Source organism: Halomonas sp. SL1 (assembly GCF_003030865.2).
GTDB classification, from domain to species: domain Bacteria; phylum Pseudomonadota; class Gammaproteobacteria; order Pseudomonadales; family Halomonadaceae; genus Halomonas; species Halomonas halophila.
The window spans coordinates 1-44,084 of the sequence record NZ_PYUQ02000001.1; the positions used below are offsets into that span (position 1 = coordinate 1).

42 protein-coding genes and 1 rRNA gene are annotated in these 44,084 nt (G+C 68.8%); 26 read left to right on the forward strand and 17 right to left on the reverse strand.

Annotated elements, in window-relative coordinates:
- Positions 1-112 precede the first annotated feature (112 nt).
- The 4 genes from rrf (at position 113) to rlmM (ending at position 3,872) form a co-directional block, all read left to right on the forward strand.
- Positions 113-227, forward strand: a 5S ribosomal RNA gene (rrf, locus tag C9J49_RS00005).
- Positions 228-587: 360 nt separating this feature from the next.
- The gene (locus tag C9J49_RS00010; RefSeq protein WP_046077823.1) at positions 588-2,165 is read left to right on the forward strand and encodes a BCCT family transporter; all 1,578 of its coding nucleotides are present in this window, start codon (positions 588-590) and stop codon (positions 2,163-2,165) included.
- A 139-nt stretch (positions 2,166-2,304) separates the two neighbouring features.
- Positions 2,305-2,757, forward strand: coding sequence for a DUF2721 domain-containing protein (locus C9J49_RS00015; RefSeq protein ID WP_046077824.1), 453 nt, complete (start codon positions 2,305-2,307; stop codon positions 2,755-2,757).
- A gap of 47 nt (positions 2,758-2,804) precedes the next feature.
- Entirely contained in the window at positions 2,805-3,872 is a 1,068-nt protein-coding gene (gene rlmM, locus C9J49_RS00020) for a 23S rRNA (cytidine(2498)-2'-O)-methyltransferase RlmM (RefSeq protein WP_107181001.1), read from the forward strand.
- A 4-nt stretch (positions 3,873-3,876) separates the two neighbouring features.
- On the opposite strand, the gene C9J49_RS00025 is transcribed toward rlmM, so the two are convergent.
- Positions 3,877-4,164 (reverse strand): antibiotic biosynthesis monooxygenase, encoded by a 288-nt coding sequence (locus C9J49_RS00025; protein ID WP_035593068.1) that lies wholly within the window; start codon positions 4,162-4,164, stop codon positions 3,877-3,879.
- Between the two features lie 45 nt (positions 4,165-4,209).
- Between C9J49_RS00025 and tusA the strand changes: the two genes are divergently transcribed.
- On the forward strand, positions 4,210-4,461 hold the full coding sequence (gene tusA, locus C9J49_RS00030; protein WP_035593066.1) for a sulfurtransferase TusA: 252 nt from the start codon (positions 4,210-4,212) through the stop codon (positions 4,459-4,461).
- A gap of 28 nt (positions 4,462-4,489) precedes the next feature.
- Here the strand turns inward: tusA and C9J49_RS00035 are convergent, their stop codons facing one another.
- The 3 genes from C9J49_RS00035 to C9J49_RS00045 all read right to left on the reverse strand — a co-directional run bounded on the left by C9J49_RS00035 (position 4,490) and on the right by C9J49_RS00045 (position 7,776).
- Positions 4,490-5,206, reverse strand: a complete 717-nt coding sequence (locus C9J49_RS00035) for a hypothetical protein (protein ID WP_046077826.1) — start codon at positions 5,204-5,206, stop codon at positions 4,490-4,492.
- A gap of 118 nt (positions 5,207-5,324) precedes the next feature.
- Entirely contained in the window at positions 5,325-6,356 is a 1,032-nt protein-coding gene (locus C9J49_RS00040) for a DUF3080 family protein (RefSeq protein WP_046077827.1), read from the reverse strand.
- Positions 6,328-7,776, reverse strand: a complete 1,449-nt coding sequence (locus tag C9J49_RS00045; protein WP_107181002.1) for an MATE family efflux transporter — start codon at positions 7,774-7,776, stop codon at positions 6,328-6,330. Before C9J49_RS00045 ends, C9J49_RS00040 begins: the two co-directional genes overlap by 29 nt.
- 229 nt (positions 7,777-8,005) lie before the next feature.
- On the opposite strand from C9J49_RS00045, the gene C9J49_RS00050 reads away from it, so the two are divergent.
- Together C9J49_RS00050 and C9J49_RS00055 are read left to right on the forward strand one after the other, a co-directional pair.
- Positions 8,006-9,430 carry an FAD-binding oxidoreductase gene (locus tag C9J49_RS00050; protein ID WP_107181003.1) on the forward strand — a complete coding sequence of 475 codons (1,425 nt, stop codon included), beginning with the start codon at positions 8,006-8,008 and terminating at the stop codon, positions 9,428-9,430.
- A 133-nt stretch (positions 9,431-9,563) separates the two neighbouring features.
- On the forward strand, positions 9,564-10,154 hold the full coding sequence (locus tag C9J49_RS00055) for an elongation factor P hydroxylase (protein WP_107181004.1): 591 nt from the start codon (positions 9,564-9,566) through the stop codon (positions 10,152-10,154).
- 16 nt (positions 10,155-10,170) lie between these two features.
- On the opposite strand, the gene C9J49_RS00060 is transcribed toward C9J49_RS00055, so the two are convergent.
- Both C9J49_RS00060 and C9J49_RS00065 read right to left on the reverse strand, forming a co-directional pair.
- A complete protein-coding gene (locus tag C9J49_RS00060) occupies positions 10,171-10,653 on the reverse strand; it encodes a hypothetical protein (protein WP_035593054.1) in 483 nt (160 codons plus the stop codon).
- Positions 10,646-11,527: a TatD family hydrolase gene (locus tag C9J49_RS00065; protein ID WP_046077830.1), complete on the reverse strand. Its 882-nt coding sequence runs from the start codon at positions 11,525-11,527 to the stop codon at positions 10,646-10,648. The genes C9J49_RS00060 and C9J49_RS00065 overlap by 8 nt, the downstream gene beginning before the upstream one ends.
- Before the next feature lie 136 nt (positions 11,528-11,663).
- On the opposite strand from C9J49_RS00065, the gene C9J49_RS00070 reads away from it, so the two are divergent.
- Positions 11,664-13,610 carry an ATP-binding cassette domain-containing protein gene (locus C9J49_RS00070; RefSeq protein WP_107181005.1) on the forward strand — a complete coding sequence of 649 codons (1,947 nt, stop codon included), beginning with the start codon at positions 11,664-11,666 and terminating at the stop codon, positions 13,608-13,610.
- A 307-nt stretch (positions 13,611-13,917) separates the two neighbouring features.
- On the opposite strand, the gene C9J49_RS00075 is transcribed toward C9J49_RS00070, so the two are convergent.
- A complete protein-coding gene (locus C9J49_RS00075) occupies positions 13,918-14,370 on the reverse strand; it encodes a universal stress protein (protein ID WP_046077832.1) in 453 nt (150 codons plus the stop codon).
- A 106-nt stretch (positions 14,371-14,476) separates the two neighbouring features.
- On the opposite strand from C9J49_RS00075, the gene C9J49_RS00080 reads away from it, so the two are divergent.
- Complete coding sequence (locus C9J49_RS00080) at positions 14,477-15,007, forward strand: preprotein translocase subunit YajC (RefSeq protein WP_107181006.1); 531 nt, start codon at positions 14,477-14,479, stop codon at positions 15,005-15,007.
- A gap of 58 nt (positions 15,008-15,065) precedes the next feature.
- Here C9J49_RS00080 and slyA read toward each other — a convergent pair whose 3' ends face one another.
- Together slyA and C9J49_RS00090 are read right to left on the reverse strand one after the other, a co-directional pair.
- Positions 15,066-15,506: a transcriptional regulator SlyA gene (gene slyA / locus C9J49_RS00085; protein WP_035595941.1), complete on the reverse strand. Its 441-nt coding sequence runs from the start codon at positions 15,504-15,506 to the stop codon at positions 15,066-15,068.
- A gap of 72 nt (positions 15,507-15,578) precedes the next feature.
- Complete coding sequence (locus C9J49_RS00090; RefSeq protein WP_046077835.1) at positions 15,579-16,739, reverse strand: DUF5924 family protein; 1,161 nt, start codon at positions 16,737-16,739, stop codon at positions 15,579-15,581.
- Positions 16,740-16,885: 146 nt separating this feature from the next.
- On the opposite strand from C9J49_RS00090, the gene fadB reads away from it, so the two are divergent.
- The gene (gene fadB / locus C9J49_RS00095) at positions 16,886-19,051 is read left to right on the forward strand and encodes a fatty acid oxidation complex subunit alpha FadB (protein WP_046077836.1); all 2,166 of its coding nucleotides are present in this window, start codon (positions 16,886-16,888) and stop codon (positions 19,049-19,051) included.
- Between the two features lie 20 nt (positions 19,052-19,071).
- The gene (gene fadA, locus C9J49_RS00100) at positions 19,072-20,250 is read left to right on the forward strand and encodes an acetyl-CoA C-acyltransferase FadA (protein WP_107181007.1); all 1,179 of its coding nucleotides are present in this window, start codon (positions 19,072-19,074) and stop codon (positions 20,248-20,250) included.
- Positions 20,251-20,335: 85 nt separating this feature from the next.
- Here the strand turns inward: fadA and C9J49_RS00105 are convergent, their stop codons facing one another.
- Positions 20,336-21,007 (reverse strand): GntR family transcriptional regulator, encoded by a 672-nt coding sequence (locus tag C9J49_RS00105; RefSeq protein ID WP_107181008.1) that lies wholly within the window; start codon positions 21,005-21,007, stop codon positions 20,336-20,338.
- A gap of 134 nt (positions 21,008-21,141) precedes the next feature.
- Here C9J49_RS00105 and C9J49_RS00110 point away from each other — a divergent pair, with 134 nt between their 5' ends.
- Together C9J49_RS00110 and C9J49_RS00115 are read left to right on the forward strand one after the other, a co-directional pair.
- Positions 21,142-22,509 carry a malonyl-CoA decarboxylase gene (locus tag C9J49_RS00110; protein ID WP_181454219.1) on the forward strand — a complete coding sequence of 456 codons (1,368 nt, stop codon included), beginning with the start codon at positions 21,142-21,144 and terminating at the stop codon, positions 22,507-22,509.
- Between the two features lie 37 nt (positions 22,510-22,546).
- A complete protein-coding gene (locus C9J49_RS00115; protein WP_107181010.1) occupies positions 22,547-24,097 on the forward strand; it encodes a malonyl-CoA synthase in 1,551 nt (516 codons plus the stop codon).
- A 38-nt stretch (positions 24,098-24,135) separates the two neighbouring features.
- On the opposite strand, the gene C9J49_RS00120 is transcribed toward C9J49_RS00115, so the two are convergent.
- On the reverse strand, positions 24,136-24,597 hold the full coding sequence (locus C9J49_RS00120; protein ID WP_107181011.1) for a flavodoxin family protein: 462 nt from the start codon (positions 24,595-24,597) through the stop codon (positions 24,136-24,138).
- Positions 24,598-24,720: 123 nt separating this feature from the next.
- Here C9J49_RS00120 and C9J49_RS00125 point away from each other — a divergent pair, with 123 nt between their 5' ends.
- Positions 24,721-25,197 (forward strand): YbhB/YbcL family Raf kinase inhibitor-like protein, encoded by a 477-nt coding sequence (locus tag C9J49_RS00125; RefSeq protein WP_107181012.1) that lies wholly within the window; start codon positions 24,721-24,723, stop codon positions 25,195-25,197.
- Between the two features lie 54 nt (positions 25,198-25,251).
- Here the strand turns inward: C9J49_RS00125 and C9J49_RS00130 are convergent, their stop codons facing one another.
- Positions 25,252-26,151 (reverse strand): LysR family transcriptional regulator, encoded by a 900-nt coding sequence (locus tag C9J49_RS00130; protein WP_107181013.1) that lies wholly within the window; start codon positions 26,149-26,151, stop codon positions 25,252-25,254.
- A 103-nt stretch (positions 26,152-26,254) separates the two neighbouring features.
- Here C9J49_RS00130 and C9J49_RS00135 point away from each other — a divergent pair, with 103 nt between their 5' ends.
- The 7 genes from C9J49_RS00135 (at position 26,255) to C9J49_RS00165 (ending at position 34,139) form a co-directional block, all read left to right on the forward strand.
- Positions 26,255-27,139, forward strand: coding sequence for a hypothetical protein (locus C9J49_RS00135; protein ID WP_107181014.1), 885 nt, complete (start codon positions 26,255-26,257; stop codon positions 27,137-27,139).
- An 89-nt stretch (positions 27,140-27,228) separates the two neighbouring features.
- Positions 27,229-28,512 (forward strand): Xaa-Pro peptidase family protein, encoded by a 1,284-nt coding sequence (locus C9J49_RS00140; protein ID WP_107181015.1) that lies wholly within the window; start codon positions 27,229-27,231, stop codon positions 28,510-28,512.
- Between the two features lie 217 nt (positions 28,513-28,729).
- Positions 28,730-30,220: a CoA-acylating methylmalonate-semialdehyde dehydrogenase gene (locus C9J49_RS00145; protein WP_107181016.1), complete on the forward strand. Its 1,491-nt coding sequence runs from the start codon at positions 28,730-28,732 to the stop codon at positions 30,218-30,220.
- 217 nt (positions 30,221-30,437) lie between these two features.
- The gene (locus C9J49_RS00150) at positions 30,438-32,021 is read left to right on the forward strand and encodes a thymidine phosphorylase family protein (protein ID WP_107181017.1); all 1,584 of its coding nucleotides are present in this window, start codon (positions 30,438-30,440) and stop codon (positions 32,019-32,021) included.
- A 19-nt stretch (positions 32,022-32,040) separates the two neighbouring features.
- Positions 32,041-32,958: a ribose-phosphate diphosphokinase gene (locus tag C9J49_RS00155; RefSeq protein ID WP_107181018.1), complete on the forward strand. Its 918-nt coding sequence runs from the start codon at positions 32,041-32,043 to the stop codon at positions 32,956-32,958.
- A gap of 246 nt (positions 32,959-33,204) precedes the next feature.
- Positions 33,205-33,825 carry a cell division protein ZipA C-terminal FtsZ-binding domain-containing protein gene (locus tag C9J49_RS00160; RefSeq protein WP_181454218.1) on the forward strand — a complete coding sequence of 207 codons (621 nt, stop codon included), beginning with the start codon at positions 33,205-33,207 and terminating at the stop codon, positions 33,823-33,825.
- Between the two features lie 29 nt (positions 33,826-33,854).
- Positions 33,855-34,139, forward strand: a complete 285-nt coding sequence (locus C9J49_RS00165) for a YrhK family protein (RefSeq protein WP_107181019.1) — start codon at positions 33,855-33,857, stop codon at positions 34,137-34,139.
- 17 nt (positions 34,140-34,156) lie between these two features.
- On the opposite strand, the gene C9J49_RS00170 is transcribed toward C9J49_RS00165, so the two are convergent.
- Positions 34,157-35,095, reverse strand: coding sequence for a zinc metalloprotease HtpX (locus tag C9J49_RS00170; RefSeq protein WP_046077854.1), 939 nt, complete (start codon positions 35,093-35,095; stop codon positions 34,157-34,159).
- 282 nt (positions 35,096-35,377) lie between these two features.
- Here C9J49_RS00170 and C9J49_RS00175 point away from each other — a divergent pair, with 282 nt between their 5' ends.
- From C9J49_RS00175 to C9J49_RS00190, 4 genes are all read left to right on the forward strand, one after another.
- Positions 35,378-35,884: an Hsp20/alpha crystallin family protein gene (locus C9J49_RS00175; RefSeq protein ID WP_107181020.1), complete on the forward strand. Its 507-nt coding sequence runs from the start codon at positions 35,378-35,380 to the stop codon at positions 35,882-35,884.
- A gap of 148 nt (positions 35,885-36,032) precedes the next feature.
- Positions 36,033-36,608 carry an ATP-dependent zinc protease gene (locus tag C9J49_RS00180; RefSeq protein WP_046077855.1) on the forward strand — a complete coding sequence of 192 codons (576 nt, stop codon included), beginning with the start codon at positions 36,033-36,035 and terminating at the stop codon, positions 36,606-36,608.
- 37 nt (positions 36,609-36,645) lie between these two features.
- The gene (locus C9J49_RS00185) at positions 36,646-37,272 is read left to right on the forward strand and encodes an O-methyltransferase (protein WP_246124704.1); all 627 of its coding nucleotides are present in this window, start codon (positions 36,646-36,648) and stop codon (positions 37,270-37,272) included.
- Between the two features lie 31 nt (positions 37,273-37,303).
- Positions 37,304-37,669, forward strand: a complete 366-nt coding sequence (locus C9J49_RS00190; RefSeq protein WP_107181021.1) for a thiol-disulfide oxidoreductase DCC family protein — start codon at positions 37,304-37,306, stop codon at positions 37,667-37,669.
- Positions 37,670-37,687: 18 nt separating this feature from the next.
- On the opposite strand, the gene C9J49_RS00195 is transcribed toward C9J49_RS00190, so the two are convergent.
- The gene (locus C9J49_RS00195) at positions 37,688-38,623 is read right to left on the reverse strand and encodes a LysR family transcriptional regulator (protein ID WP_046077858.1); all 936 of its coding nucleotides are present in this window, start codon (positions 38,621-38,623) and stop codon (positions 37,688-37,690) included.
- A gap of 132 nt (positions 38,624-38,755) precedes the next feature.
- On the opposite strand from C9J49_RS00195, the gene C9J49_RS00200 reads away from it, so the two are divergent.
- The gene (locus C9J49_RS00200; protein ID WP_046077859.1) at positions 38,756-39,040 is read left to right on the forward strand and encodes a DUF2798 domain-containing protein; all 285 of its coding nucleotides are present in this window, start codon (positions 38,756-38,758) and stop codon (positions 39,038-39,040) included.
- A gap of 19 nt (positions 39,041-39,059) precedes the next feature.
- Here C9J49_RS00200 and C9J49_RS00205 read toward each other — a convergent pair whose 3' ends face one another.
- From C9J49_RS00205 to C9J49_RS00215, 3 genes are read right to left on the reverse strand one after another with little or no spacing between them, the layout of a single operon-like run.
- Positions 39,060-39,641 (reverse strand): NADPH-dependent FMN reductase, encoded by a 582-nt coding sequence (locus C9J49_RS00205; protein WP_035595910.1) that lies wholly within the window; start codon positions 39,639-39,641, stop codon positions 39,060-39,062.
- Positions 39,642-39,696: 55 nt separating this feature from the next.
- A complete protein-coding gene (locus C9J49_RS00210) occupies positions 39,697-42,216 on the reverse strand; it encodes a tetratricopeptide repeat protein (RefSeq protein WP_107181022.1) in 2,520 nt (839 codons plus the stop codon).
- A gap of 39 nt (positions 42,217-42,255) precedes the next feature.
- Complete coding sequence (locus C9J49_RS00215; protein ID WP_082090800.1) at positions 42,256-43,869, reverse strand: arylsulfatase; 1,614 nt, start codon at positions 43,867-43,869, stop codon at positions 42,256-42,258.
- Positions 43,870-44,084: the final 215 nt, after the last annotated feature.

The following is a 44,084-nucleotide window of genomic DNA, read 5'->3' on the forward strand; positions in this document are numbered from 1 at the left end:
ATGGCCCGTGAGGCTTGACCATATAACACCCAAGTGGTCTGTGACTGACAACAGACGACGGCGGATACGCGAGAGACATATCTCGTCAGCATGATTCGCATTGCCTTTTTCGCCTGACGACCATAGCGTGCGGGAACCACCTGATCCCATGCCGAACTCAGCAGTGAAACCGCTCAGCGCCGATGGTAGTGTGGGAGTTCCCATGCGAGAGTAGGTCATCGTCAGGCACTTATCCCGAGAAAACCCCGAGCCCATAAGGCTCGGGGTTTTTCTTATTGTCCCGTTTGCTCCGATGAGCGCTCCCCGCCTTTCCGCCAAACGCATGTCGGCGCCGAGATATTGCCTCTTCACCGGAAAGGCCGTCGACATCCCGGTTCATCACCATATGGCATCAACGTCTTCACGGGCGGCGATACGCTATCCACAGCCCCACCGCTCCAAGACGGGGCCAAACGTTCCACAAGCTCTTTTTCGATACATGTCCTTCGCTGAGAAGGCGTCTATCGCGCTTTCGGCATGACTGCCGACATACCCTGTTTCGATACACCACAAAGGAGAGAGCGGCCCACTTCGGCCGACAGCATTGCATGAGTGAATCTCAAGCCCACGCGACGAGTTCCACGCCTTCCGCCGTCAGGCGGCTGGGAGATCCGGTCGTGCTCGGCGTCAGCATCGGCTTCATCCTGGGCTTCATCGCCCTGTCGCTGTATGACGTCAACATGGTGGCCGACGGCATCGCCGCCGGTTTCGCCTGGACCGCCAGGACGCTGGGCAGCTATTTCCAATGGCTGCTGCTGCTGACCTTCCTGGTGGCGATGGGGCTGGTCTTTTCACCGGCGGCCAGCGCCAAGGTCGGTAACCTGGACGCGCCCGAGATGAGCACCTTCAAGTGGCTGTCGATCATCATGTGCACGCTGCTGGCCGGGGGAGGAGTGTTCTTCGCCGCGGGCGAGCCGGTCTATCACTTCGTGGTCACGCCACCGGCCTTCGACACCGAGGCCGGCACCGCCGAGGCGATCGCCGGCGCCCTGGCGCAGTCCTTCATGCACTGGGGCTTTCTGGCCTGGGCGGTGCTGGGCTCGCTGACCGCCGTGGTCCTGGCCCATGCTCACTACGTGCGCGGCCTTCCCCTGCAGCCACGCACCCTGCTGACCCCGGTGCTCGGCGAGCGCGTGATGCACGGCTGGTTCGGCGGCGTGGTGGATGGCCTGTGCGTGATCGCCGTGGTGGCGGGCACCGTGGGGCCGATCGGCTTCCTGGCGACCCAGGTGAGTTTCGGCCTGCACGAGCTGTTCGGGCTGCCGGAAGGCTATGGCACCCAGCTGGTGATCCTGATCGGCCTGGGCGCGGTCTACGTGAGTTCGGCCATGACCGGTGTCCATCGCGGCATCCAGTGGCTGAGCCGGTTCAACGTGATCCTGGCGCTGGTCATCGCGGCGGTCATCTTCCTGTTCGGCCCGACCCGGTTTCTGGTCAACGCCTTCACCCAGGGCTTCGGCGAGTATCTGAATGCGTTCTTCCCCATGGCCACCATGACCACCCAGACCGCGCCAGCCTGGTGGATGCAGTGGTGGACGGTGTTCTTCTTCGCCTGGTTCATCGGCTACGGCCCGCTGATGGCGATTTTCGTGGCGCGCATCTCCCGGGGCCGCACCATCCGGCAGATGATCCTGGCCGTGGCCGTCATGGCGCCCATCGCCACCACGATCTGGTTCACCCTGCTGGGGGGCTCGGGGATTCACTATCAGCTGACCGGAGCCATCGACCTCACCTCGGCGCTCAACGACTTTCAGTTCGACGTCGCCACCCTGACCGTGGCCCAGGCCTTGCCGGGCGGATCGCTGATGGCGCTGGCGATCCTGGTGCTGACGACCATCTTCGTCGCCACTACCGGCGATTCCATGAGCTACGCGATCTCGGTGGTCGGCGCCGGGCATGATGCGCCGAACGTCTTCGTGCGGGCCTTCTGGGGCATCGCCATGGCGCTGATGGCGGCGATTCTGCTGTACATGGGAGCCGGTCAGATCAGCGCGCTGCAGCAATTCATCGTCATCACCGCGATTCCGGTCTCGCTGGTGCTGCTGCCCTCGCTGTGGACGGGCCCCCAGGCGGCCATGGCCATGGCGAGGGAGCAGGGCATCGTCGCCGACCCGCGGCGTACCTGACGCTCGACGACACGCCTGCCGCCAGACGCATCGGCCCCCGCGCATCATCGCTCGGGGGCCGATTCGCTTTCAGGGGTCGGCCATGCGCCCTGGATGCCGTATAATGCGACTAAAGTCTAATAATGATGGAGTTCGTTTCTTGACGCTGACCACACCGGCCCTGCTGTTTCCGGCCATTTCCCTGCTACTGCTGGCCTATACCAATCGCTTCCTGACCCTGGCACAGCTGATTCGCAAGCTCGCCGAGGAGGATCGGGATACCCACCATGAGGTGGCCGCCCGTCAGATCCTGATGCTGCGCAAGCGCATCACCCTGACCAAACGCATGCAGATGGCAGGGGTGTCGAGTTTCCTGCTGTGCACACTGTCGATGTTCGCGCTGTTCCTGTCGCTCACCCTGCTGGGCATGGTGCTGTTCGGCATCAGCCTGATCACGCTCTCGGTCTCGTTGTGCTTCTCCCTGTGGGAGGTGAAGATCTCGACCAACGCCTTGAACGTTCAGCTCCAGGACCTGGAAGTCCTCAATCGTCATCGCGCCTCCGGCGCGGCCGGCGAGCGTGACGACAGCGACGATACGCCGCGCGACTTGTGAGTCCAGCAGGGGCCCGGCTAGACTGTCGGGCCTTCACAGGAGGCCCCATGATCCCCCAGCAGCTGCTGTTCTATTGCCGCCCCGGCTTCGAGTCCGACCTGGCCGCCGAGATCGCCATCAAGGCGGCCGCCCTCGGCTGGCAGGGCTACCCCCTGGCCCAGCCCCAGTCCGGCCATGTCCGCTTCGTGCTGACCGACGAACGTCCCGCCAACGCCCTGCATCGCGATCTGCCACTGGCGTCGCTGGTCTTCGCCCGGCAGAGCCTGGTCGCCCTGGCGCCGCTGGAGGGGCTGTCCCGGGAAGATCGCCTCTCGCCGATCGTCGAGCAGGTGGTGGCCAGCGGCTGGAACTTCGAGTCGCTGTGGCAGGAAACGCCGGACACCAACGACGCCAAGGCGCTGGCCGGGCTGATCAAGGCGCTTCAGCGTCCGCTGGAATCGATCCTCAAGAAGCGTGGCGCCTTGCGCCGCAAGGCGGGCGGTCGACGCTTGCATCTGCTGTGGACCGACGGCGACCGGGTCCAGCTGGGCATGAGCTTCCCCGGTAACCGCAGCGAGCAGCCGGGTGGCATCCGCCGCCTGCGCTTTCCCCACGATGCGCCCAGCCGCTCGACCCTCAAGCTCGAGGAGGCCTGGCACGAATTCGTGCCGCGGGACCAGTGGGAGACGCGCCTGGCCGAGGGCATGCAGGCGGCGGATCTCGGCGCGGCACCGGGCGGCTGGACCTGGCAGCTGGTGCAGCGCGGCATGCAGGTCTATGCCATCGACAACGGCCCCATGGACCGCGGTCTGATGGCGACCGGACTGGTCGAGCACCTGCGCGAGGACGGTTTCGTCTGGGCCCCGCCGATGCGTCTGGACTGGCTGGTCTGTGACATCGTCGACAAACCGGCGAGGGTGATCGACATGGTCGAGCGCTGGCTGGTGAAGCGCTGGTGTCGCGAGGCGGTGTTCAACCTGAAGCTGCCGATGAAGCGGCGCTGGGAGGCGGTGTCGGAGGGACTGGCCCGTCTCGATCGCTCACTGGCGGAGGCAGGGGTGCACGCCGAGATCGCGTGCCGCCACCTCTATCACGATCGCGAAGAGGTGACGGTCCACGTCCGGCTGCTCAACTGAGGCGTCAGTAGCTGAGGGTATAGAGGCGAATGCGTTCCTCCTCGGTGAGCAGCGGGTAGAGGTCCTGCATGACCCGGGCGCGCTGTTCGCTGTCGCGCCACTCCTGCCAGGCGCGCAGGTCGCGCCACTTGGTGATCACCATACGCCTGTCCTCATGCCCCATCTCGACCAGGCTTTCGCCGCCGCCGAAGCCCGGGGCCCCGAGCACCTGACGCATGGCTTCGCGGGCGACCTGCTCGTATTCTTCCTCCAGCCCGGGCATGATACGGCGCTCGATAATGATCTTGATCATCCCGCTATTCTCCCTTTCATTCCGTATTACGAGGCGAGGTCATCGATGGTTGATTCCCCGGACTCCCTGCCAACCTGCCAGGCCGAACTGGACACCACCGGGCTCTACTGCCCCGAGCCCATCATGCTGATGCACAACAAGGTGCGGGACATGGCGTCGGGCGAGGTGCTCAAGGTGGTGGCCAGCGATCCGGCAACCACCCGCGACGTACCCAAGTTCTGCAGCTTCCTGGGCCACGAGCTACTGGCCCAGGAAGAGCGCGACGGCCACTACCTCTACTACATCCGCCTGGGCTGATCGTTCGGATCGGGCCCCGACGCTGCCCTCACGTCTCGTCGCCGCGCTCCGGCGTGTCGGGCATCACCATCAGCGCCAGGGCTTCCAGCGTCTCCGGATCCTCGCGCCGGATGCGATTGGCGATCTGACGTTGGAAGAAGTAGACCACCTGATGGCGGCTGTGGCCGGGATACAGACAGGCATCGCCCGGCAGGATCGGGGTCGTCTCGACGTAGCGTTCGTCGGCCAGCAGGGCCTCCACGGCGCCGTCGCTGTAGAGTCGCCAGCCGAACACCTGCTTGAGCTGCCAGGGCGTGTCGCCCTCGTCCATGCACAGGGCATGGGTGCCCTGGGTCTCGGGCAGCTGCTGGATCAGCGTCGGTGATTCGGTTTCTTCATAGTCGAAGTAGGCGGCGGCCTGCTCGAGCTCCAGCACCTTGTGCTCCGGCGGCAGCTCGAACAGCTCTTCGGTTTCCGGATCCCGGTAGCCGATGAAGTGGCCATGTTCCGGGTCGTCGAGCGCCTGACAGGGCGTCAGGCGCTCCATCCAGGGCACGAGGCCGACGACGTCTCCGTCGTCACGCAGTCCCCAGGCGAGCAGGGGCATGCCGTAGTAGGCCTCGGGTTCGTCGGGCAGTTGATACACCATCTCCAGGCCATCGAGCTCGGGCGCGAGACGAATCAGGCGTTTGCGAGCCTGCTGGCGTTGGCGCATGGTCTCCAGGTCGATGACCCGGGCGGGGCGAGATGACAGCGGGATACCCATGAAGTCCCTCCAGCGGCGGCTTGATCACGGCATTGGCCCTCGGGCCGGTCGGCAGCGCACGACGTCACTGTCATCCCATCAATAGCACAGACCGATGACCGAGGTTAAGCCCCGGTGGTCAGCGGCAGCGTCGTGCCAGCTCGGCGCGCAGCGCCTGGTGATGCCGGCGAGCCGCCTGGAGGGCGGGCCAGGGCGCTCCGGGCGTTTCCCGCGATAGCCAGCGCTCCCGGTAGCGTTCGATGGCCGGGCGTGGCGCCACCTTCTGGGCCTCCAGCAGGCGTTGAATGGCCGTGAGCCAGTGTCGGGAGGCCTGCGTCAGGCTATCGAGCCAGCTCGTCAGGGAAGGAGGCATCGATGCCTCGAAGGCACCGGCCGCCGGGGCAGGGCAGTGGTCGTCGGCCAGTGCCGTCTCCAGCAGGTCGGAGCCTTCCGTCAGGCGTCGTTCCGCGAGCATCAGGGCGCGCAGCAGCTCGGCGGTCAACGGCCGGTCACGCAGCGTTTTGAGATGCCCTTCCAGGGTGGCGGAATCCGGCACCCAGTCGCGATCGAACTGGTGCAGGGTGGTCTCGCGCAGGTAGGCAAGTGCCGGCAGCTGGGCATCGACCTCGTCCAGAGACTCCGGCGGCAGCGGCGAGCTGGCCCGGGAGAAACTGTCGATCCACTCCTCCGAGGCGAACAGGGCGTTCCAGCTGGCCCGGGGCAGCTGCCCGGTCTTGAGCCGGGTGAGCCGCTCCAGCCGGGCCCGGTGGTCGTCGCCGAGCGTTTGTGGCACCTCGGTGTTCCAGCAGCCGCTCAGGCGGCGCCACAGAGCCAGCTCGTAGAGCCAGCGCTGGCTGGGCGCGGCCACCTTGCCCAGCTGGTTGTTGCGTTCGGCGACCAGGTTAGCGATATGGCAGCCGCGCAGGGCGAAGACGTCGAGCATCCCCTCGCGGGTCTCGGGGATCTCGAACAATCGCGCCTCGGGGCCGGGGAAGTCGCCGATATTGTCGGGCGCGGTGCGCTCCGGCGCGGGCAGATCGAGCGACTCGGCCAGCCCCCGCTGGTAGTCGGCGAGCCGCGTCTCGGCGGGCCCTTCGCCGCAGCCGGCGAGGGCCACAAGGCCGATCAGCAGCGCGCCGAGGCTAGGCCGGTCGGGGCGTGGAATCCTCATCGATGACTGCCTTGCTCCGTCGTCTCAGGCGTTCGCCCAGCAGCAGGGCGGCGACCGTCAGCCCGGCCACCAGCCCGATCCAGTAACCATAGACCCCGAGCGGCTCCACCAGGCCGAACAGGCCATGGTCGCCGAGCCAGTGGCCGCCGCCGAGGCCGACCAGCCAGAAGGCGACCAGGGTGATCACCATGATGATCCTGGTGTCCTTGTAGCCACGCAGCGCGCCGGCCAGGTTGGCCTGCAGCGAGTCCGAGATCTGGTAGATCATGGCCAGGCCCACCAGCGACAGGGTCAGCCGCGCGACGGCCGGGTCGTGGGTGTAGAAGCCGATCACCGGCTCGGCGGTGAACCACAGGAGCAGACAGTTGAACAGCGCCACCGCGAGGGCGATCAGCATGCCATTCCATGCCACCAGGCGCGCGGCCTCGGGACGTCCCTGACCCAGGACGTTGCCGACCCGCACCGTCAATGCCATGCCCAGCGACAGCGGCAGCATGAACAGCAGGCCGGTGTAGTTCAGGGCCACCTGGTGCGCCGCCACCACGACCTCGCCGAGGCTGGCGATGAACAGCGCGATCAGCGTGAACAGCGTCACCTCCATGAAGATCGCCAGGCCGATCGGCACGCCCACGTAGAGCAGCTCCAGGATCGACCGCCACCGCGGTGGCGTCGGCGAGTGCCACAGCTCGACGTCGCCATAGGCTCGGCTGCGCCGGGTGTAGGCGACCATGGCCAGGCACATCACCCACATCGACAGCGCGGTGGCGATGCCGCAGCCCACCGCCCCCAGTGCCGGCAGGGCCGTGATCGGTGCCGGCAGCCAGCCGCCCAGCAGGGCTTCGAGCCCCGGGCCACCGTAGATCAGCAGGTAGTTGCTGGGCACGTTGACGGCGAGCCCCAGCAGGCTGATCCACAGCGCCGGGCGGGTATGGTTCATGCCGTCGGAGAAGGCGCGTAACGCCATGAACAGCCCCACCGCCGGCAGCCCCAGGGCCACGGCGCCCAGATAGCCCGCGGCGCGCTCGGCCACCGCCTCGGGCACCTCCATCAGGTGAAATACCGGCATCACCGCCGTCCACAGGAGTACCGCCGCGATCACGCCCATCACCAGGCCGATCCACAGCGCCTGGTGCACCTGCGGGCGAATGCCGTCCCGGCGTTCGGCGCCGAGCAGCTGCGCTACCACCGGGGTCAGGCCCATGAGGGTGCCGGTCATCAGCAGCATCAGCGGCATCCACAGGCTGGAACCCACCGAGACGGCGGCCAGGTCGGTGGCGCTGAGCCGCCCGGTCATCATCACGTCCACCGTGCTCATGGCGGCCTGGGCGAGCTGGGCGCCGCAGATCGGCAGCGCCAGGCGAATCAGCGGGCGGGTTTCCGTGCGTGTGGTGGCGAGCAGCCGAGGAATGAACTGGGCCAAGAATCATGCTCCATGGAAAGGTCGGCCCCCGTGCTCCATGCAATCGGGGAGAGCGCGCTAGTCTAGCAGCCCCCTCGGCGCCTCGCCGCCTCGCCGCCTCGGCGCCTCGCCGCCGTGGCGTGCCGGGCGCGTCATGCCGCGGCGGTGAATCGGCGCTATACCTAGAGAAGGAGGCCGCGACGGCGGCCGTCGTGATCCAGCGCAGGCGCGAGTCGCCGGGAGGTGCGAGATGAACGATCACGATATCGATGCCACGGGGCGGGGCGAACCGGAGCGGGCCGAGGCGGCCGTCCGGGCGCTGGTTTCACGCCTCCACGGGCGCCTGACACGCCCGGATCATCCCGAGTATGACGCGGCGCGTAGGGTCTATAATGCGCAGCACGACCGTCACCCGGCGCTGATCGTCCAGGCGGCGGACACCGCCGACGTGACGGCCACCCTCGAGGCCGCCCGGAGCACGGGGCTGGCGCTGGCGGTGCGCGGCGGCGGGCACAGCGTGGCGGGCTACGGCACCTGCGACGACGGCCTGGTGCTCGACCTCGGCGGCCTGAACGATTGCCGGGTCGATCCCGAGGCGCGCACCCTGCGCGCCGGCGGTGGTGCGACCTGGGCCGATCTCAACCGGGCCGCGGCGGCCTTCGGCTTGGCGACGCCGGGCGGCATCGTGTCCACCACCGGCATCGCCGGGCTGACGCTGGGTGGCGGGCTCGGCTATCTGAACCGGCGCTTCGGCCTCGCCTGCGACAACCTGATCGCCGCCGATGTCGTCACCGCGGACGGCGCATGCCTGACCTGCCGCGAGGACGCCCATGCCGAGCTGTTCTGGGCGCTGCGCGGCGGCGGCGGCAACTTCGGCGTGGTGACGGCCTTCGAGTATCGCCTGCACGAGGTCCCGGACATCCTCGGTGGCCCGACCTTCTATCCGCTCGACGGTGAGGTGATCCGCCGCTACCGGGAGCGGATCTGTGAGGCACCCGAGGCCCTGGGCGCGCTGCTGGCCATCACGCCGGGGCCGCCGCTGCCGTTTCTGCCCGAGGCCTGGCACGGTCGGCCGATGGCGGCGGTGCTGAGCTGCTGGAGCGGGCCGGAACAGGACGATGCCCGGATCGGCGAGTGGCTGGCCGACCTCGGCGAGATTCAGGGGCAGGCGCTGCGGCGCATGCCGTACCCGACCATCAACACCCTGTTCGACGAGCTGCTGCCGCCGGGGCTGCATCATTACTGGAAGGGATGCTTCTCCGGGCCGCCCACGGACGAGGCGATCGCGGTGCACCTGGACTTCGGGGCCCGGCTGCCCAGCGCGGAAACGGCGACCCTGCTGTTCCCCCTCGACGGGGCCAGCGGCCGGGTCGAGGCCGGGGCCACCGCCTTCGCCTATCGCGATGCCGGCTTCGCCACGGCACTGGGCCCGAGCTGGTCCGACCCCGCAGACAGCGAGCGCAACATCGCCTGGGGGCGGGACTACTATCGTGCCCTGCGGCCCTACACCGACGGCGGCGGCTACGTGAACTTCATGGCCGACGACGACGGCCATCGGGTCGCCGACAACTATCGCCAGCACTACGACCGTCTGGCCCGCCTCAAGGCCCGCGTCGACCCCGGCAACCTGTTTCGGTTGAACCACAACATCCCGCCGGTCGACCGGGTCGCATGAGGGGAAATGGCGGCCGCGAGAGATGGATGAAGGCGAAGCGCACGGAGCATGGCAGGCACCTGACCTGGCGGTTTTCGCCGCCGGGCCGGCCTCGCTATACTGTGCCGCCCATTCACGACCCGCCGGAGCCCGCGTGAGCCACCGCCTCGAGGATGTCATCGCCCTGTTCGACGGCCTCTTCCTGCCCGCCTGCAACACCCGCCTGGTGCGCGGCGGCGACGAGCCGCTGTACCTGCCCGCCGATGCCGAGACGCCCTGGCATCGGGTGATCTTCGCCCGCGGCTTCTACGCCAGCGCGCTGCACGAGATCAGCCACTGGTGCATCGCCGGCGCGCGGCGCCGCGAGCTCGAGGACTACGGCTACTGGTACCTGCCCGACGGCCGCGACGCCGACCAGCAGCGCGACTTCGAGGCGGTGGAGGTAGCGCCCCAGGCGCTGGAGAGTCTGTTCGCCGCCGCCTGCGGCCATCGCTTCCAGGTCAGCGTGGACAACCTGGGCGAGGTGGAGGTCGACCGGGAAGGCTTCGCCGAGCGGGTCGCGGCGCGGGCGGCGCGCTACGAGCGGGAAGGCCTGCCGGCCCGGGCCGAGGCCTTCCGCACCGCGCTGGCGGTCTTCTACGGCCAGGGCCGGGAGAGAGGCGAGGGCGCGCCGCTCGAGGCGGCGCTGGTGGCGGGCCGGGCGTGTCTCGAACGCCGTGAGGCGCCCGCCGCCGAGCCCGCCTGACGGTCTCGTCGCTGTCTCAGAGCTCGGCGTTGCCGAGCCGCTGATGCAGCGTCAGCATCACCTGGATCTCCTCCTCGGGGCGCAGCGGTTCGAGCCCCAGCTCGCCGAACAGCTCGCCGCGGGCGCGGGACCAGTCGCCGGGCGCCAGCTCGGCATAGAGGCTCTCGGCCGGGGCCAGCTCGACGAACGGGTCCAGCCCGTAGGTCTCGAACAGCCGCGACAGCGCCGCCTCGTCGTCGCCGACGCCGGCGGTGTAGAGGGTGGCGTTGAAGTGGTCGGTCTCCAGCTCGCGGATCACGTCCAGCGGGCTCACGCCCATGCTGGAGAGCTCCTCCAGGCTGTAGGCGCCCAGCGAGACCAGCTCGTCGTCCAGCCACTCGTCGTCGGGCTGGATCAGGGTGTGCTTGACGCGGCCATCGGGCAGGGTCCAGGCGATGGACAGCGGCAGGTCGCCGTCGTCGCCGGTCTCGATGGCGATGAACGCAGGCAGATCATCCATTCTGTTGCCCCTCCTCGCGGGCAGGCTCGTCGAGGCCGAAGAAGGCCCGGGCGGTGGCGGTGGTGATGCGGGCCAGGTCGGCTTCCGTGTCGCCGCGCCAGTGGGCGATCTCGCGCACGATCCAGGGCAGCAGCGCCGGCTCGTGGCGTCTGCCCTTGAGTTTGGCAGGTAAATTGCGCGGCAGCAGGTAGGGGCAGTCGGTTTCCACCATCAGCCGCTCGGCGGGAATCGCCCCCACCAGCTCGCGCAGGTGATGGCCGCGGCGCTCGTCGCACAGCCAGCCGGTCAGGCCGATGTGCAGGTCGAGGTCCAGGTAGCCGTAAAGGGTGTCTCGGTCGGCGGTGAAGCAGTGCACCACCGCCTTCGAGATGTCGTCGCGCCAGGCGTGCAGCATCTCGCGCATGCGCGGCCCGGCGTCGCGCTCGTGGAGGAACAGCGGCAGGCCGCTCTCGGCGGCCAGCGTAAGCTGCGCCTCGAAGGCGTGCTGCTGCTCGGCCGGCGTCGAGAAGTTGCGGTTGAAGTCCAGGCCGCATTCGCCCACCGACACGACCTCCGGCTGGCGGTGGAGCTCGCGCATCGCGGCCTCGAGCTCGGCGTTCCAGCGGCTGGCGTCATGGGGATGCACGCCGGCGGTGGCATACAGCCCCGGGTAGCGGCGCGCCAGGGTCACGGCCTGCTCGGCGTGCTCGCGGTCGGTGCCGGTGAGGATCAGCGTGTCGACGCCGGCGGCGCGAGCGCGCTGGATCGTCGCCTCGAGGTCGCGGGCGAAGCTCTCGTGGGTCAGGTTGGCGCCGATGTCCACCAGCGGGGCCGGCGAACGGAATCTCAGCGCCTCGGGCAGCACGTCGTCGAAGGGGGGCGTGGCGTCGGCCAAGGCGAAGCTCTCCTCTGGGCGGTTCGTCTAGCGCGCGGGAAACGGGCGCGCATTGTACCCGCGGAGGGTGGGGTGGGGCCACGTCGGGGCAGGCATGCGTTACACTGGCGGCTTGATCGAACGATGAGGTGAATGCGTGACCCTGCTACGTCTGGAACAGCTGCAACTGGCCTACGGCACCCATGTGCTTCTCGACGGCGCCGATCTGGTGCTGGAGAAGGGCGAGCGTCTGGCGCTGGTGGGCCGCAACGGAACCGGCAAGTCGACCCTGCTCAAGCTGGTGTCGGGCGAGAGCCTGCCCGACGGCGGCACCATCTGGCGCGCGCCCGGCCTCAAGATCGGCGTGCTCGCCCAGGACCTGCCCGCCGCCTCCGGCGAGACCATCTTCGACGTGGTCGCCCAGGGCCTGCCCGAGGCCGGCGAGCTGCTGTCCGAGTATCACCATCTGGTGCAGCAGGCCGAGCCCGACATGACGCGGATGGCCCAGCTACAGACCCGCCTCGAGGCCATCGACGGCTGGTCCTTCCACCAGCGCATCGACGTGGTGCTGACGCGCCTGGGGCTGCCGGCGGATGCCGCCATGGCGGACCTCTCCGGCGGCTGGCGGCGGCGCGTGGCGCTGGCGCAGGCGCTGGTGGTCGAGCCCGACCTGCTGCTGCTCGACGAGCCCACCAACCACCTGGACCTGGACACCATCGCCTGGCTGGAGGAACAGCTGTCCGCCTTCAACGGCGCGGTGCTGTTCATCACCCACGACCGCGCCTTCCTGTCGCGGCTGGCCACCAACATCCTCGAGCTCGACCGCGGCCGCCTGGGGCGCTATCCCGGCGACTACGCCAAATACCAGGAGCAGAAGACCCACGAACTCGAGGTCGAGGCCCGCGAGAACGCCGAGTTCGACAAGAAGCTGGCCCAGGAAGAGGCGTGGATCCGTCAGGGCATCAAGGCTCGCCGGACCCGCAACGAGGGCCGCGTGCGCGCCCTGCAGCAGATGCGTCGCGACCGCGGCGAGCGTCGCGAGCGCCAGGGCCGCGCCAGCCTCTCGGTGGACACCGGCGAGCGCAGTGGCAAGCGGGTGGTGGAGCTGTCTCACGTCACCCAGTACTACGACGGCGAGGCGGTCATTCGCGACCTCAACCTCGAGATTCAGCGCGGCGACCGCATCGGCCTGATCGGCCGCAACGGCGCCGGCAAGACGACCCTGCTCAAGATCCTGCTCGGCGAGCTCGAGCCCAGCGAGGGGCAGGTGCGGATGGGCACCAAGCTGCAGGTGGCCTACTTCGACCAGCTGCGCGCCGGCCTCGAGCCGGAGAAGACGGTCTACGACAACGTCGCCCAGGGCAGCGACCGGCTCACCGTGGGCGGCCGCGATCGCCATGTGATGAGCTACCTGCAGGACTTCCTGTTCACCCCGGAGCGCGTGCGCCAGCCGGTCAAGGCGCTGTCCGGCGGTGAGTCCAACCGCCTGCTGCTGGCCAAGCTGTTCACCCAGCCGGCCAACGTGCTGGTGCTCGACGAGCCGACCAACGACCTGGACGTGGAGACCCTGGAGCTGCTCGAGGAGCTGCTGCTCGACTTCGACGGCACTCTGCTGCTGGTGTCCCACGACCGCGCCTTCATGGACAACGTGGTGACCAGCGTGCTGGCCTTCGAGGGCCAGGGCTGCGTGCGCGAGTACGTGGGCGGCTACCACGACTGGGTGCGCCAGGGTGGCAAGCTGCCACCGGCGCCCTGGGAGGGGGCGGCCCGTCAGGCGGCGGAGCCGGTCGCCGAGCAGGCCCCGGCGGCGAGCGAACCGGCCGCATCGGCCAGCGAGAGCGAGGCGACGGCCAAGGCCGCGCCGAAGCGCGTCAAGCTGTCCTACAAGCTGCAGCGCGAGCTGGACGGCCTGCCGGCGGAGATCGAGCGCCTGGAGGCGGCGGTGGCCGACTTCGAGGAGCAGGTCGGCGATCCGGCCTTCTACCAGCAGGACAGCGAGACGGTCACCGCGACGCTGCAGGCGCTGAACGACCGGCAGGAAGCGCTCGAAACCGCGATGGAGCGGTGGATGGAGTTGGAGGCGATGGCGGCCGGCGAAGCCTGAGGGATTCGCTATTGCGCTCGATGATCCACAGGGATGTGGGAAGTGCGTAGGTTTGTCGGGAACAAACCTGGCGATCTTGACCGCCGGCGGTACCGGGGCGCCGGTCCGATCGGAATCCTCATGTGGCAGGCTGCCTTCCGGTTGGCTCGGAACCTTCGCTCGATTCTGCGCTCCGGCAGCGGTCAACCTATCTTCGCTCATGACGCGAATCTTGGACACTGCCCAGCGAACACAGTGGAGTGTCTGCTAAAGCAGAAAGGCGCCCCTGGGGCGCCTTTCGTATGCATCGTGCGATGTACGGAGAGGCTTACTCCTCGGATTCGCCGTCCTTGCCGACCCGCACCGCCAGTACGTCGCACTGGGCGCCATGCAGGACGCCGGTGGAGGTGGAGCCCAGCAGCAGCGCGAAGCCGTGGCGACCGTGGGAGCCGACCACGATCAGGTCGACGTTCTGCTCCTCGGCGAAGCGGTGGATCTCGGTGTCGGGCATGCCCACCACCACGTGCTGGTTCTCCTTGGCCACGTGGGCATCGGCGATCTCGGACAGGCGCTGCTTGGCGTGCTCATCGAGCTGATCCTGAATGCTGGTGAGATCCATGGGAATGTCGCCGCCGTAGGCGAAGCCGAGAGGCTCGAGGGTATGCATGATGGAGAGCCTGGCCTCGTTGCGGTCGGCGATCTGCATCGCCCGCTCCAGCACCTTGTGGGAATCCTTGGTCAGGTCGACGGCGACCAGGACGTGACGATACTCGTTGCTCATGGCATTGCCTCCGGCGGATGGTCCAGGGTAGGTGGCTGCCTCCCACTCTAGGACGCACGGTGAGACAAGACAACGACTTGCATCAAGAGAGGAGCGGAAAACGCTTATGGTCTGGTTGATCATTGCCGCCGTCGTCGGGCTGGTGTTCGCGCCGGCGATGTGGCTTCGCCCGAGCCCCCGGGAGCAGCGCGCCACGACGCTGCGCGAGGCGGCCAGACAGGCCGGGATCCAGGTGCGTCTCGACCCGTCGCCGCTTCACCAGGACGACCGGCGGCGTCCCGCCTATCGCTGGGTCTATCCGCCCCGTCGGCGAGGCCCCGACTTCCTGCTGCTGCGCGACGCCGAGGCCAGCGATGCCCTGAAGCCCTTCATCGAGGGCTGGCGCTGGCGCAAGGAACCGCTGCATGCGTTGCCGGCCGCCGTGCGGGGCCGTTTCGAGGCGCTGCTGGCACGCCTTCCCGCGGACGCGGTAGCGGTGGAGTCGAGCGCCGAGGCGCTGATCCTGTGGTGGGATGAATCGCTGGGGACGGAGGCCTTCGCGGCCATGGCCGCCGACATGGACGAGCTGCGCGATGGCCTCGCGGGGCGGCCGGACCGCCCCGAACGGCAGCCCGATCTTGGGCCACCGCGCGGCTAGCGCGGTGCCTGGGCATCGTCCGTCCAGGGCGGAGGCGGGGCCTGGACGAGGAGCGGCGTCAGCCTTCTTCCCGGGCCTGGATAGCCAGCCCGTTGGCCTCGATGCGGCCCAGCAGGTCGCCCAGCTGTTCGACCTCCTCGTCGGACAGGCCCGCCAGCATCTCTTCCCGGATCTCGCTGACCACGTTGTCGATGCGCTCGAGCAGCGGCATCGCCTCGTCGGTGAGCATGATGCGCTTGGTGCGCCGGTCCTTGTCGCAGGGGCAGCGTTTGACCAGCCCCTGCTCGGCGAGCTGGTCGAGGGTGCGGACCAGCGACGGCGCCTCGACCCCGATGGTCCGCGCCAGGTCGCATTGGGGCTGGTCATCGCCCATCTGCCACAGATGGTAGAGCGTGACCCAGCGTGTCTGGGTCAGCCCCTCGGGGGCCAGACGACGATCGATGACCGCGCGCCACAGGCGCGGCAGTCGAGCAAGGGTGAAACCGATGTTCTGTTGCATGAGTGTCTGCACAAACGATGAATCTGATGGGATTGTCCGGAGCTCCGGAGTGTAATGCAAGCCGTTAGCACTCTACGGTGCTTCCGCCGGCCGGGCGATGAGGCGCCGCAGGTCGAGCCCCGGCAGCCCGACCGGCAGGCGGATACGACCATCGGCTAAGGTCGCCTGTTCCGGCGTGTCGCTGACCCGGAAACGCAGCACGCCGATCCGCTGGCCGCTGGCGGTCATCACGTCCACTCGCCAGCGGCCCGATGCTTCCTTCGGGAAGTGACGCTTGTGCGTCCAGGCCCGGTAGCCTGCCTCGCGGCCGCCCTGAATCTGCAGCGGGATGCGATCGATCAGCCGGCCGTCATGGCGCCATTCGTGCACGACCTTCTCCTCCAGGCCCCGCGGGGCGTGAATCGCCGTGTAGGCGTAGAGCCCGTGAGCGGCCAGCGCCTGCGGGGTGAGCCGCAGGCCGCCCTCTGGCGTGCGGGTCTGTTCGTCGAAGCCGGGCGACAGCGCATGGCCCGAGAGCCACAGGCTGGCCGGCGGCACCCAGGCGCGTCCCAGCCAGCCGAGGCCGGCCAGCAGCGGCAGCAGCACCAGCATGGCCAGCCAGCGGGCGGTGTTCATCGGCCGCAGCAGCTGCATCAGGCTCGGCAGGCTGAAGACCATCATGGCGATCAGCGCGATGATCAGGCTCTCGCCGGTGGTCAGGTGCAGCACCGTCGGCAGCGTCACCAGCACCACCAGGAACACGCACTGGGCGTGGAAGGCGAAGTAGAGCCAGCGGTGGCGGGCGGCCAGGCGGTAGTAGAGCGGGTCGAGGATCGACAGCAGCGCGAGCCCCACCATCAGCGCCGTGAACAGCGCCTGGCCGCTGGTCCAGACGGTCGTCGCCAGCAGGAACGGCAGGGTGAAGAACAGTGTCTCCTGGTGGACCATCTGGGCGATGAAGGTGGTGATGCCGCGCGGCAGGGCGGGATAGCCCCGGTGGGTCAGCCAGCGGGCGATCAGACTCTCCGTGAGCAGCAGCACCCAGGCCACCAGCATGCCGAGCGCCAGGGCGGCCCCCAGCCACTGCTGGCGCTCCACCAGGAAGAAGCTCGCCGCGCCGGCCGCGAAAGCCACCGGCGGCCACAGCCAGTGCCAGCGGCGGGCGCGTTCCGCCACGCGGGTGAAGCGGTGGTGCCAGCCCTCGAGGCGGGAGGCACGGGAATCGGGGGGCGGTGGCAGGCGGTCGGCAGTCATGGGCGCATCCTAGCAGGGTGCCGCCGGTGGCGGGAGTCGCCGGGAAGCGACGCCGATCGCCTCGAACAGGGCTTGACGCTCCTCGTGGACTGGCCCAAGCTGATGGAATCAAACGGCCGTATGAATTTCTGCACGGAGATTCGTGGATGATCTACCAAGGCAATGCCATCACCGTGGCGCGCGACGATGACGCCGTCGCCACCCTGACCCTCGACCACCGCGACGAGTCGGTCAACACCCTGTCGTCGACGGTGGTCGGCGAGCTCGCCGAGGCGGTGGAGGCGCTCCGCGCCGAATCCGGCCTCGAAGGGCTGATCGTGACCAGCGCCAAGGAGGCCTTCGTCGTTGGCGCCGACATCACCGAGTTCCATGGCATGTTCGAGCGCGGGGAAGACGAGATCCGTACCATGCTCGAGCGGGTGCACAGCATCTTCAATGCCATCGAGGATCTGCCGTTTCCCACCGTCACCGCCCTCAACGGCCTGGCGCTGGGTGGCGGCTGCGAGCTGGCCTTGACCACCGACTTTCGGGTGATGAGCGATTCGGCCCAGCTCGGCCTGCCGGAAACCAAGCTGGGCATCCTGCCGGGCTGGGGCGGCTGCGTGCGACTGCCGCGACTGATCGGTGCCGACAACGCCATCGAGTGGATCGCCGGCGGGACCCAGAACAAGGCCGACGAGGCGCTTCGTATGGGTGCCGTGGATGCCGTGGTGCCCGGCGAGTCGCTGCAGGAGGCGGCCCGCGATCTGCTCGATCGCGCCCGCCGCGGCGAGCTCGACCACGAGGCCCGGCGCACCGAGAAGCGTTCGCCCCTCGGGCTCGACGCCATCGAGCAGATGATGGTCTTCGAGACCGCCAAGGGCTACGTGGCCGGCAAGGCCGGGCCGCACTACCCGGCGCCGATCGAGGCGATCAAGGTGATCCAGAAGGGCGCCGGCGAGACCCGCGAGCGCGCCCAGGCGATCGAGGCCGCGTCCTTCGCCAAACTGGCGAAGACCGACGTCTGCTACAACCTGGTGGGGCTGTTCCTCAACGACCAGGCGGTCAAGAAGGCCGGCGGTCGCTATGCCAAGCAGGCGCGCCCCGTCGAGCGGGCCGCGGTGCTGGGCGCCGGCATCATGGGCGGCGGCATCGCCTACCAGAGCGCCTCCAAGGGCACGCCGATCCTGATGAAGGACATCAAGGCCGAGGCCATCGACCTCGGCCTCAAGGAGGCCCGCAAGCTGTTCGCCAAGCAGGTCGAGCGAAAGAAACTTACCACCGAGCAGATGGCCGAGCGGCTGACTCACATTCGCCCGACGCTGTCCTACGGCGACTTCGGCGAGGTCGACCTGGTGGTCGAGGCCGTGGTGGAGAACCCCAAGGTCAAGGGCGCGGTGCTGGCCGAGGCCGAGGCGGCGCTGGGTGACGATGCCATCCTCGCCTCCAATACCTCGACCATCTCCATCACCCGGCTGGCCGAGCACCTGAAGCGCCCCGAGCAGTTCTGCGGCATGCACTTCTTCAACCCGGTGCACCGCATGCCGCTGGTGGAGGTGATCCGCGGCGAGAAGACCGGTGACGCCGCCGTGGCGGCCACCGTCGCCTACGCCCGCCAGATGGGCAAGACGCCGATCGTGGTCAACGATTGCCCGGGGTTTCTGGTCAACCGCATCCTGTTCCCCTACTTCGGCGGCTTCAGCGCCCTGGTGGCCCAGGGCGCCGACTTCCGCCGGGTCGACAAGGTGATGGAGCGCTTCGGCTGGCCGATGGGGCCGGCCTACCTGCTCGACGTGGTGGGCATGGATACCGCGCTGCACGCCGGCGAGGTGATGGCCGAAGGCTTCCCCGAGCGCATGGGCGAGATGAGTGGCGGCGTGATCCCGCTGATGGTCGAGCACGAGCGCCTCGGCCAGAAGAATGGCAAGGGCTTCTACGCCTACGAGGAAGACAGGAAGGGCAAGCCCCAGAAGGTCGAGGACGACGAGGCGCTGGCGCTGGTGCGGCAGGTGGCCGAGGGCGAGCGGGAGTTCTCCGACGAGGCGATCATCGCGCGGATGATGGTGCCGCTGTGCCTGGAGGCGGTGCGCTGCCTCGAGGACGGCATCGTCGGCAGTGCCGCCGAGGCCGACATGGCGCTGATCTACGGCATCGGCTTCCCGCCGTTCCGCGGCGGGGCGCTGCGCTACATCGATGCCATGGGGGCGGAGGCCTTCGTCGCCCAGGCGGACGAGCTCGCCGCTGAGCTGGGGCCGCTCTACGCGCCCACCGACGGGCTGCGCGAGATGGCGCGCAGCGGCCAGCGCTTTCACCGCGACGCCGACCCGGCCTGATTCACAGGGAGACAGTATCGATGAGTTTGCATCCGAGAGACATCGTGGTGGTCGACGGCGTGCGCACCGCCATGGCCCGGGCCAGGAACGGCGCCTTCCGCCACGTGCGCGCCGAGAACCTGTCCGCCGCCGTCATGCAGGCGCTGTTCGACCGCAACCCGGGGCTCGACCCGAAAGAGGTCGACGACGTCATCTGGGGCTGCGTGAACCAGACCCTGGAGCAGGCCATGAACATCGCCCGTAACGCGGCGATCATGACCGGCATCCCGCGCAGCGTGCCCGCCCAGACCGTCAACCGGCTGTGCGGCTCCTCGATGAGCGCGCTGCACATCGCCGCGGCCAACATCCGCGCCGGCATGGGCGACGTCTACGTGATCGGCGGCGTCGAGCACATGGAGCACGTGCCCATGACCCACGGCATCGACGTCAATCCGGCGGCCAGCAAGCACGCCGCCAAGGCGGCGATGATGATGGGCCTGACCGCCGAGCTGCTGGGCAAGATGCATGGCATCTCGCGCGAGGATCAGGACGCCTTCGGCGTGCGCTCCCACCGGCTGGCCAGGGAGGCCCGGGACGGTGGCGGCTTCGACCGCGAGATCGTCGGCGTCGAGGGCCATGATTCGCGCGGCTACCGGGTGCGGGTCGACCGTGACGAGGTGATCCGCGACGACGCCAGCCTCGAGGCGATGGCCGAGCTCAAGCCGGCCTTCGACCCCAAGGGCGGCACCGTCACCGCCGGCACCTCCTCGGCGCTGTCGGTGGGCGCCAGCGGCATGGCGGTGATGAGCGCCGAGCGGGCCGAGGCGCTGGGCCTCGAGCCCATCGCCCGGGTGCTCTCCACCGGGGTGGCGGGCTGCGATGCCTCGATCATGGGCTACGGTCCGGTGCCGGCCTCGAAGAAGGCGCTGAAGGTGGCGGGGCTGACCATGGACGACATCCAGACCGTGGAGCTCAACGAGGCCTTCGCCGCCCAGTCGCTGCCGGTGCTCAAGGACCTGGGCCTGCGCGACCGCATGGACGAGGCGGTCAACCTGCACGGCGGCGCCATCGCCCTGGGCCACCCGCTGGGCTGCTCCGGGGCGCGCATCTGCACCACGCTGCTCAACGTGATGCGCGAGCAGGACACCAGCCTGGGCCTGGCGACCATGTGCATCGGCATGGGGCAGGGCGTGGCCACGGTGTTCGAGCGCCTCCGCTGACGACGGCAGCGCGTCCGCGAAGTGGCTCTCCATGACGACGGCACCCCGAGGGGTGCCGTCGTCGTTGGTGTTCAGTCATCGGGGCTCAGTCGTTGCCGGTCTGCTGGAGCTGCTGCACCGAGGCGACCAGGTCATTGAAGCGCTCGCCCTGGATCTGGACGTGAGAGACGAGCTCGGTCTGGGCGCGCTGCTCGTCGCCGGCGGCGATGGCGTCCAGCACCGCCTCGTGCTCGGCCAGCGAGCGCTCCGGGCGGTGGCGCAGGTGCAGCTGCATGCGTCGGTAGGGCTGCAGCACCGCGTGCAGCCGGGTGGCCTCCTGGGCCAGGAAGGCGTTGTGGCTGGCCTCGTAGATGCGCTGATGGAAGATGCTGTTCTCGTAGTAGTAGCCGTTGGCGTCGCCGGCCTCGGCCATGCGTCGGCAGGCCTCGTGGGCCTCGCGCAGCGCCTCCAGTTCCTCGGCGCCGATGCGCCGCGCCGCCAGCCGCGCGCACATGCCCTCCAGTTCGGCCATCACCTCGAAGCGTTCCACCAGCTCGGCCACGCTGAGCTGGGTCACGAAGGTGCCGCGCTTCGGCACCACCTTCACCATGCCCGACATCGCCAGCTGCTGGATCGCCTCGCGGACCGGCGTGCGCGAGCAGTCGTACTCCCGCTCCAGGGCCTCCGGATCGAGGCGTGCCCCGGGCGGGTAGCGCCCCTTGATGATGGCGTCTTCCAGCAGGTCGCGCAGTCGCTGCGCCTGGGAAACCTTGCTCATTTGCTGTCCTCCCGCTTGACACAACTATATCTTGAACCTACCTGTTATATATAACAACTCGGCATCATGTATTCCATGTGCCGAATCAACGCCACCGCAAGACGGCCCTGGTCTCTGGAGGACGCGGCATGAAGATGAACATGGATTTCCTGGAAGGCCTGCTGTCGAGCGTCGCCCGTCGGGCCCGCCAGCGCCCGGGGCGGGAGCGCGGCGTCAGCGGAGGGCAGGGGGCGGCGACGCCCGGTCTCGACGAGCTCACCTCGGCCTGCGACGCCCTGCTGGCCGGAGGCGGCGGCGAGGCCTCGCAGATCCTGGTCGCCCGGCGGGTGCTCGACGGCTATGCCGCCCTGGAGGCCGAGGCGCGTCGTGACTTCCTGAGCCGGCTCGCCGAGCGACACGGCGCGCGACCCGAGGCGATCCATGCCGCCTATGCGGCCTATCGCGAGGGCGAGGACGAGGCCGGTCTGCGGGCGCTGATCGAGGCCTGCGAGCCGCCGCGCCAGGAGCTGCTGCGCCGGCTCAACCTGTGCCCCGGCGGCACCGTCGAGCTGGTCAAGATGCGCGCCGACCTGCTGGGGCATCTCGGCGAGGCGCCGGCGCTGGCCGGCCTCGACGAGGACTTCGCGCACCTGTTCGCGTCCTGGTTCAACCGCGGCTTCCTGGTGCTCCGGAGCATCGACTGGAACACCCCGGCGGCGGTGCTCGAGAAGCTGATCCGCTACGAGGCGGTGCACGAGATTCAGGACTGGAACGATCTGCGTCGGCGCCTCGATCCCGAGGACCGGCGCTGCTACGCCTTCTTCCACCCGGCCATCGGCGACGAGCCGCTGATCTTCGTCGAGGTGGCGCTGTGTCGCGGCATTCCCGGCAATATCCAGACGCTGCTGGCCGGCGGCGACGAGGTGGCGCCCCAGGACGCCGACACCGCGGTGTTCTACAGCATCAGCAACTGCCAGGCCGGCCTGAAGGGCATTTCCTTCGGCAACTTCCTGATCAAACAGGTGGTACAGGAGCTCCAGCGCGAGCTGCCAGAGCTCGCCAACTTCGTGACCCTGTCGCCGGTGCCGGGCTTCGCCAAGTGGCTTTCGGAGCGCCGCGAGGCCGGCGAGTGCCGGCTGTCGCCCGAGACCGCCGATGCGCTCGACGCCACCGCCTGGCGCGACGATCCGGCGGCCCGGGAGGCGCTCGAGCCCGAGCTCACGGCACTGGCCGCCCACTATCTCATCGAGGCCAAGCGGCGCCACGGCCTGCCCCGGGATCCGGTGGCGCGCTTTCACCTGGGCAACGGGGCGAGCCTGCACCGCCTGAACTGGCCCGCCGACATCTCCGCCAAGGGCTGCCGTCAGGCCCATGGCCTGATGGTCAACTACCGCTACGAGCCGGACCGCATCGAGCAGAACCACGAGGCCTACAGCCGCGAGGGCAGCGTGGTCTGCGCCGGCGACATCCAGCGCCAGGCCAGACGCGCCCAGCCGCTGCTGGCCGCGCCGGCCGATGCCTGATTCCCCCGATTTCCCCACGATCACGAGGACGACTGCCATGCACCATCACAATCTGTTCCTGCAGTTCGAGCATCACTTCCGCGCCACGCCCGACAAGACCCTGATCGACACTCCCGACGGGCGTCGCTACGCCTACGGCGAGGTGCTCGAGACCTCCCGGCGCCTGGCCGGGGTGCTGCAGTCCCTCGACGTGCAGCCCGGCGATCGGGTGGCGGTGCAGGTCGACAAGAGCCCCGAGGCGATCATGCTCTACCTGGCCTGCCTGCAGGCCGGCGCGGTCTACCTGCCCCTCAACACCGGCTATACCGGCGCCGAGATCGCGTACTTCCTGGGCGACGCCGCGCCGCAGCTCTACGTGTGCCCGCCGGCGCGGGCGTCGGACGCCAATCGCTTCTACCAGGAGGGGCTGGTGGTCCACGTGGAGAGCCTGGGCACGGCCGGCGACGGCAGCCTGATGGAACGTGCCGCCGACGCCGAGCCGATGACCGAGATCGCCTGCCTCGAGGCCGATGACCTGGCGGCGATCCTCTACACCTCCGGCACCACCGGGCGTTCCAAGGGGGCGATGCTCAGCCACGCCAACCTGGCCTCCAACAGCCGGGCGCTGGCCGAGGCCTGGCGCTTCACCGCCGACGACCACCTGCTGCATGCGCTGCCGATCTTCCATACCCACGGGCTGTTCGTGGCCTGCAACATCGTGCTGACGGTGGGCGCCTCGATGACCTTCCTGCCCAGGCTCGACGTCGAGCAGCTGCTCGACCTGATGCCCCGGGCCACGGTGCTGATGGGCGTGCCGACCTTCTACACCCGGCTGCTGCAGTCGCCGCGGCTGGACCGCGAGGCCGTGGCCAACATGCGGCTGTTCGTCTCCGGCTCGGCGCCGCTGCTGGCTGAGACGCATGATCAATTCCGAGAGCGGACCGGCCATGTCATCCTCGAACGCTACGGCATGACCGAGACCAACATGAACACCTCCAATCCCTACGACGGCGAGCGGCGCCCCGGCACGGTCGGCTTCCCGCTGCCGGGCAGCGAGGTGCGCATCACCGACCGCGACAGCGGCGCCGAGCTGCCCCGCGGCGAGACCGGGCGGGTGGAGGTGCGCGGCGACAACGTCTTCCGGGGCTACTGGCAGATGCCGGAGAAGACCCGCAGCGAATTCCGCGACGACGGCTTCTTCATCACCGGCGACCTGGGGCGGATCGATGCCGACGGCTACCTGCACATCGTCGGCCGCGACAAGGACCTGGTGATCTCCGGCGGCTACAACGTCTATCCGAAGGAGGTCGAGCAGCTGATCGACGAGCTGCCGGGCGTCGCCGAGTCCGCGGTGTTCGGCGTCGGGCATCCTGACCTCGGCGAGGGCGTCACCGCGGTGATCGTGGCCCGCGAGGGCGAGGTCGCCCCCGACGAGGCGGCCGTCCAGGCGGCGCTCGCCGACCGGTTGGCGCGCTACAAGCAGCCCAAGCGGGTGTTCACCATCGAGGCGCTGCCGCGCAACGTGATGGGCAAGGTGCAGAAGAACCAGCTGCGCGACGCCTATGCCGACCTCTACGCCGTGAAGGAGGTGGCCGCCACGGCAGGATGAGGGAATATCATGCCCGGCCCGTCGGCGGTGGCCGGGGCTTACAGCACGCCCGCCTCGAGCCCTGCCGCCATCGCCATGCCGAGCTCCTCCACCCGGGCCTCGAAGGCGTCCTGCCACTCGCCGCGCAGCGTCAGCGGGGCCTGCGCCCACTTCCAGCCGAGCCCGGTGACGATGCCTTCCACGGCGCGCCGGGTGCCGGTGCCGTCGAGGCCGGCCCGGATGTAGAGCGCGCAGGGCAGGCCGCGGGTGTCGTCCAGCACGGCGTAGTAGCTGCGGTCGAAGAAGTCCTTGAGGGCGCCGCTCATATACCCGAGGTTCTCGGGCGTGCCGAGCAGGATGGCGTCGCAGGCGCGCACGTCGTCGGGGCCGGCCTCCAGCGGCGGCCTGACGACCACCTCGATGGCCTCGATGTCGGGATGGCGGGCGCCGCGTTCGGCGGCCTCGCGCAGCCGGCGGGTGTTGGGGGAGGGCGCATGGGCCACGATCAACAGTCGCTTCATGGGAGCCTGCCGGGTTGAAGAGTGTCCGGCCCGCCATCATACAGGGGACAGCGGCGTTGACAGGCGCCAACGCCTTGCCGACGCTGAATTCGGTATTCACGACCCCATCAGGGAGGACGTCTCATGGCCTTTGCCCTTTCGAAGATTCAGGTGACCAGCTCCGCCTTCGAGAACTTTCAAGCCATGCCCGGGCGGCATGCGGCGGACGGTGACGATCTTTCGCCGCCCCTGGCCTGGGAGAACCCGCCGGAGGGCACCAAGGGCTATGCGGTGATCTGCCACGATCCGGATGCGCCGCTGGTGCAGCACGGCCAGCAGGGCTTCGTGCACTGGCTGCTCTACAACCTGCCGGGTTCCGTCACCTCATTGGAGGAGGCCACCGCCGAGGGCACTCGCGGGCACAACGACTTCCAGCGCAACGGCTATGGCGGCCCCATGCCGCCGGAAGGCCACGGCACGCATCTGTACTACTTCTGGGTGCTGGCGCTGGACAAGCCCACGGCGCTGCCGGAAGGGCTCTCCATGACCGAGCTGCTCAAGCAGCTCGAGCCGCACCTGCTGGGCATGAACCGGCTGATCGGTACGTATCAGCGAGGCTGATCACCGCCTGACAGGCAGCAAGCGTCAGTTTTCGAGCCCCGCCATCGGCGGGGCTCAGCCGTTGCTGGCCTCGTCCGTCGCCTCGCCCGCTTGGGGGGCGGCGATGGCGTCGTTTTCGGTGACGATGCGTTCGAGTTCCTCGCAGAAGGCGTCCAGCGCCTCGCGGGTGTGGCCCGGGCGGCGATGCAGCTCGATCTCGACCTGCCCCAGCGTCGGCAGGCCCTCGGCCTCGCCGACGATCCGGCAGCCCGCCGGCACGCTGCGCGGCGTCTTCACCGTCATCGCCAGGCCCGCCTGGACCGGCAGGTTGATGCCGGTGGGCGAAGTGCTGGCGTAGCGGATCTCCCAGCGCCGCTCGTCGCGGCCCAGCGCCGACAGCGCATGGGCGCGGAAGGTGCAGCCCTCCGGGTTGAGCGCCAGCGGCAGCACGTCCCACTCTTCCAGCCGGCAGTCCTCGGCGACCACCCACACCATCGGCTCCCAGCCCAGCAGCTGCCCCGACTGCGTCGGCACGTGGCGGATCGACAGCACCACGTCCAGCAGGCCCTCCTGAAACTGGCCGACCAGCGCCGCGCTCATGTCGCAGGTGATGTTGAGGCGCGTGTCCGGAAAGCGCCGGGCGTAGCGCTCCATAAGCTCGGGCAGGTAGGCGCTGGCCTGTTCCTCGGAGGTGGCGAAACGGATCAGTTCGCCGCGCTGGCGCTCGCCCAGGGCCTCACGGGCCTCGTCCTCGAGGGTCAGCATGTGCCGGGCGTAGGGCAGCAGTCGCTCGCCGTGGCGGGTCAGCAGCACGCTGCGGCTGGTGCGCTCGAACAGCGACTGTCGCATCTGGTCCTCGAGGCGCTTGATCTGCAGGCTCACCGCCGACTGGGTGCGATGCAGCACCTTGCCGGCGGCGCTGAACCCCTGGCACTCGGCCACGGTGACGAAGGCGCGGAGCAGGTCCGTATCCATAAATTAATGAGCCTTTGAAATTGGTTGTATCTCAATGATTCATTTTTATTATGGAGATGCCGTCTCTAGGCTGTCCAGCATGCACACGACAGCGGAGACAACCATGCCTGTGGAACCCTCGGTCGATACCCCCGCCACCGCCCTCGATGGCCTCATCGATCTGCAACGTTATCCCCTCGACGATCTCGACGGCGACACCGGACGTGCGCTGATCGACCGCTGCCGCCGCCAGCTGGAGGACGACGGCTGCGTGGTGCTCAAGCACTTCGTGCCCGACGAGGCCCTCGAGCGCCTGGAGCGCGAGACCGAGCGCCTGTCGCCCGAGGCGCACTACAACCAGACCGAGACCAATCCCTACAACAGCGACGCCGATCCCTCGAAGCCGGCCAGCCACCCGCTGAACCGCTTCGGCGACCGCACCAACGGCTTCGTCGCCGGCGACCGCATCGACGGTGACACCATCATTCGCCAGGTCTACCGGAACGCCGATTTCCAGCGTTTCATCGCCACCGTGGTCGGCATGGAGGAGATCCACCCGTACGCCGACCCGCTGGCCGACCTGGTGGTCAACGTGCTGCGCGAGGGCTGCCAGCATCCGTGGCACTACGACACCAACGAGTTCATCGTCACCATGATGACCCGCCAGTCCCACGGCGGCGGCCGCTTCGAGTATGCCCCGGGCATCCGCAGCCCCGAGGGCGAGAACTTCGACGAGGTCGAGGAGGTCATCGACGGCGACCGCTCGCGGCTCAAGTCGCTGGATCTTCAGCCCGGCGATCTGCAGATCTTCTTCGGCCGCTACTCCCTGCACCGGGTCACCCCGGTCGAGGGCGACAAGGAGCGCCACACGGTGATCTTCGCCTACGCCAAGGAGCCGGGCTTCATCGGTCGCCCCGAACGCGCTCGCCGCATCTTCGGCCGCATGGCACCGGTCCACGAGCGGCTGCTCGAAGAGGGCATGCAGCGCAGCGACGCCCTGGTCGACTGATCGCGCCTGCCGATCGTCATGCCCTTGGCGCCGGTCCGGCCGGCGCCATCCAGACCGACACTCAATAACGACTCTCCGAGAGACCTGACATGAGCATCGTGGATTTCGAGAAGCTGACCGACAACGAACCGGACCAGATCCCGGTGATTCCCTCGGCCCCCATGGCTAACGGCGACAGCATCCCCACCGCCTTCGACCCGAAGCAGCTGCGCGCCGGCCGCCTCGATCGCCTGCGCGCCATGATGGCCGAGCAGGGCTATGCCGCCGTGGTGCTGTTCGACCCGTACAACCAGCGCTATGCCACCGGCTCGCGCAACATGTTCGGCTACTTCCTGCGCAACTCGACTCGCTACGTCTACGTGCCGCTCGACGGCCCGGTGATCCTGTTCGAGTACCCGGGCAGCGCCCACGTCTCCACCTGGCTGGAGACCATCGACGAGTCGCGCACCTCCAAGGTGGTGTGGTCGGCGGTCAACCAGCGCGACAACCTGTCCTCCGATCCCTTCGGCGTCGAGATCGCCGAGCTGATCGAGGAGCACGGCCGTGGCAACAGGAAGATCGGCCTGGATCGCTGCGCCCTGAACCTGGCGCGCTCGCTGGAGGCCCAGGGGCTGGAGGTCTTCGACTGCATGCAGGACACCCTGCACTGCCGTCGCATCAAGACCCCCGAGGAGATCGCCTGCCTGGCCCAGTCCATGGCCGGCAGCGAGGCCGCCGTGGCCGAGGTCGAGGCCGCCATCAAGCCCGGCGTCACCGAGAACGAGCTGTTCGCCATCATGTACGGCGACGTCATTCGCCAGGGCGGCGAGTTCATCGAGACCCGGCTGCTGTCCTCCGGGCCGCGCACCAACCCCTGGTTCAACGAGGCCAGTGACCGGGTGATCCGCCCCGGCGAGCTGGTGGCGCTGGACACCGATACCATCGGCTGCCACGGCTACTACTCCGACTTCTCGCGTACCTTCCATGTGGGGCCCGGCAAGCCGAGCGCCTACCAGAAGAGCCTCTACCGCATGGCCTACGACCAGGTGCACCACAACATGGGCATCCTCAAGCCGGGCATGAGCTACCGCGAGATCGCCGAGCAGGCGTGGAAGATTCCCGAGCGCTTCCTCGACCGCCGCTATCCCTCGATCATCCACGGCGTGGGCATGCACGGCGAGACGCCGCTGGTCGCCCACCATATGGACTTCGACCGCTTCTCCAAGGACGGCATCCTGGAGCCCGGCATGGTCGTCTCGGTGGAGAGCTACATCGGCGAGGTCGGCGCCGCCGACGGCGTCAAGCTGGAGGAGGAGGTGCTGGTCACCGACACCGGCATCGAGAAGCTGTCGCGCTATCCGTTCGACGAGGCCCTGCTCGACCGGGAAGTGTGAGTACTGCCCGACTGACGGTTGGCTAGATGAGCGCCGGGGACAAGACCAAGCGAGGGTTTTTTGCCATGGATGGCAAAAGTAGCGCCCAGGGAAGGGTTTACAGCGCCCTCGCGGGGCTTGGGCCCGGAAAGGCTCATCGCTTCTGCCAGTCAATTGAGAAAGTCGCTCCAGAAAGGAGCGTGGCTTCTGGTCTGCCCAAGCAATGAAGAGAGCCCCCATGACCGATGTGAACCACTGGATCGCTGGCGAGCGCCCGGCCGGCGACCGTACGCTCGACGTCTTCAACCCCGCCACCGGCGAGGCCGTGCGCCGCGTGACGCTGGGCGATACCGCCACCGTGGCGCGCGCCATCGAGGCCGCTCGCGAGGCCCAGCCGGCCTGGCGCGATCTGCCGCCGGCCAAGCGCGCCCAGGTGATGTTCCGCTTCAAGACGCTGCTTGAGCGTGACGCCGACGAGATCTGCCAGCTGGTCGCCGAAGAGCACGGCAAGGTGCTCGAGGACGCCATGGGCGAGCTCAAGCGCGGCATCGAGAACGTCGAGTACGCCTGCGGCGTGCCGGAGCTGCTCAAGGGCGAGTACTCCCACAACGCCGGGCCGGGCATCGATACCTGGTCCAACCACCAGCCGCTGGGCATCGTGGCCGGCATCACGCCGTTCAACTTCCCGGCCATGGTGCCGCTGTGGATGTACCCGATGGCCATCGCCTGCGGCAACGCCTTCATCCTCAAGCCCTCGGAGCAGGTGCCCTCGACCGCGATCAAGATGGCCGAGCTGCTCGACGAGGCCGGCCTGCCGCGCGGCATCTTCAGCGTGGTCCACGGCGACCGCGAGACCGTGGAGGCGCTGATCGACGCGCCGGACGTGAAGGCGCTGTCGTTCGTGGGCTCCACGCCGGTGGCCAGGAGCATCTATCGCCGCGGCGCCGAGAACGGCAAGCGCGTGCAGGCCTTGGGCGGGGCCAAGAACCACGCCATCGTGCTGCCCGACGCCGACCTGGACAACGCCGCCAGCACCCTGATCGGGGCGGCCTTCGGCAGCGCCGGCGAGCGCTGCATGGCGATCTCGGTGGCGGTCTGCGTGGGCGACGAGACCGCCGATGCCCTGGTCGGCAAGCTCGCCGATCAGGCCCGCACCCTGAAGATCGGCCCCGGCACCGAGAAGGGGCTGGACATGGGTGCGCTGGTCAACGCCGGCCATCGCGACAGGGTCGCCGGCTATATCGAGCGGGGCGAGCAGGCCGGCGCCGAGCTGGTGGTCGACGGCCGTGAGCATCCGCTGGTCGAGGGATCAAAGGGCTACTTCCTGGGCGCGACCCTGTTCGACCGGGTGACGCCGGCGATGGACATCTATCGCGACGAGATCTTCGGACCGGTACTGTGCGTGGTGCGCGTCGAGACCTTCGAGGAGGCCATCGCGCTGATCAACGCCCACCAGTACGGTAACGGCACCTGCGTGTTCACCCGTGATGGCGAGGCCGGTCGCCGCTTCAGTGATGCCATCGAGGTCGGCATGGTCGGCATCAACGTGCCGCTGCCGGTGCCGGTGGCCTTCCACAGCTTCGGCGGCTGGAAAGAATCGCTGTTCGGTGACCTGCACGCCTACGGCCCCGACGCGGTGCGCTTCTACACCCGCCGCAAGGCCGTGTCCCAGCGCTGGCCGCAGCGCGCCCAGCAGGAGAGCGCCCAGTTCAACTTCCCCTCGAACTGAGCGTGACAAACTGACCGTCTCCAACCGAGCGTGTCGAACTGACCGTCTCTAACCGAGCGTGACAAACGATCTGTCTCGCTCCGATCGCGCCCGCCCCGTTGCCACAACGAGGCGGGCGCGCCGCGTTGTGCCGGCGGCTTGTCCGGCGTCATGGGAGGCATCTTCCAGGCGCTGCTAGGCTGTCGTCATGGACCGATCACCGGGGTGCCATGACGGCATGAATGGATCGCCCGCCACCGAGCCCGCCGAACAGGCCGATACGCTGACGCCGCTGACGCTCAAGCGCGTCGGCATCGACACCTATCGCGAGAACGTGGCCTACATGCACCGCGAGTGCGACCGCTACCGGGCCGAGGGATTCCAGGCCCTGGCCAAGGTGGAGGTGCGCGCCGACGGCCGGCGTATCCTGGCCACGCTCAACGTGGTCGACGACGCGGCCATCGTCGGCTGCGGCGAGCTCGGCCTCTCCGAGGATGCCTTCGCCTCGCTGGACGCGGCGGAGGGCTGCCCGGTCAGCATCCGCCAGGCCGAGCCGCCGGCCTCGATTCCCGCCATGCACCGCAAGCTCGCCGGCGAGCGCCTGACCCGCGACGACTTCCGCGGCATCATCCGCGACATCGCCGAACGGCGCTATTCCAAGATCGAGCTCACTGCCTTCGTGGTCGCCTGCGACCTGGGCGAGCTCGACCGCGAGGAAGTGTTCTATCTCAGCGACGCCATGAGCCGGGTGGGGCGGCGGCTGGACTGGCACGAGCAGCCGGTGGTCGACAAGCACTGCATCGGCGGCGTGCCCGGCAATCGCACCTCGATGCTGCTGGTGCCGATCGTCGCCGCCCATGGCCTGCTGTGCCCCAAGACCTCGTCCCGGGCGATCACCTCGCCCTCCGGCACCGCCGATACCATGGAGGTGCTGGCGCGGGTCGACATGCCCTTCGACGAGCTGGGTGAGCTGGTGCGTACTCACCGCGGTTGCCTGGCCTGGGGCGGCACCAGCGAGCTGTCGCCCGCGGATGACGTGCTGATCTCGGTGGAGCGACCGCTGTCGGTGGACTCGCCGGGCCAGATGGTGGCCTCGATCCTGTCCAAGAAGATCGCCGCCGGCTCGACCCATCTGCTGCTCGACCTGCCCATCGGACCCCACGCCAAGGTGCGCTCCATGCCCGAGGCCCATCGGCTGCGCAAGCTGTTCGAGTTCGTGGCCCGGCGCCTGGGCCTGACGCTGGACGTGGTGATCACCGATGGCAGCCAGCCGGTGGGGCGCGGCATCGGCCCCGCCCTGGAGGCTCGGGACGTGATGCGAGTGCTCACCAACCATTCCGAAGCGCCCATGGACCTGCGCCAGAAGGCGCTGCGCCTGGCCGGGCGGATGCTGGAGTTCGACCCCGACGTGCGCGGCGGCGACGGCTTCGGGTTGGCGCGCGACATCCTCGACGACGGCCGCGCGCTCGACAAGATGCGGGCCATCATCCAGGCCCAGGGCGCGCACGCCTTCGATCCCGAGCATCCGCCGCTGGCACCGCATACCCTGGAAGTGACCGCTCACACCGGCGGCGCCGTGACCGCCCTGGACAACCTGCAGCTGGCGCGCATCGCCCGGCTCGCCGGGGCGCCGCGGGCGATCGGGGCCGGCGTCGATCTGGCGGTGCGCATCGGCGACACGGTGAACACCGGCCAGCCGCTGTATCGCGTCTACGCCGCCTCGCCCAACGAGCTGACCTTCGCCCGCCAGGCCTGCGAGCGCGATCGCGGCGTCGCCATCGGCTCGCCCGAGGGCATCGTGCGGCTCAATGTGGAAGGGTAACGGGAGGGATGGCGAGCCCATGAGCATCATGCTGCTCTACGTCAACGACGAGGCCGGCCCGGCCCGGCGGCTGGCCGAGGCTGCCGGACTCGAGGCCCGGGCCGTGGCGGAGCACCGCTTTCCCGATCAGGAGCTGCACCTGACGCTGCCCTTCGCCGGCACCGCCGCTTCCCCCGAGCCGATGCCGGAGACCCTGGTGATCTACCGCAGCCTCGACCGGCCCAACAACAAGCTGGTCGAGCTGCTGCTGATCGCCCGCCATGCCCGTCGTCAGGGCGTACGGCATCTGGTGCTGGTGGCGCCCTATCTGGCCTACATGCGCCAGGACATCGCCTTTCATCCCGGCGAGATCGTCAGCCAGGCGCTGGTCGGCGCCTTCCTGGCCGAGCTGTTCGACGCCGTGATCACCGTCGACCCGCATCTGCATCGTATCGACCGCCTCGACCAGGCGATCCCGCTCGAGCATGCCGTCGCACTGTCAGGCGCCGTCCGCCTCGGCGAGCTGATCGCCGCGCAGCGCGACGAGGCGCTGCTGATCGGCCCCGATGCCGAGTCGCGCCAGTGGGTGCAGCAGGCCGCCAGCGCCACGGGCTTCGCCTTCGGCGTCTGTCACAAGACCCGCCGCGGCGACCGCGAGGTGGTGATCGCGCTGCCCGATATCGCGCTGCGCGGCCGTCGAACGGTGCTGATGGACGACGTGGCCAGCACCGGCCACACCGTGGCCCGGGCCGCCGAGGCGCTGCTGGCCGCCGGCGCGGCGTCGGTGGACCTGGCGGTGACCCATGCGCTGTTCGCCGACGATGCCCTGGCGGTGATCGAGGCCGCCGGCGTGGGGGAGGTGTGGAGCACCGACTGCATCGTCCATGTCAGCAACGCCATTCCCATGGCGCCGCTGCTGGCGCCGGCGCTGGCGAACGTGCTGGGTTCTCTGTACTAGCTGGCGGCGCCCTTGATGAGCTGGCGGCGCCCCGACGAGAGGGCGGGACTCGATCAGCGTGCGGCGCAGGTGTCGGGGTGACGCCAACTTTTCCTGACAAAGCAGTACGTTACGAAGCCTTGCTGACAAAGCCGAAAAATGCCGTGATTTCCGGGGGATGCTTCCGGCATGGAAGCATTGTGCCGAGGCCGTGGGCATGTTTCTTTCAGGGAAATGACGGTTCGATGGTGATAGAGGGCGATGGACATGATGAGCGGTGCCATGCTGATGGCCGTGGTGGCACTGGCCATGGGCGTCTCGGCCCTGGGGGTCTTCTGGTATCTGCGCCGAGACCGCGCCGAGACATCCGGCGAGCCGACGCCCGCGCCGGCGGCCAAGCCCGAGTCGCCGCCTGAACCCGCTTCGGCGTCCAGTGGCCCGACGCTCCCCGAGCCCGAGCAGGTGGCCGAGCGCTTTCGCGTCGCCAAGGGCGCTGAGGTGCGCCAGTGCCTGTTCGTGGTGCTCGACTGGCCGGGGCTCGATACCAATCGGCGTCTCCGGCGCAAGCTGGAGGAGGTCGGGGCGGCCTACGATCCGAAGCAGCGGGTCTACAACGTCCATCCGCCGCGCACCGGCTATCGCATGGTGATCGCCAACAGCACGCCGCCCGGCGCGCTGCCGCCGCTTCACGAGGACGGTGAGCATCCGGTGGTCGACGGCATCTCCATCCTGGTGCATTTTCGCAACAAGCGGCGGGTCGCCCACAGTCCCGATGCGCTGATCGACTTCACCCGCTCGGTGGCCGCGCTGGGCGGCAGGATCCTCGATGCCGAGCGTCAGGAAGTCGGCGACGAGGAGTTCGAACAGCTGCGACGCGCCGCTCCCTGAGACCTTCCCCATCGTCCAAGGAGATGTGCATGGCGCTATTCGATCGCGACCGGCGCGAGGAAAACCCGCGCACCCGCCGGCTCTACGCCCTCTGGGAGCTGATCTACACCTTCGTCGACTTCGGCGCCGCGGCTGCCTTCCTGGTCGGCTCGGTGCTGTTCCTCTACGAGAGCCAGCAGACGCTGGCGACCTGGTGCTTCATCGTCGGCTCGGCGCTGTTCGCCTTCAAGCCCACCATCCGCACCGTGCGCGACGTCAAGCTGGCGTCCATGGGTGACGTGGAAGACCTGGAGCGGGAAGGTCGCCGGGACTGAGCCGCCGGCGGCTTTCCTCAGCGCCAGCGGTGCCCGCCGCGACGTCGGGTCGGGATCGGGCGCCGAAGCGGCATGACCTCGTCGGTATCGCCGAACGGGGCATGTGGCGCGTCGTCGATCTCGGCCAGCCGGTGGATGCGTGCCGCGGTGGACGGATGAGTGCGCAGCCAGGCGATCTCCAGCGGCGGGCGACGCCCGAACAGGCTTGCCAGCCAGCCGCTGCGCTGACGCTCCAGTACCACCAGCGCCGAGGCGAGACCCGCCGGATCGCCGGTGAGCGCCACGGCCTCCATGTCGGCGGTGTATTCGCGATTGCGCGACAGCGCCAGTGATAGCAGCACGCTGAGCGTCGGCGCCACGGCGATCGTCAGCAGGGTGAGCCAGGGCAGGGAGCCCTCGCCGGACAGCATCATCGGCAGGCTGATCAGGATCGCCAGCTGCACGGCCGTGGTCAGCCACAGCGTCATGCGGGTCATGGCCGTGGCGATCGACATCACCCGGGTGTCGCCGCGCCGCAGATGGCTCACTTCATGGGCCAGCACCCCGCCCAGCTCCCGCCGCGTCAACGAGCGCAGCAGGCCGTCGGTGACCGCGATGCCGCCGTCGTGGGGGCCGCCCACGGCGAAGGCGTTGATCTCCGCCGAGGGCGCATAGTAGAGCTGCGGCGCGATCGTCAGGCCGGCGCCGGCGTAGAGATGCCGGAGCAGCGCATGCACCTCCGGCGCCCGGGACGGCGGCAGCCGCTCGGCGCCGGCCCGGGCCAGGATCATCCGGGCCGGCATCCAGCTCATCATCACGGCCGTCACGATCACCGCCGAGAGGCTCATCAGCACGCCGCCCGGTCCCGCCAGCAGGTAGCCGGGCAGGGACAGCGTCAGCGTCAGGCCGCCCAGGATCAGCACCGTCTGCAGTCCGTTGAACAGGCGATGCCGGCCGAGTTCGTGTTCCAGCACCATGCCGCGTCTCCCGTCGTTGGCCCTTTCCCCTAAGGCTAGCCGCCACGCCCGCGGTTGCGGGACAGGAACCGACACAAACGTTGATCGGCGTCATCGTGGTGAGTGATCGCTCGCCTACGCTTGATGATGCGACCGGCAAGCGCGGTCGTCTCCCTGCCGGCGAGGACGACGGGCGATGGATCGAGCGCATGGAGGGATCGAGGGCAGCTGAGGGATCGAGGATGGCTGCCAAGGCCTCGCCGCGCATTCTTCTGCGTATCGACGGTATCGAGGTGCCACATCATGGCCGACAAGACATTTCAACAAGCCGCTTCCTCCCGCCCGGCCACCGGGGCCGATGAGCCGGAAGCCCGGGTCCCCGAGTCGCGTCCCGCCAGCCCGTTCCGCGAGCTGGATCGCCTGTTCGATGGCCTGCTGGCGCGGGACTGGATGCATCCGCTGCGCTGGGATCGTCTGGAGCCGCGGATGCCGCGGGTCGATATCCTCGACAAGGACGCCGAGGTGGTGGTGCGCGCCGAGGTTCCCGGGTTCGCTCGCGAGGATCTCGACGTCTCGGTGACCGACCGCACGGTCACCATCAAGGGCGAGAGCCGCAAGGAGAGCGGCACGAAGGAGGAGGGTGAGTACTATCGCTGCGAGATCTCCCGCGGCAGCGTGCTGCGCACCGTGGAACTGCCCTGCGACATCGACGCCGACAAGGCCGGGGCGAGCTTCCGCGACGGGGTGCTGGAGCTGACCCTGCCCAAGGTCAAGGAGGCGCATCGCCGCCGGCTCGACATCTCATCATGACGGCGGCGCCCGCCGGTGCCTCTCGGGCCGGCGGGCGCGATGCCATGGCCCGACGGAACCCTGGACGCCGAGGACGTGTCAGATGACACTCGATGCTGCCCGGCCTGCGCCGGCACCGTCCTCAACCGTATGATTCGAAGGAGAGAACATGCACAAGTCCCTGTCGCGAGCCCTGATGCCCCTGCTGGGGGCCGGCCTGCTGTCCGGCACCGCCCTGGCCAGTGATGCCGAGGCGCCGGAAGTCTACGGCTGGGTGGAGAAGACCCTGATCGACCCGAGCTGGGGCGTGGAAGTGAAGGCCAAGCTCGACAGCGGCGCCCTGACGTCCTCCATGCAGGCGGAGGACATCGAGGAGTTCGAGCGCGACGGCGAGGACTGGGTGCGCTTTGAGGTCGAGGTCGAGGACGAGGAGAGCGGCGAGATCGTCAGCCACGAATTCGAGCGTCAGCTCTATCGCGACCTTACCGTGGTCGGTGCCGGCGGCCGGGATCACCGCCCGGTGGTGCTGATGACGATCTGCATGGGCGACGAACGCTTCGAGGAGCAGTTCAGCCTCGAGGACCGCAGCGACATGAACTATCCGGTGCTGCTGGGACGCCGCACCATCCAGAGCCTCGGCCATCTCGACGTCACCGAGACCTTCCTGCAGTCGCCGAGCTGCGATGACGACTCGACGCTGCATCGTCATGCCGACAAGGAGTACGAGGACAAGATCGGCGTCTGAGGGCCGCCAGCCGCGAGCACGACGATCACGAGACGACATGCCAGAGGATATGGCCATGGAACACGCCACGCCCTTCGGGGCCCTGCTGGCCGAGCTGGAGAGTCTCGGCGAGCACCACGACCGGAGCGTCACGACGCCGGACGAGCGACTGCGCAACATCACCCGCGATACCGGCGAGTTCCTCGCCGTGCTGGTCCGGGCGACCGGGGCGCGGCGTATCCTCGAGATCGGTACCTCCAACGGCTACTCCACCCTGTGGCTGGCCGAGGCGGCCCGGGCGCTCGGCGGCCGGGTCACCACGGTGGAGTGGGCCGCCGGACGCTGGAGCATGGCCGGCGAACACTTCGCCCGGGCCGGGCTGGCGGACGTGATCGAATCGCTGCATGCCGAGGCCGGCCGGGTGCTCGACCGCGAGGCCCCGGCCTCGCGGGACCTGGTGTTCCTCGATGCCGACCGCGAGCGCTACGTCGACTGGTGGCCCGTGGTGCGCGAGACCCTGGCGCCGGGCGGGCTGCTGGTGGTGGACAACGCCACCTCCCACGCCGACGAGCTGGCGCCGTTCATCGATCTGGTGGAGGCGGACGATGACTTCACCACCAGCCTGGTGCCGGTGGGCAAGGGCGAGTTCCTGGCGACCCGGACCCCGGCGTCCGCGACCGCCTGACCCACCGCGCGCGTCTCACGATGAGGTTGCCATGCCAGAGGAACCGACGCTAAGGGTCTACTACGATGCGGTCTGCCCGACATGTCGCCGCGATCGGCGCCGCTACGAGCGAATGGCCGGCGAGGCGTCGGCAGTGGAATGGGTCGACGTCACCGCCAACCAGGCGCGCCTGCGCGAACGCGGCATCGATCCGAATGATGCCCTGCATTCCCTTCACGTCGAGGACGAGCACGGCCGGCTGTGTGACGGTCTCGACGCCTACCTCCTGCTGATGCGCCGGGTGCCGCGGCTGCGCCCGCTGGCGTGGCTGATCGGCCTGCCGCTGATCAATCCGGCGCTCGCCGTGGCCTATCGCCACGGGGTGCGCCGCCGCCTGCGCCGTCAGGGGCGGCGGTGAGCCGCCGCCGGGCGCCCGTCAGCGCGGTCGCCAGGCCGCCGGCAGATGCTCGACCAGATAGTCCATGAAGGCGTAGACCTTGGGCGTCAGCGCCAGCCGGTCGTCGACGCACAGATAGATATCCATCGGCTCCGACACCGCGCGGGTGTCGCTGCCGTCCCCTTCCTCCACGTCCACGAACAGCGGCACCAGGCGCCCCGCCGCGATGTGCGGGGCGGCGATGAAGTCCGCCAGCCGTGTGATGCCGCCGCCGGCCAGTGCCATGCTCGCCAGCACGTCGATATCGTCGCTGATCAGGGCGGCCCGGAAGTCCGCCTCGAAGCGTATCCCGTCACGAATGAAGCCCCAGCTCAGGAAGCGGCCGTCGGTGGGAAAGCGAAACACCAGGCAATCGTGGTCGCGCAGCGCCTCTGGGCTCTGCGGATGTCCGGCGCGGGCCAGGTACTCCGGCGAGGCGCAGAACAGGAAGGGGATGGAGGCGATGCGCCGCGCCACCAGTCCCTCCTCGAGCTGTGGCGTGAAGCGAATGCTGACGTCCACGTCCTCGTGGATGTGGTCCACGCGGCGGTCGGTGGTGAGCAGCTCCGGGGCCAGATGTGGATAGCGGGCGTTGAAGCCTGGCATCAGCGGTGCCAGCACGTGGCGGCCGAAGGCGGCGGTGGAGGTGATCCGCAGCCGCCCGCGCGGCTCGGCCTGCAGCGTGGAGACGGCACCGTGGGCGCGCTCCAGATCGCGGGCCACGTGTCGCACGTGCTGGTAGTAGAGCTCCCCGCTGTCGGTCAGCGACATGCGGCGGGTGGTGCGGGCCAGCAGCCGAGTGCCCACCGTGGCCTCGAGCCGCGCGATGGCCTGGCTGGCCGCGGCCGGGCTGATGCCGAGGCGCCGGGCACCACCGGCAATGCTGCCGGCCTCGACGGCCTTCACGAAGCTCTCGATGGCGCGCAGGGTATCCATTGGGTATATCTCGTAATGCAGGCATTGATTCGTCAATAAAGCTTTATAGTGAACCAAGGCCGGGGCGTCTACTGATGCCCCCTGTCCTTCCCTAGGCTGAAGGCGTTCGATTCACCGACAGAGGACAGCACCATGCCTTCACGCCCTACGCAGGACGCCGCCGGCGCGACACGCCGCCGTGGCGTGCCGACCCGCTTCGCGCCCGTGGTCTTCGCCTTCTACATGTCCGCGCTGATGACGCTGCTGATGAGCCTGGTGATCACCGCGGTGAACGGCGGCGTCGACGCCGGCTATCCCGCGGCGGTGGCTCAGGCCTACGTGCGGGCCGTGCCGGTGGCCTTCATCGGCGTGCTGAGCGTGCGGCCGCTGGTGGTGCGGCTGGTGGCCTGGACCCTGGCTGACGACGGCGCCCGCTGAGGGCGCCGCATCGCCGAGATCAGCCGTGCAGGCGCTCCAGATCCTCGACCAGCCGGCGGCAGATGCCGTCGAGGCTCTTGCGCTGGCCTTCCTGGACCAGCCGTCCCTCTTCGTCGAAGGCATCTCCGGCACCGGCCACGGCGAGTTGGTCCGGCAGTACCGTGACGCCGATGTTGCCGAGCAGCTGGCGGATCAATGCCAGGCCGCGCAGTCCGCCGAGCCCGCCCGGTGAGGCGGCCACCACGGCCGCCAGCCGACCCTGGAACAGCGCCAGGCCGCTGTCGCCCTGATGGGGGCGGGTCAGCCAGTCGATGGTGTTCTTGAGCAGCGGCGTGATGAAGCCGTTGTATTCCGGCGAGGCGATCAGCAGGCCCTGGTGCTCGGCGAGCTGCTCGCGCAGGGCCAGCGCCGACTCGGGCAGGCCGCTGGTCTCTTCCAGGTCACCGTCGTAGAGCGGCATCGGGTAGTCGGCCAGGTCGATGAGGGTCGGCCGGCCGCCGTGGGCCTCGATGCGTTCGGCGGCCAGCTTGGCCAGGCGCTTGTTGAACGAGCCCCGGCGGGCGCTGCCGGCGAAGACCAGGATGCGGGGGGACTGACTCATGGAAGACTCCTTCTGTGGGCATGTCTCAAGATAGGCGGCGTCGCCGGCCGCCTCGTCAACGGGCGCGCAGCTGACGTTCGAGCTGCTGCAGGCGCGGGTCGTTCGGGTGCTGGCGACGCAGCCGCTCCAGGGCCGACAGCGCCTGGGGAATCCGCCCCGCCGCGGCGTTCAGGTAGACGGCGGCGTAGAGCAGGTCCGGCGAGTCCGGTGCCAGTCGCAGGCCCTGTTCCAGCGCCGCCAGGGCCTGGGGCTTGTGGCCCAGCCGGTCGAGGATCAGGGCGCGGTTGTAGTGTGTTCGCACGTGCCCGGGGCGCCACTCGGTGGCCTTCGACAGCCACTCCAGGGCCTCGTCGAACTGCTGTGTCTCCGCCAGCGACAGGGCCAGCAGGTAGGCCAGGTGGCCGCGGTCGGTGCGGGGCATGTCGTCGAGGGCCAGCCCGTCCTCCAGCAGCCGGCGTGATGCCGCCGTGTCGCCGCCGCGCGAGTGGAGCGTGACCAGGTTGACCCGAGCCGGCAGGAAGTAGGGATCCATCGCCAGGGCCGCGCGGTACTGGTCGATGGCGTCGTCGCGCTCTCCGCTGCGCTCGAGCAGCACCGCCAGGCTCAGGCGGTTGCCCGGCAGGTCCGCATTGGCGCGCAGGCGGCGTTCGGTGTCCTCGCGGGCGGCGCGGTAGGCCTGGCGGCTCTCCTCGGGCAGCTCCATCGGCGAGATGCCGGCCAGGGCGCGCACGGCTTCGTCGCGGACCGCCCGCAGCGGGTCGTCGAGCAGCGGCAGCAGGCGCTCCATCCTGAGCGCGTCCGGGGCGCTGGCGAAGGCCGGCGCGGCGGCCGCGCGCACCCGGCCGCTGTCGTCGTCCAGCGCGGCCTCGAGGGTGGGCAGGGCCGGCGGCCCCATGTCCGCCAGGGCGTCGATGGCCGTGGCGCGCACGATGTCCGGCGTGTCGTCGTCCGCCGCCAGCCGCTGCAGGGGGCGGAGGGCGTCGTCGCGACCCTGGCGCGCGGCGGCGAAGACCTCGCCGTAGTGAGTGCCGCCTTGCTCGGTGCGGGCGAGGTCGCCGAACCAGTCCCTGATGCTGCCGGCCGCACGGTCGGGAGACATGCCGTCGTGGCAGCGGGTGCAGGCATCCGGACTGCCAGTGGCCTCGTTCAGGTCCGGGCGGGGCACGCGGAAGGCGTGATCGCGGCGCGGGTCCACCACCATGTAGGTGGTCTCCGGCATGTGGCAGTTCACGCACTGGGCGCCTTCGCTGCCGGGCCTGTGATGGTGGTGTTCGACGCTGTCGTAGTCGCCGGGTTCGAGCTCCGGGAAGCGGGGCGATTGAGCGGTGTTGTGGCACTGGGTGCAGAGTCCGTTGCCTTCGACCCGCACGCGGTTGGTGTGCGGGTCGTGGCAGTCGGTGCAGGTCACGCCTGCCTGGTACATCCTGCTCTGGGCGAAGGAGCCGTAGACGTAGACCTCGCCCTGGATCTGGCCGTCGGCATGATAGAGCCCCTCCGTCAGCAGGCTGGGCAGCGCGCTGTCGAGCAGCGGCTCGCCGTGGGCCGGGCCTGCCCCCAGAGTCGTGCGCCGGCTGTGGCAGCGGGCGCACTGGCCGACCATCTCCTGGCCGGACATGTCGTCGAGGTCCACGCCGAGGCCGATGTCCTCGGCGCTGTTCGACGTGCCCGGCGTGTCGCTGGAGGCGGCGCTCAATTCGGCGCTCGGGGCGGCCGCCGATGCGTCGTCCTGTGCCCAGGGCACGTCCTGGGCCCAGTCGAGGTGCGCCTGGCTCGGGCCGTGGCAGCTCTGGCAGCCGACGCTCTGCTCGTGCCAGGTGGTGTCGAAGACGTCCTCCACCGGGTCATAACCCTTCTGCAGGTTGGTGGAGTGGCAGTCGGCGCACATGGCGTTCCAGTTCTGGTAGCGGCCCTGCCAGTGCAGGGGATCGTCCGGGGTGAAGGTCTGGCCGGGATAGAGCGAAAACCAGCGCTGGCCCCCTTCCGCCGCCGAACGAGAGTCCCAGGCGATGGTCAGGCTCTGCAGTCGGCCACCGGGCATCGCGATCAGGTATTGCTGGAGGGGCTGGTAGCCGAAGGTATAGGCGATCTCGTGGGTGGCCTCGGGCTCGCCGGGGCCTTCGAGGGTGACCAGGAAACGCTCGCCCTGCCGGTGGAACAGAGCCTGGATCTCGCCTTCCTGGCCACTGTCGGTGAAGCGAGCATCCGCGAAGTCGCCGAGCACGTTGTCCGGCGTGGCGGGGCGCATGGCCCAGCCGTGGTCGGAATCCTTCCAGGCGTCATGTTCGGCCTGATGACAGCCGGCGCAGCTGCCTTCCGGCGCGTAGCCGTCGCCCTCGCTGGCCAGTCGCGGCGAGGCGGCCTGGGCGGCGCCTGCTATCAACAGGGTCAGCAGGCCGGTCAGCAGAAGGGCCGCCGCGGCGCTCGGGCGCAGGCAGCGATGGACGAAGACGGCGGTACGGGATGAGGCCTGGGTATTCAATGCGATGACATTCCCTGTGTCGTGGCGCCCCGGTGGCCAGCCACGGTGATCATCCTGTCGTGTCGGCAGCGTGACGTCCAGACGCGACACCGCCATGGCCACCCTCGGGTGGCCATGGCGGACGGCGAGGCCGGGTTACTGGATGGCCTTGTTCATGAACTCATCGACCACGTTGGACATGTCGAAGGAAGCGCCACCCTGTACCGGCGGATACTCGGCCAGCGAGGCCAGGTGCTCCTGCATCAGCACCGACATCGGCTGGATGAGCCACGAGACCTTCTGCATCAGGTGGCCGTAGCTGTCCGGCGAGTCGTAGCTTTCGTAAGGGTCCATGCGCAGGTTGAACACCAGCGGTACGGTCCGCGGCACCAGGTTGTCGTAGTAGTTCTCCTTGGTAGAGAAGTGGAACTTCCAGGGACCCATGCGTACCGCGGTGAGCTTGCTCTCGTAGTAGTGGAAGATATGGTCGCGATCGGACCGGTCCCGTTCGCCCATCCAGTAGGGCAGGTTATTGACGCCGTCGATGTATTGCTCCTTCTCGCTCATCATGCGCTCGGCGGGATCCTCGACGCCGGCCGCTACTGCCAGGCTGGTGAACATGTCCTGGTGGCCCTGGATGCCGTTCAGGACGCTGCCGGCGGGAATATGGTCGGGCCAGCGAATCATTGACGGAACTCGGACGCCGCCCTCGAAGGTGGTCATCTTCTCGCCGCGGAAGGGCGTGGTGCCGCCGTGCGGCCAGGAGCTGTGCTCGGGGCCGTTGTCGGTGGAGTACCAGACGATGGTGTTCCCGGCCAGTCCCTGCTCGTCCAGCCAGTCCAGCACCGTGCCGATGTCGTGATCGTGCTGCAGCATCCCCGAGCCGTGAATATCGGCCTCGGACGTGTGTTCCTCCGCGGCGTAGCGCCACTCGTCGTCGAGGTGCGTGTACAGATGCATGCGGCTGGTGTTCAGCCATACGAAGAAGGGATCGCCGGCGCTGCTGGCCTCCTCCATGAAGTCCAGGGCCAGGGGTATCACCTCGTCGGAGTCGAAATTCTCCATGCGCTCGCGGGTCAGCGGGCCGGTGTCCTCGATGGTCTGGGCGCCGATCACGCCGAAGCGCGGCATCTCCGTGTCGTCGAATTCCTCCGTGGCGAAGGTGTGGAGCACCCCACGGGTGCCGAACCGTTCCTCGTAGGCCTCCAGCGACCCGGAGAAGGCCTCGCCGAAGCGCTGGTAGTCACGCTGTTCGGATTCTTCCTGAGTGTTGAGATGATAGAGATTGCCGAAGAATTCATCGAAGCCGTGCATCGTTGGCAGATGCTCGTTGCGGTCGCCCAGGTGATTCTTGCCGAACTGGCCGGTGCGATAGCCTTCCGCCTTCAGCATCTCGGCGAGGCTCGGCGATTCGGTCTGAAGGCCCAGGGGCGAGCCGGGCTGGCCGACCGTGGTCATGCCCGAGCGGATCGGATATTGCCCAGTGAGGAAGGCGGCGCGCCCCGCGGTGCAGGACGGCTGGGCATAGTGGTCCGTGAACATTGCGCCTTCGTCGGCGATCCGGTCGATGTTCGGGGTCGAGTAGCCCATCACCGAGTGCTCGTAGGCCGAGAGGTTGCTCCAGCCGATGTCGTCGCCCCAGATCACCAGGATATTCGGAGGGCCCTCGCTGCCCTGCGTGTCCTGGGAGGCGTTTTCCTGCGCCCAGGCCGTACCGGTCATGGAGATCGCGAGCCCCGCTGCCACTATCCCTGACGTCGTGTGCTTCATGCATCACCCCCTTGTGGAATTATCCCGTGTGACTCGGGCATCCCCCGGGAATGCGTCGGCCACATGGCTAAAGTTAGTCGAAAGCGGGAGACTGGCAAGGCGGTTGATACGGAGCATTTTTCTCAGGAATTCTTTTTAAAACAAAAGGTTGTCGTTTTTCTTCGGAGCGGTCTGATGCCTGTCTCTTATACACATCTGACGCTGCCGACGATCTA

Coding starts and splice junctions, on each gene's coding strand:
- C9J49_RS00010 (WP_046077823.1), top strand. CDS start 588: ATGAGTGAATCTCAAGCCCACGCGACGAGTTCCACGCCTTCCGCCGTC.
- rlmM (WP_107181001.1), top strand. CDS start 2,805: ATGATCCCCCAGCAGCTGCTGTTCTATTGCCGCCCCGGCTTCGAGTCC.
- C9J49_RS00025 (WP_035593068.1), bottom strand. CDS start 4,164: ATGATCAAGATCATTATCGAGCGCCGTATCATGCCCGGGCTGGAGGAA.
- tusA (WP_035593066.1), top strand. CDS start 4,210: ATGGTTGATTCCCCGGACTCCCTGCCAACCTGCCAGGCCGAACTGGAC.
- C9J49_RS00035 (WP_046077826.1), bottom strand. CDS start 5,206: ATGGGTATCCCGCTGTCATCTCGCCCCGCCCGGGTCATCGACCTGGAG.
- C9J49_RS00040 (WP_046077827.1), bottom strand. CDS start 6,356: ATGAGGATTCCACGCCCCGACCGGCCTAGCCTCGGCGCGCTGCTGATC.
- C9J49_RS00050 (WP_107181003.1), top strand. CDS start 8,006: ATGAACGATCACGATATCGATGCCACGGGGCGGGGCGAACCGGAGCGG.
- C9J49_RS00060 (WP_035593054.1), bottom strand. CDS start 10,653: ATGGATGATCTGCCTGCGTTCATCGCCATCGAGACCGGCGACGACGGC.
- C9J49_RS00075 (WP_046077832.1), bottom strand. CDS start 14,370: ATGAGCAACGAGTATCGTCACGTCCTGGTCGCCGTCGACCTGACCAAG.
- C9J49_RS00080 (WP_107181006.1), top strand. CDS start 14,477: ATGGTCTGGTTGATCATTGCCGCCGTCGTCGGGCTGGTGTTCGCGCCG.
- slyA (WP_035595941.1), bottom strand. CDS start 15,506: ATGCAACAGAACATCGGTTTCACCCTTGCTCGACTGCCGCGCCTGTGG.
- C9J49_RS00090 (WP_046077835.1), bottom strand. CDS start 16,739: ATGACTGCCGACCGCCTGCCACCGCCCCCCGATTCCCGTGCCTCCCGC.
- fadB (WP_046077836.1), top strand. CDS start 16,886: ATGATCTACCAAGGCAATGCCATCACCGTGGCGCGCGACGATGACGCC.
- fadA (WP_107181007.1), top strand. CDS start 19,072: ATGAGTTTGCATCCGAGAGACATCGTGGTGGTCGACGGCGTGCGCACC.
- C9J49_RS00105 (WP_107181008.1), bottom strand. CDS start 21,007: ATGAGCAAGGTTTCCCAGGCGCAGCGACTGCGCGACCTGCTGGAAGAC.
- C9J49_RS00110 (WP_181454219.1), top strand. CDS start 21,142: ATGAACATGGATTTCCTGGAAGGCCTGCTGTCGAGCGTCGCCCGTCGG.
- C9J49_RS00115 (WP_107181010.1), top strand. CDS start 22,547: ATGCACCATCACAATCTGTTCCTGCAGTTCGAGCATCACTTCCGCGCC.
- C9J49_RS00120 (WP_107181011.1), bottom strand. CDS start 24,597: ATGAAGCGACTGTTGATCGTGGCCCATGCGCCCTCCCCCAACACCCGC.
- C9J49_RS00125 (WP_107181012.1), top strand. CDS start 24,721: ATGGCCTTTGCCCTTTCGAAGATTCAGGTGACCAGCTCCGCCTTCGAG.
- C9J49_RS00130 (WP_107181013.1), bottom strand. CDS start 26,151: ATGGATACGGACCTGCTCCGCGCCTTCGTCACCGTGGCCGAGTGCCAG.
- C9J49_RS00135 (WP_107181014.1), top strand. CDS start 26,255: ATGCCTGTGGAACCCTCGGTCGATACCCCCGCCACCGCCCTCGATGGC.
- C9J49_RS00140 (WP_107181015.1), top strand. CDS start 27,229: ATGAGCATCGTGGATTTCGAGAAGCTGACCGACAACGAACCGGACCAG.
- C9J49_RS00145 (WP_107181016.1), top strand. CDS start 28,730: ATGACCGATGTGAACCACTGGATCGCTGGCGAGCGCCCGGCCGGCGAC.
- C9J49_RS00150 (WP_107181017.1), top strand. CDS start 30,438: ATGAATGGATCGCCCGCCACCGAGCCCGCCGAACAGGCCGATACGCTG.
- C9J49_RS00155 (WP_107181018.1), top strand. CDS start 32,041: ATGAGCATCATGCTGCTCTACGTCAACGACGAGGCCGGCCCGGCCCGG.
- C9J49_RS00160 (WP_181454218.1), top strand. CDS start 33,205: ATGATGAGCGGTGCCATGCTGATGGCCGTGGTGGCACTGGCCATGGGC.
- C9J49_RS00165 (WP_107181019.1), top strand. CDS start 33,855: ATGGCGCTATTCGATCGCGACCGGCGCGAGGAAAACCCGCGCACCCGC.
- C9J49_RS00170 (WP_046077854.1), bottom strand. CDS start 35,095: ATGGTGCTGGAACACGAACTCGGCCGGCATCGCCTGTTCAACGGACTG.
- C9J49_RS00175 (WP_107181020.1), top strand. CDS start 35,378: ATGGCCGACAAGACATTTCAACAAGCCGCTTCCTCCCGCCCGGCCACC.
- C9J49_RS00180 (WP_046077855.1), top strand. CDS start 36,033: ATGCACAAGTCCCTGTCGCGAGCCCTGATGCCCCTGCTGGGGGCCGGC.
- C9J49_RS00185 (WP_246124704.1), top strand. CDS start 36,646: ATGCCAGAGGATATGGCCATGGAACACGCCACGCCCTTCGGGGCCCTG.
- C9J49_RS00190 (WP_107181021.1), top strand. CDS start 37,304: ATGCCAGAGGAACCGACGCTAAGGGTCTACTACGATGCGGTCTGCCCG.
- C9J49_RS00195 (WP_046077858.1), bottom strand. CDS start 38,623: ATGGATACCCTGCGCGCCATCGAGAGCTTCGTGAAGGCCGTCGAGGCC.
- C9J49_RS00200 (WP_046077859.1), top strand. CDS start 38,756: ATGCCTTCACGCCCTACGCAGGACGCCGCCGGCGCGACACGCCGCCGT.
- C9J49_RS00205 (WP_035595910.1), bottom strand. CDS start 39,641: ATGAGTCAGTCCCCCCGCATCCTGGTCTTCGCCGGCAGCGCCCGCCGG.
- C9J49_RS00210 (WP_107181022.1), bottom strand. CDS start 42,216: ATGGCGGTGTCGCGTCTGGACGTCACGCTGCCGACACGACAGGATGAT.
- C9J49_RS00215 (WP_082090800.1), bottom strand. CDS start 43,869: ATGAAGCACACGACGTCAGGGATAGTGGCAGCGGGGCTCGCGATCTCC.